The following is a 57,671-nucleotide window of genomic DNA, read 5'->3' as shown; positions in this document are numbered from 1 at the left end:
TGACTTGATGTCTATATCCAGCATCATTTTCATAACATAAAGCTTTAGTTACACAAAAATTTCTGCAGCAAGCTGAAGACTCTTGTGCAATGCCTCTTCTTCCAGGTCAATTTTATAACCTTTAGTCCTGCAGTATTCTACGATGGTCTCCGTCTTCATGTTACCAACCAATTCATCTTTTGCCATGGGACATCCTCCTATTCCTTTCAATGCACCATCAAAACGAGTGCAGCCTGCATCAAGAGCCGCTTGCAGTTTAGCTTCTAAGGTGGATGAGGTGCTATGAAGGTGTACACCAATTTCAGTACCCGGGTAAGCAGGCAATAAAGATTTTAACGCAGTTGTTATTTGAGACGGTGTAGCCACGCCCACAGTATCTGAAAGTGATAGCACACGCACATCTTTTTTCACCATCTCCTCCGCCCAATTCAGTAGCACGCCTTCATTATATTCATCACCGTAAGGATTTCCAAAACCCATGCTCAGGTAAATTACCAATTGCTTGTTGTGCCTGGTGCATAGCTCCTGTATCTCGTCTACGCGTTGCACACTTTCTTCTATATTGCTATTGGTATTTCGCAATTGAAAAGTAGGAGAAATGGAAAATGGATAACCAATAAAACTCACCTCATCAAATTGAACCGCCTGTTCAGCTCCACGTTTGTTGGCTACTATAACCAAAAGTTTTGTTCTGGAATTATGAAGTTGAAGTTTTGGTAAAACCTCGGCTGTATCCGCCATTTGGGGTATAGCCTTTGGCGAAACAAAACTTCCGCAATCAAGCGTATGGAAGCCAACCTGCAATAGCGTGTTGAGGTAATATATTTTATCTTCTGTAGATATCGGCTTTGGCCACCCCTGCATAGCATCGCGTGGACATTCTATTATTTGCAGCATGTTTCAAACTTTCAGAAGGAGTTCAGGAATTAAACTTATAAAGCAATTCGCTGGAATTGGCACCAATTACATTCTTTGTTTCATGGCTTCATACAAGATCATTCCTGCAGCAACTGATACATTCAATGATTCAAAATCTCCTTTCATTGGGATCTTAAATTGCTCATCGCAAATCTTCATCAAAGCAGGATAAATTCCTTTGTCCTCGCTGCCCATTACTATAGCTGCGGGCTCAGATAGAGGTAAATCAAAAACATTGGTAGAAGCTTTCATTTCGCTTGCATATACTTTAATGCCGTTCAGGTGCAGCTCGTCTACAGCTTTCATAAGGCTGTTCACACGGCAGATGGCAATTTGTTCAAGTGCTCCTGCTGATGTGGCTATAGCATCATCGTTCAGTGCACCCACACCTTTTTCTGGAATGATGATAGCCTGTACACCACAGCAAAATGCAGTTCGTGCTATTGCGCCAATATTGCGCACATCAGTTATACCATCCAACATCAGAAACAATGGCGTTTCCCCATTATCTACTACAAAAGAGATCACCTCCTGGAGGTCCTGGTATTTTATTTTTGAGATAACAGCAATGCAGTTGCCGTGATTGCTGACATTGAAACTGTTCAGTTTTTCTACCGGAACTTTATTTATAGGCACTTGCTTATCGGAAGCAAGTGCTCTTATTTCATCTATCTCCGGTCCGTGTACAGTGGAAGAAAGATAAATTCGATCAAGGTATTTGCCTGTTTTCAGAGCATCTATAACCTTGTCTTTTCCAACTATCAAAAGATTTTTCTTTGGACGCTGGCGATTATTCTGGTGACGAAAATTCATGGTGCAAAAATAACGGTATTAAAATCTATATGCTGCGCAACAACAATCAATTAGCGGCTGATCTTTCCCTGTAGCATGAGAAGTTTTACCTTTTGTATTGCTGCTACCGCCATTGCATCAGTTATCAATCCATCTTCCACCATCTGGTAGGCTTCTTCAAACGGAAGTTTCTTCACCACTAATTGTTCGGTTTCTTCAGGCATAGCTTCCTCTTGTGTAAGGTTGCGTGCCAGGAACAGGATGGCCAGTTCATCGCTAACTGAATTTGATAAATATAATTGACCGAGCTCAGTCCATTCACCCGCTACCAAGCCTGTCTCTTCCTTCAATTCTCGTTTAGCTGACTCAATAGGATCCACATCCAAAGCTCCCCCACCTTCCGGAATTTCCCAGCTATATGCATCAATTGTAAATCGATATTGCCCTACCAGGTAAGTATTCCAATCTTCATCCAACGGCAGTATACCAATGGCTTTGTTTTTAAAATGAACTTTACCATAAATACCCGCATTTCCCGAAGGATTTATTACATCGTACTCGGTAAGCCGGATCCATTTGTTATCGTATACCTGCTTCTCAGAAACTATCTTCCAGGGGTTGTAATTTTCATCTATCATGACAGAAATTGAAAATATGATTTACAAAAAAACCTCCCTTTCAGGAGGTTCTATATTATATTAATTGAAACGGCTTAAACACCAAATGCTTTACGCACCTTATTTACATAGTCAAGTTTTTCCCATGTAAACAGTTCCACTTTCACTTGCTTTACTTTTCCATTAGGCATCACAAATTCTTTCACTTTCACTTCAGGCTGCCTTCCCATGTGACCATAAGCAGCAGTTTCGCTGTAGATAGGGCTTCTTAGTTTCAGGCGTTGCTCAATGAAGTAAGGACGCATATCAAAAACACCTTCTACCACTTTAGCGATTTCGCTATCGGTCATGTCCACCTTAGCTGTGCCGTAAGTATTTACATAAATGCTTGTAGGTTGTGCTACACCAATAGCGTAAGAAACCTGCACAAGTACTTCATCGCAAACGCCTGCAGCCACCAGGTTTTTAGCTATATGACGTGTTGCATAAGCAGCACTTCTATCAACCTTGCTCGGATCTTTTCCGCTGAATGCTCCACCACCATGCGCACCTTTACCACCGTAAGTATCTACAATGATCTTACGACCTGTAAGTCCGGTATCACCATGTGGTCCACCAATTACGAATTTACCAGTTGGGTTGATGTGGTATTTAATATCGTTGTTGAAAAGCTTTGCGTACTTCTTGTACTTGCTCTTCACTCTTGGTATCAAAATGTTGATGATGTCAGCCTTTATCTTTTCTAACATCTTAGGCTCTGTATCAAAATCATCGTGCTGTGTAGAAACAACGATCGCATCGATACGAACTGGCTTATTGTCATCATTGTATTCTAAAGTAACCTGGCTCTTTGCATCAGGACGCAGATATTTGATCTGCTTGTTCTCCCTGCGCAAAGCTGCCAGTTCAATCAGAAGTTTATGAGAAAGATCAAGTGCCAGTGGCATATAATCTTCAGTTTCATTTGTTGCATAGCCAAACATCATTCCCTGGTCGCCGGCACCTTGCTCTTCTTTTACCTGCCTGTCTACACCCTGGTTAATGTCAGATGATTGTTCGTGAATAGCAGAAAATACACCACAGCTGTTTGCCTCAAACATATATTCACTCTTGGTATATCCTATTTTACGGATAACACCACGAGCAATTTCCTGGACATCGAGGTAAGCTTTACTCTTCACTTCTCCGGCTAATACAACCTGTCCTGTTGTTACAAGTGTTTCGCACGCTACTTTACTTTGAGGATCAAAAGCAAGAAAATTATCTATCAATGCATCACTGATCTGGTCAGCTACTTTATCAGGATGTCCTTCAGAAACACTTTCTGATGTAAATAAATAAGGCATAAAAACAGTTGATGGTATTTTTTTAAAAGTTGCGCAAATATATGGTGAACACCAATAACGCTTACAAGCGAGAATAAATTATGCGAACGCGCATTCTAACTCTTTCATTGGGATGAGCTCCTCCTGCTAATCGTACTCTACCTTCTGCCATACGATTGCTGTTAGAAGGGGCAATCTGGTAGGTAGCAAATACTCCTTGGTTAGGATAAGGAAGATTGAACTTTATAGAGTCATTAGATGGTGCGTAAATACGAAGCGCATAGCTGCTATCTTTTCTTGAAACTATACCTTGAACATAACGGCTCAGGTTGAAAGTATAGACAGCTGATTTTTTATTGAACCCTGGAATGTTCTGGTAGAACTGGAAGCCACCAAAGTTCTCAATGTTTGGCCCAGTAGAAGTGATTTCGTAATCATTTGGCACACTAGCCATTCCTTTGAAATCATTATCGTAACGAGCCAGCAAAAGGTAACGTGGAGGAGTAAGTATTTCAGCCAAAGGATCGTTATCGGCATCTTCCTGGTAAGCTAATAACTCTGCACGATGAATAATGCGGTTGCTAAGCGTACGAAGTCCAGGAATGGTAACATTGATATAAGTGCCTGGAGCCGTAAGTGCATACACTTTAGCTTCATTGGTGGTGGTGTTCAATGCACCAGCTATCTCACTTCCGCTAAAGTCGCGGGCTATCCTATTAGCAGTGAAAGAACTTTGATCAAGATATGGGTTTATGCGGAAGAAGTTCACAGACGTATCCGACTTCACATTAGCTGAGTCTTTATGGAAATACAACGCAAGCTTGCTATCCATATCCATCAGGTTCACACGTGCCAATGTATTGCCACCACTGTTTGCTCTTGGTACAATAGCAAATCCTTTGAATGCTTCCCTGAAAGCAGAGTCGCTTCTGTAAGCATTGGTAGAGTCGTAATTTTTAATGAAACGCAATGCAACATCATGGCTCAGTTTGATCCTCACCTGGTTGACAGTACTTTCAAACTTATTGATAACAGAGTCGCGAAACTTGCGAACATTGATGGTTGTATTGCCGCTATTCAACAAGGCTCCAACTGCAGGATTTGCATTGGTCTTGTAGACAGAATCTCCTTTTCCAAGTTCGGCCAGTTCACGTACTTCCCACTCCTGGTTAGGTGCACCAACAGATGTATCGCCATAGCTTCCTCTAAAGTTTAAAACCAATACAGCAGAGTCTGCCACACGATAAATTGGATTAATAGGAAAAGCGTATGGATAAATAGTAGGCTTAAATTCAAAAAAAGCAGATGCTACAGTTTTACCAAAAATTGGATCGTTTAAAACACCAATAACATGATCATCTGTTTTATAAACAGGCGGTAAAACTTGGTTTTCAAAAGTGTTGGTAAAAACTTCTAATGTGGTGTCGAAGGTGTTTACATTATCAACCGGTGGAATAAGGCCATTACCTATTTCAGTAGTTGATATTTTTGTACATGCAACACTTATGGAGATAATAGCAAAAGCTATTAATAAAAGATTACGCATCCTGTTGGAAAACATTGATTTGAAAGGGAAGTTACTTCGAGGCAAGGTCGTTATACAATTCTAAATACTCTGTTAAATCACTGTCCCAGCCTTTGAAAGGAAGCACCTTCTTTCCTTTCACTTTGGTGAACTCATCCACTAGTTTTTTATCTATAGAATCACCACCAAAAGTAATTGCATCAGCATAAGATGCTCCACCACGCTGAAGTGCAATATTGTTAGCATCTTTAAATACTTCTACATCTTTTTCTTTAAGTGAATTATGAATGATCGCCTTCTTATGAAAATCATCACTCAGCTTATCTTCAAACGTGGTACTGCCGAGTGTGTAGATCACTTTACTATGTGCAAAAACTGGTTCTTTCTTGTAAATAGTTTTCAGATACATAGGAATTAATCCAGTCATCCAACCACTGCAATGAATAATGTCAGGAGGCCAGCCAAATTTCTTAACTGTCTCAAGAGCGCCTTTACAAAAGAAGATCGTTCTTAGATCGTTGTCATCATACCACTGCTCATTTTCATCATTAAAAACGAATTTTCTTTTGAAGAAATCTTCATTATCTAGAAAATAAACCTGTAGCCGGGCATTAGGCAGAGACGCCACTTTAATTTGTAATGGATAATCATCATTATCTACACTTACATTTATACCAGACAACCGTACCACCTCGTGCAACCTGTGACGTCTTTCATTGATAGTACCAAATCGAGGCATGATACATCTCACTTCCAAACCAGAGTCGTTGCTTTTAATAGCAAGCTTATTAACTATCTCAGCAAATTCTGTCAGCTCTAAATAAGGCGACATCTCGTTGGCAATGAATAAAATTCTTTTCTTTGTTGACATTAATCCGATTGGTTTACGTGTTACTCCTTAAAAAAAGAGTTGGCAAAAGTAAGAAATATTATTCTAAATCGGCTGTGCTCAAGGCTTACGAACCTGATAACCCCTTAACTAATGCTTGTTTTCACCGACATTAACAATCTCTCTCAACATATTGCATCGCTTCGATCAGCTGGAAAGACTATTGGATTTGTTCCTACAATGGGTGCACTGCACCCGGGTCATCTATCGCTTGTTGCATTAAGTAAACAACAGGCAAACATTACCGTGGTAAGCATCTTTGTTAATCCTACCCAGTTCAACGATCCCAAGGATTTTGAAAAATACCCGGTAACCACAGATAACGACATTCAATTATTAGAGAAAAGTGGTGCTGATATTGTTTTTCTTCCTTCAGTAAAAGAGATTTATCCCGGTGGTATGCAGGCCACTATGCATTATGATCTTGGTGAGCTGGAAAATTTACTGGAAGGTAAATTCAGACCCGGTCACTTTCAAGGTGTAGCGCAGGTGGTGCACAGGCTATTAGATATAGTAGTACCTGATGTTCTGTTTTTAGGTATAAAAGATTACCAGCAATGTATGGTGATCAAAAGATTGTTACAGCTCATCAATCACCAAGTGACATTGGTAACAGGCGATACATTCCGCGAAACAACGGGGCTGGCAATGAGTAGCCGCAACCTCAGGCTTTCTGAAACAGAAAAACAACAGGCAACTGCCATACATAAAGCTTTACTTTATATAAAAGAAAACTATAAATCCAGGGATCTGCAAGAATTGGAAAAAGAAGCAAGTGATATGCTGCTTTCTAATGGTTTTGATAAAGTGGATTATGTTGCTATTGCCGATTCTGATACTTTACAACCTGCAATGCCAGGTCAGCAAGATAAATTGGTAGCACTGGTGGCAGCATTCATAGGCAACGTTCGCTTAATAGACAATATAATGGTATCAGAATAACTTCACCCGTTCCCCTTACATTTGCGCCCGTTATGCAAATTCAAATTTTAAAATCAAAAATTCATCGCGCTACCATTACTGAAGCGAACCTGAATTATGTAGGTAGTCTTACATTAGATGAAGATCTGATGGATGCTGCCAACATGATAGAGCATGAAAAGATACAGGTGGTGAATGTGAACAATGGCGAGCGACTGGAAACTTACTTGATAAAAGGCAAGAGAGGAAGTGGTGTGGTATGTCTTAATGGTCCGGCGGCACGAAAAGGAATGACGGGTGATGTAATTGTTATCATCTCATACGCAGTAATGGATTTTGAAGCTGCAAAAAAATATAAACCTTCTGTAGTTTTTCCTAAGGAAGGTAACCTGCTTTAAGAAGCCATTGCTGCACATGAAAAGAAGAATAATCAACATACTAAAGTATATGGCCTTCCTTGGATTGGGCATATTCCTGGTATGGTGGAGCCTGCAGCAAATACCCGCCGAAGAATGGGATAATTTCAAAGCTGCTTTTTCAACTGCACGCTATTGGCTCATTATTCCCGTCTTTATTATTCTTGCGATTAGTCATCTTTTACGCGCCATACGTTGGAAAATGCTCATGCAGCCTATGGGTTACAATCCAACGCTGGCAAATACTTTCTTTGCTGTAATGATTGGCTACCTTGCAAATCTTGCCATTCCACGCTTAGGAGAAATTTTGAAATGTACCATCCTTGCTAAATATGAAAAAGTACCTGCAGAAAAATTGGTAGGAACCATAGTAGCTGAACGCGCTTTCGATATGGTAACGCTCATGCTGGTTTTCATTCTTGCTTTCGCTTTCCAGTATGACGTTATTGGCGATTATGGTTATGATATTCTACAAAGCATTGTAAAAGGTAAAAGCGGTGAGATTTCGTATACTAGATTGATTGTTGTTGTTTCCATTTTACTTGGGCTACTGGTAGCCACTTATGTTTTGTTCAAAAAGTTTAGACACATACGTTTTATCTTTTTAATACATAAGTTGTTTTTGGGCATATGGCATGGTATAACCAGCGTAAAAGATGTGAAGCAAAAAGGCTGGTTCATCGTTTCGAGCATAGGCATCTGGGGCTTGTACCTGATGGGTACGTGGGTAGGCTTTTATGCCACCGTAGGTACATCAGGTTTGGGACTAGAAGTAGGATTATCCGCTTTAGCTTTTGCAAGTGTAGGAATGATCATCACTCCTGGTGGAATAGGCGCTTATGCTTTGTTTCTTGCCAATATCCTAAAGCTGAACGGTGTATCCTTCGCACTGGGTTTTGCAAACGGTACACTTCAATGGTTTGCCCAGTTCATCATCGTTCTTGTGTTAGGTTTTATCTCTCTTGGACTACTTCCCTATTTCAATAAAAAGAAGAAAATGCATGCGCCAGCCACAACTCATTCCAGCTAAGATTTACTCCCTACCGCAGTTACTCAATGCTGTTGCTGAATGGAAAAAGGAAGGCAAAACCATTTCATTTACCAACGGCTGTTTCGATATTCTTCACGAAGGTCATATTGCTTCCTTAAGCGAAGCAGCTGCGGAAGCAGACTTACTGGTTGTGGCGATCAATAGTGATGCAAGTACCCGTAGGCTCAAAGGTCCTGAACGACCTGTGAACAACGAACGCAGCCGCGCACTGCTAATGGCAAGCCTGCACATTGTAGATGCCGTTGTAATTTTTGAAGAAGATACTCCGGCAAATGTTATCAATGCCATCATGCCTGATGTATTGGTAAAGGGGGGCGATTACACCATAGAGACCATTGTTGGTGCAAAAGAAGTTATAGCTAATGGTGGTCGGGTTGTTATCAATCCTATCGTTCAAGGTTTTTCTACAACAGGGATTATTGACAAGATCAGAAAGCTGGGATAGCATCACCTATCAGTAAAAGGCTTAACTCTAGCGCTACTTCTTCTTTCTCCGTAATTCAACTTCTTTTTTATTAATTGCTGTCAAATGCTCCGCTTGCACGGGTAGTTAATTACTTAATTATTAACCACTTTCCCCGCTGGCGGGTATCCTTGTGCTAACCTGTATATTTGGAACCTCATGTACCGGATATGCACAAAAAGAAATTAATTCCAAGAGATATCAGCTGGCTCGGTTTCAATGCAAGAGTATTACAGGAAGCAAATGACCCATCCGTTCCATTAAAAGAACGTATTCGTTTTCTTGGCATATTCTCCAACAACCTTGACGAGTTTTTCAGGGTGCGTGTGGCAACCCTGCGGCGGATGACGGTTATTGGCAAAAACAACATGCACCTGGAGGAGAACCCACAACAAATTCTCCAGGACATCCAACTGATAGTACTTCAACAACAAAATGAATTTGCGAGAATTTGGAATGAAATCTTAAAGGAACTGCAACAACAAAAAATACATCTTGTAACCGAACAACAGCTGAATAAAGAACAGCAGGTTTTTGTAAAAAAGTTTTTTGAAGAAGAGGTACGTGCTAATGTGATACCGCTGCTTATTGAAAGCATTCCTGTTTTTCCTTACCTAAGAGAAAAATCTATTTACCTGGGAGTGGTAATGCGAAAGCAACAAACAGCCTACGACCAGAAATACGCGATTATAGAAGTACCGGCAAATGCGGTAGGTCGTTTTATCTTGCTACCAAGCAAACCCGGTGAACACAATATCATCCTGTTGGAAGATGTTATCCGTTTCAATCTTCCTGACGTGTTCTCCTACTTTGGCTATGATAGCTTCACATCACATGTGTTCAATGTAACCAAAGATGCAGAGATAGACATAGACAATGACATTTCCACTTCCTTCATACAAAAAATAGAAAAGGGTTTAAAGAACCGAAGAAGAGGTAAGCCAGTTCGTTTTGTTTACGACAAAGAAATGGATGCCGGTCTTTTGGAATTCCTTATCCGCAAGCTCAACCTTTCGAGCCGCGACAATATCATACCGGGCGGGCGCATACACAACTACCGCCACTTCATGGATTTTCCAGATGTGTTTGAACAAAAGAGCACCAGGCGGCAGCCTTTCCCCCACCCTTCGTTGAAGAACTACAACCGTGTTACAGATGTAATCTTAAAGGAGGATGTAATGCTGCATTTTCCGTATCATTCATTCAATGCAATCATAGATCTTTTAAGAGAGGCTGCGATAGATCCGCAAGTGACGAATATCAAAATAACAGCCTATCGTTTGGCCAAATCATCCAAAGTGGTAAATGCACTTATCAATGCTGCCCGCAATGGAAAAGATGTAACGGTAATGCTGGAACTAAGAGCACGATTTGATGAAGAAGCTAACCTGGAGTGGAAGGTAAAGATGGAAGATGAAGGTGTGAAAGTGCTGATGGGATTACCCAATATGAAAGTGCATGCGAAACTTTGCATCATTAAGAAAAGGCTGGAAAACAGGGTGATCCAGTATGGCTTTGTAAGCACCGGCAACCTGAACGAACAAACAGCAAGGGTTTATGGCGATCATTGCCTGCTTACCAGCAACAGGCATATCATGGCCGACATCAACCGCATATTCCGAGTGTTTGAAAATCCACGCAGAGGAGTGGCATCTTTGAAGCTTTGTAAAACACTCCTGGTTTGTCCCAACCTGATGCGGAAAGAGATCAATGCGCTCATCAACAAAGAGATAAGAAATGCAAAAGCCAATAAGCCAGCAGCCATAACCCTGAAGTTGAACTCGCTGAGCGATGAGCCTTTGATACTGAAACTATACGAAGCAGCGCATGCAGGTGTGCAGATAAAACTGATCATACGCAGCATATTCTGCATCATGATGCACTCCAAAAAAATGAAGCAAAACGTAGTGCCCATAAGTATTGTGGATGAATACCTGGAGCATGCGCGTGTGATGATCTTTTTGAACGACGGGAATGAAAAAGTTTACATATCATCAGCTGATTGGATGGTGCGCAACCTCGATCACCGAATAGAAGCTGCAGCACCTGTAATGGATGAGGCTATCAAACAAGAGATCATCGACATCATTAATATTCAACTGCAGGATAATGTAAAGGCAAGATTATTGGATGACCAACTGTCGAACCTGTATGTACCTACACAAGGGAAAAAGGTAAGATCGCAGATTGAGACATTTAATTACCTGAACAAAAAATCGCATTTGCAAAGTGAAAATAGCAGCCATTGACATTGGAAGTAATGCAGCCAGGTTATTAATTACTGAGGTAACAGAAACCACAGGTAATAAAGTTGAATTCAATAAACTGAACCTTGTACGTGTGCCCCTGCGATTGGGTTTTGATGTATTTGAAAAAGGTTTAATAACAGATCATAGGTTCAATATGATCATGCAGACCATGCATGCCTACCGCCATCTTCTGAACGTGTACGAAGTGCAACACCTGCTTGCCTGCGCTACCAGTGCAATGCGCGATGCTTCCAACAGCCAGGAGATCATCAGGAAGGTACAGCAGGAAACAGGTATACAAATAGAAGTGATCTCCGGCGATTTTGAAGCATCCATCATTTACGAAAATCATATAGCTGAGTACCTGGACACCGACCATAGCTATTTGTATATAGACGTAGGTGGAGGAAGTACGGAGCTGACTTTTTTTGCTGATGGCAACCTAGTCTTTAAAAAATCCTTCAACATTGGAACCATCAGGTTATTGAAGAACCAGGTGGGAGATGAAACATGGAATAATATGAAGGAGTTCCTGAAATCCAACACCAAAGGCTTTAAGAAAATAGCAGCTATAGGAACAGGTGGAAATATAAACAAGGTATTTTCTCTGAGTAAAAAGAAAGACGGCAAGCCGCTTACGCTAGACCTGCTTCGGGATTATCATAAAGAACTTTCAAGTGTTTCGCTGGAAGATCGTATCAGGCTTTACAAACTACGTGAAGACCGCGCTGATGTGATCGTTCCTGCATTGCAGATATATGTAAATGCCTTGCGTTGGGCAGATGCTGATGAGATTTATGTTCCTAAAATTGGTTTGGCCGATGGCTTGGTTCAGCACCTTTACGATGAGGTAAAAAAGAAAAAGCAGCTGCAAGAAGTAAGGGAATAACTACTAATACAATTCAATTTTATTCCCTGTGCACATCATTCTTCTGGATGCAGAAACGAACTTAAAGCCTCCCTCCTTTCATTCAGCCGTTTTAGGCAGTACAGATAAAAGAGATAAGTTTGCAGCTTTGAAAATTAGCTGTGTCTTTGTGCAGCAAAACCATCAACCAGAAACAACCCAGTCATGTCTGTTCATTCTGAAATAAAAAAAGTAACAACCAATACTTTACAAAAATTAAAGAACAAAGGCGAAAAGATCTCCATGATCACAGCTTACGACTTTTCTTTCGCTAAATTATTTGATCAGTCAGGCATAGATGTAATACTGGTGGGCGATAGCGCCAGTAATGTGATGGCAGGTCATGAAACCACGCTCCCTATCACGCTTGATCAAATGATCTACCATGCCTCGTCAGTTATCCGCGGAATTAACAGGTGCCTGGTTGTGGTTGATCTTCCATTTGGATCGTACCAGTCAAATAGCGAAATAGCCCTTGCATCTGCTATACGCATCATGAAAGAAACAGGGGCGCACGCTATAAAACTGGAAGGTGGCGAGGAAGTAGTAGAAAGCATCAAGCGCATTGTAAGTGCAGGTATTCCTGTGATGGGTCACCTGGGACTGACGCCTCAATCTATTTATAAATTTGGCACCTACAGCGTAAGAGCAAAAGAAGAACTGGAAGCAAATAAACTGCGCTCCGATGCTCAACTACTGCAGGATGTTGGCTGCTTTGCCATTGTGCTGGAAAAAATTCCGGCAGCACTTGCAAAAGAAGTAAGTGAATCGCTGGATGTTCCTACAATAGGCATTGGTGCCGGCATGCACTGCGATGGACAGGTACTGGTTATGCACGACATGTTAGGCATTAATACTGAATTCAAACCTCGCTTTCTGCGTAAATACCTGAACATGGCAGAGCAGGTAACCACGGCTGTTCAGCAGTATATAAAAGATGTAAAAAGCCTTGACTTCCCAAATGAACAGGAGCAGTATTGATTTCGAAGAACTGAAATTGTTTAGATGGTAAAGAGAATTACACGCTGAAAAATGGCTGGTCACTTGATTGTCTTTACCGATTAAACAACAGTAACATCCAGAAACTTTCAATGCAATTTGCTCCTGCCATAGCTTTGAACCACAATAAGCAAATTTGAAGCGATACCTCGTTATAATCATTCACATAGCAGCATGGAGTTGTTTGTTATTGTTGCCTTTTGTGTTTTCACCACGCTTTCGCGATCCTAACCTGCACTACTACATCGAGCCATACATCTGGATGCTCATTACGTTGAATGCTTACCTGATCGCTTTCTTTTATACCAATACTGAAGTACTAATTCCAAGATTACTGTTCAAACGAAAGTGGCTTTGGTATTTACTTATCATACTTGGTTGTTTTATTGTTTTCATCCAACTTCCTCGTTTATTCGACGATGCATTACGTGCTAATCTTCCGCAGGAAGTAAAAGAAAAATTTGCTAGAAGAAGACGCCCGGGAGGCATCAGTATCTTCAATGGTTCTACAGCAGTTTTCTTTTTAGTGCTCACCATTAGTACCTGTATGAAAGTGATGCAACAATGGCTACAGGCTGAAAAAAGAAAAAGAGAAGTAGAGAAAGATAAGGTAGAAACAGAATTGTCTTTTTTAAGAACTCAGATCAACCCGCATTTCCTTTTTAATACGCTAAATAATATTTATTCGCTGGCAGTAGTAAAAAGTGATGCAACCGCAGGAACTGTACTGAAGCTTTCATCCATTATGCGTTATGTATTGCATGAAACAAAAAATGATTGGGTGCCGCTTGAAAACGAGATCAAGTTTCTAAATGATTTTATAGACCTGCAAAGGGTAAGACTAACGGATAAAACAACAACAACATTTAATGTAGAAACTGCAGTTGAAAATAAATTGATAGCACCGCTTATCCTGGTTCCTTTTGTAGAAAATGCTTTTAAATACGGCATTAGCACGAAAGAAAGATCTTCCATTTTTTTATCTATTTCTGCCAATGAAAAAGAAATTGATTTTAAAATAGAGAATGATATTGTATCTGCTGAAACCAGCAAATTGGAAAATTCCGGAATTGGTTTAAAAAATACAAGGCGCAGGTTAGAACTACTTTATCCTGGCCTTCACCAATTATCTATCAGGACAGAAAACAACAAATACTACGTTCACCTAATCCTTCAGAAATGATTCGTTGTATAGCCATAGATGATGAACCATTAGCACTGCAATTGATAAATGAATTTGCTTCGCGCATTCCATTTCTTTCTTTAGAAAAAACATTCACCAATCCTGATGATGCGCACCAATACCTGCAGGAGCATGATATAGACCTACTGTTTTTAGACATCCAAATGCCGGATGTAAACGGCATTCAATTTTATAGATCATTATCAAAAAAGCCACAGGTAGTTTTCACCACAGCATTCAGTGAATATGCAGTAGAAGGATTTAATGTAGACGCAGTAGATTATTTACTTAAGCCTTTCGAGTTCGACCGGTTTCTGAAAGCATCTTATAAAGCGAAAGAATACCTTGAATTCCTAAGCAGCCAGGAATTGCAGATGGCTTCCATATTTGTAAAGGTGGATTACCAGCTAATGAAGATCAACCTGAAAGATATAGAACTGATAGAAGGCTTAGATGATTATATAAGGATACACATAAAGCCACGCTCGGTGCTAACACTGATGACTTTAAAAAGCTTACAGGAGAAACTACCGGCACAAGAGTTTGTTCGACTGCATCGATCTTATATTATCCCTGTAAGTAAAATAGAAAGCTTTGGCAAAAACAAGTTGCGGGTCTCAGGCAAAGAGATACCTGTGGGCAGTAGTTATGGCGAGGTATATCAGCAACTGCTAAAAAGCAAAGGTTTAGAACCATAAACCCAACTTGTATTAAAGCTTTTCAAGCTCGTCTAGTCTACTGCTTTACTATCTCCAGATGCTCAATTCTCACCTCGGAGTTTGGCCTAATGACTATTGTCTATTCACTATTGACTTAACCTCCTCCTCCTCCCTTACCTTTGCCGGCAAAACCTAACGAATGGATTTCTTGTCAACTTTAAAAATTTCAGCTACCAACCGCGGTGTTTCTACAGGATTGATCTGGTTGGATAGCAACGGCGAAAACATAACCTCCTTTTCCCCTGTAGACGGGAAAGAAATAGCAGCCGTAACAGCTACCGATAGGTCAACATATGATGTAGTACTTACCAAAGCACAACAAGCATTTGTAGAATGGCGGATGTGGCCAAGTCCAAAGCGCGGTGAAGTGGTACGCCAGATAGGTGAAGCATTACGCCAATACAAAGAGCCTCTTGGAAAACTGGTAAGCTATGAGATGGGAAAGAGCCTGCAGGAAGGTTATGGCGAAGTGCAGGAGATGATAGACATCTGCGATTTTGCAGTAGGACTTTCGCGGCAATTACACGGCCTTACCATGCACAGCGAACGTCCTGGCCACAGGATGTACGAACAATGGCATCCACTCGGTGTAGTAGGTATCATCAGCGCCTTCAACTTCCCTGTTGCTGTGTGGAGCTGGAATACTATGCTGGCGTGGGTTTGCGGTGATGTGTGCGTGTGGAAGCCAAGTGAAAAAACACCTTTATGCGGCATTGCATGTCAAAAGATAATTGCAGAAGTTTTTGAAAGAAATAATGTACCGGAAGGTGTAAGCTGTATGGTACAAGGAGGACGTGAAGTAGGTGAATGGCTGGCAAATGATGGTCGTATTCCGTTGGTATCTGCAACAGGTTCTACCCGCATGGGCAAAGCTGTAGGAGCAGCGGTTGGTGCCAGATTAGGTCGATCCTTATTAGAACTAGGAGGTAACAATGCCATCATCATAAGCCAGGATGCTGATTTGGAAATGGCGCTTGTTGGTTGTGTGTTTGGTGCGGTAGGTACTGCTGGCCAGCGTTGCACCTCTACCCGCAGGCTTATCATCCACGAAAGCGTGTACGATAGCTTTAAACAAAAGTTGGTAAATGCGTACAAACAACTACGTATTGGTGATCCTCTGAATGAGAATAATCATGTGGGTCCTTTGATAGATAAGGATGCAGTAAATGCCTACCTGAAAACTATTGAAGATTGCAAAGCGCAAGGTGGAAATTTTGTGGTAGAAGGTGGTGTACTGGAAGGTGCAGGTTTTGAAAGTGGCTGTTATGTAAAGCCATGTATAGCGGAAGCAAATAAAGAGATGCAGGTGGTACAGCATGAAACTTTTGCTCCTATACTTTACCTGATGAAATACAAAGATCTTGATGAAGCCATTGCTATACAGAATGGCGTACCACAAGGATTATCATCATCTATCATGACCTTGAACCTACGCGAGGCAGAGAAGTTTTTATCATCTGAAGGAAGTGATTGCGGCATTGCAAACGTAAACATTGGAACAAGTGGCGCAGAGATCGGTGGAGCATTCGGTGGCGAAAAAGAAACTGGTGGCGGAAGAGAAAGCGGCAGTGATGCATGGAGGATTTATATGCGACGCCAGACCAATACCATCAATTACTCAAACAAACTTCCACTTGCTCAAGGAATAAAGTTTGACCTATAATAAGAAGCCTATAAATAGTGAAGCAGCTGGTAAATGCCTGCTGCTTTTATTTTAGTTCCTAGTTTCTGGTTCCTGGTTTTTATCCCCAGATGCTTATACTTAATTCTCTGATTTTTTATCAAGTATCCATCATCCAGCATCCAGCCTACGCTTCTACTTCTTCGGGTGATAAGTCAACTTCGAACATATAATACGGCACCTGGTAACCGGCTTTCAATAAAATGGGTTTGGCTACATTATACACTTTTATACCGCCTGCTGTTTCACCTTCCAATGTACCTACATGTGCATGCCCATGAAATGCAGCAGCAACATTCCGGCGGCCCAATGGTTCTGCAAGTCTTGAACAACCAAGAAACGGGTAGATAGGTTCAGGCTCACCGACGAGTGTTGCTTTGATAGGAGAATAATGCATTACTACAATTTTAGTGATATCAGGATGATCTGAATCCAGTCGAGCCAAAGCACGGTCAAGATGAAGTGCCTCTTCCACTGCCTCTTGCACAAATGCTTTCATAGCACCTTCACCAAACATCGAAAGCATATAATTATCAAAGCCGCCACCAAAGCCTTTTACACCAGCAAAACCAACTCCTTTTATCACGATAGCTTCACCATTTAGAATATGCACATTATGGCTTTGCACGATCTGCCTTATCAGCTTATGCCTGCCTTTTTCATAATCATGGTTACCCAATACACCCACTACAGGTATAGAGCAGGATTTTAATTCTTCACTCAGCACCTGGGCTTCTGCTTCATCACCTGTATCGGTAAGGTCTCCGCATATCAGCAGGACGTCTGCTTTGCTGGATACTTCCTTGAAATAATCAACCCATTTCCCTTTGTCATTTTCCCTCACATGTATATCAGCAACAGCAGCTATTCGTACTTTATGATCAGCCATAATTAAACCGTTTTTATTGTAGTTACTTTATAATCCCATTCTTTAATGTCCACCATATACTGTGTCTGGTCTATAATAGGTCCACGGCATACACGCTCTACCGGCGATGGCAGATCGTACTGCTCATGTGCACGGCGCATCAGTTCATCAAACAACCATCTTGGAATGATCTCGTGAAAATCAGCCGGGTAAACGAATTGGAAAATCAATAACTGGGCAAGCAGTAAATGCCAGTGCTGGTCAAGGCGGAAAAGCAGGTGGTTCCAATCAAGGTTCTTACCATACTTCAAAAGGATGTGGTTAACATCAGCTCCATCAAATCTTTCCCTGTTTTGCACATATATCTTACACCATACCAGTTCTTCCGGCGGAAGTATCTTCACATCTACATCAAATAAATTAGCAGCAGGTGCTCGTTCCAGCCATGTATCGTCTACCCGGCATATATTATTCACCGTGTCAAATATCAGGTCAACAAAATGGTCACCTTTAAAAACCTTGGCCAGCCAACGAACATCAGTCAATTCTGTTTTATAACCTTTATCGGCAAAATGTTTTAAAAATTTTGGATAGTCAGCTGGCTTGCAAAATATATCAAGGTCTTTGGTATCGCGGTAAATTCCAGTGTAGTGAAACATTGCAAATCCGCCTCCCAGCATATAGCGTGCATCGCATTCATTAAGTATAGTCAGTGCTTCTTTGTAAAAAGCGTGCGCTTCCTTTTTTTGTTCGTCCGTAATTATCATGTTGTCGTATTTCCTGTTAAAGTAAAACCTGCCTCTTTCTATGAACCATCTGAAAATGAAACAAGTAAAAGACCAGAAAAAAGAACGTGCCAAAGCATTTTGCTTTTCAACTGGTGAACAGAAGATGCAAAAACAACAAAAGCGCCTTGTTATTAGGCGCTTTTATACCAGTATGTAGAAACAGCTAGACCTCCCTACAATGTACCTGGATCATCAGGTTTGCTTGTATCAAATGCTCCAACCGGTGAGGCTCCACTTGCTCCAAAATTACTATCGCCTGAACGTTGGTTATTCATCATACTTCCACTACCACTATTGTAGCTGTTGCTACTTCCTACCCGCAGCCTGTTCTCTACATTCTTTACACCCGATACAGACTCCACTATATCTTCTGCATGGCGTTTTTCATAACGTGATCTAACCATACCGGTCATCACCACATCACCATTCTCTACTTTAATTTCTATATCAGAAGCATCTAAATGCGGATCTTCCATTAGCCGGTCATTCACATCATCAGTTATTCTTTCATCGCTGCGTATATATCCTTTAGGCCCACGTCCACGATGATTATCCTGGATTTCATCCATGCGGCGACGGCGGGCTGCGTCCTCATCACCAAACCACGATGATACTTCGTCTCTTGTTTTATCCCACCAGTCGCGGTCATTGTAGCGGCTCCGGCTATCATGTTCATAATCCCGGTAAGAGGAACTGCCCCGTCCATAACCCCTGTTACTTTCGTAAGGGTCATAGCCAAAGTCACGACCAGTCATGCTGCCGCGGCCGGTCCTGTGGTTTTCGCCGCCATACATGTTCCTGTTATAGTAGTTATCATCACTGGAGCGGCGGCTGTTCTTGCTTCCCCAGTTATCGCTAAAGTCATCTCTTCTTCTGCCCCAATTCTTCTCCTGGTCATCGTTTAGTCCACGAAGTTCCCGCCTGTCATAATTATCATCCCGCTGATCGTTCCGCCGGTTTCCCTGGTGGTAATCATCCATCCGGCGCTCATCGTACCTATTGTCATTCCATGGCTGGTGCATGCCTCTGCGGCTTTCATCCCAGTCCCTGTTGTAATTGGCCATAACAAACGTTTTTTTGTTTAGTTAATAATTAGTGCGGTGTAAATGGGAAAAAAATTGTGCCTGTTACAATCAATTTTCATCTATGGCAGATGGCATAGCATTGGCTATTCTTCTGCATCACATACAAAAACTAGCACCTAGTTTTAAAGAAAAATATATGACAGCTAAACGTTCATTGCCACTTCAAAAAAGAATTGCACTTATAGCACACGACAACAAGAAATCTGAACTGATAGAGTGGGCTGTTTATAACAAACAAGCTCTTTTAAAACATTCATTGATAGCTACCGGCACTACGGGTTCTTTACTGGAAAAAAAGCTGGATACCCAGGTGTTGAAACTTTACAGCGGCCCGCTGGGCGGCGACCAACAAATAGGCGCCATGATAGCTGAAGGAAAAATAGACATTGTAATTTTCTTTTGGGATCCTATGTCAGCACAACCACATGACAGCGATGTAAAAGCACTTTTGAGATTGGCAGTAGCTTGGAATATCATCATTGCCTGTAACCGTACCACTGCCGACTTCATTCTCACATCTCACCTCATGAAACACGAAAATGAGATCATCCTTTCTGATTATTCCAACTACTTAAACAGGAAGATCTAGCAGGAAAAACTGTTTCCTTGAAAGAACATTCTTGCCACGGAGCAACAAGTGTAGAGGCAGCTTGTTTCATAATATCTTGTTATCTGTCAATGAAATGAATTAGTTTTGCAACATTGTTTCATAAACGAAACATTATTGGCACAATCTTCATTGAGTACAGGTAAAATTTTCAAGGGTTGAGATACTTCTACATTTTCCTTTTCCTTTTTTTCTGCAATATGGCTGAAGCGCAAAATTGCAATCTGCGCCTTTCTGGCCATGTGGACGACATAGATACAAAAGAGAAACTTCCAAACGCCACCGTTAAGATCCTGGAACTGGAGAAATATACCACCACCAACCGTGATGGTGATTTCATCTTTGAAGGACTTTGCAACGGTGCGTACACCATACAGATAACACACGTACACTGCGATACCTTGGTGCAGGTAATACGGCTAAACCAGTCCGTTCATAAAGATTTTGGTCTTCCACACGCAAAAGGGATGCTGGGCGAAGTAACGGTAACTACTTCCATTCAACCTGGCACCACCGGCATTACCAGTTCGCTTCATGGGCACGAACTGGAAGAAACCCGCGGCCAAAATCTTGCTGAAGCGCTAAGCAGGATCAATGGTGTTACCATGTTGCAAACAGGTTCTACCATTAGTAAACCTGTAATTCATGGATTGCATGGCAACAGGGTTTTGATTTTAAATAATGGCGTAAGGCAGGAAGGACAACAATGGGGAAGTGAGCATGCACCTGAAATAGATCCTTTTATTGCAAATAGAATGACGGTTGTAAAAGGCGCATCCAGCCTGCGGTATGGCGCGGATGCAATTGGTGGCGCAATATTAATTGAACCACGGCCATTACCTACGGCGCAGGCCACCAATGCTGAGTTCAATACCGTTTACTTTAGTAACAACCGGCAATATGTAATAAATGGTGTGGTGGAGCAAAATGTGAAGAAGCTAACTGCACTCAGTTGGCGCTTGCAGGGTACATATAAAAGAGGAGGCAACACCCGCACTCCTGATTATTGGCTACACAACACTGGACTGGAAGAATACAATTATTCAGCTACAGTTGGATGGCGTAATTCACGTTTCCAATCTGAATTATTCTTCAGTTCGTTTAATACCAAACTAGGCATCTTTACCGGGGCGCATATTGGAAACCTGACAGATCTTGAAACAGCTATCAACAGCAAAAGACCTATTCAAAATATTGATGCTTTTTCATATGATATTGACAGGCCAAGGCAGGAAGTGAGCCACTACCTGGTGAAGCTGCGCAACACATTTAATCTTACCAATAGAAGGCGCTTGAACATAGTACTGGCGCACCAGGAAAACTTCAGGCAGGAATATGATCGTGCACTAATAACTGACAGGCCTGAACTGGACCTGAACATAGGCACAACAACCGTGGATGCTAATATTGAGAATACAGCTACCGTTTCCACCACTTATGGAGTATCCGCCATGCGCCAGCAAAACGTCTGGAGTGGCAGCCGCTTCTTTATTCCCAATTTCGTTGTCTGGAATTTATCAGGCTATGCTATAGCAAAAAAGAGCCTGAACCCCAACCTGAATGCAGAAGCAGGACTTCGTTACGACTTCAGAACTATGGAGACCTTTAGAAACCAGAACAACCAGGTGCTCCAGGAGAACAGGAACTTTAGCAATATTTCAGCTTCTACCCTTTTGGATTACCGTTTAGGTACAGGTAAAAATTTATTGTTTAGCGGCTCAATGGCATGGCGTGCGCCGCAGGTAAATGAGCTTTATGTAAATGGACTGCATCATGGCACTGCTAATTTTGAGATTGGCGATCCAAATCTTAAAAGTGAAGTAGCGTTTATCTTTTCAAGCCAGCTGAAAGTAAATATCGACTCCAGTTGGATGGTGGATGTAACGCCTTTTGCCCGCTATATAAACGGCTTTATTAATCTTGTTCCTTCTACTCCTCCTACTCTTACTTTCAGAGGCGCCTATCCTACTTTTCGTTATTTGCAAACCAATGCATTTTTTACCGGTGCAGATATAGCAGTCACCCGCTATTTTACCCCATTGGTTCGTGCTAATGCAAAGGCTTCTTTACTGTGGGTAAGAGACCTGCAGGCAAAAGATTGGCTCCAGCAAATTCCTTCTCATCGTTTTGAGGGAGAAGTAGCTTATTCATACCGCCAATTTCATCCCAGTGAAAATTACATCAGCCTCCAGGCGGTACATGTAACGGAGCAAACAAGGGTTCCAAAAAATAATGGCGATTATCTGGCACCACCAGCAGCTTATACATTATTGAATATGGAATTTGCAACAATGTTTCATTTTCTAGAAAAAAGACTTACCTTTGGCCTCGGCATTAGAAACCTGCTGAACACCCGCTACCGCGATTATATGAACCGGTTCAGGTACTTCAATGATGAGGCAGGAAGAAATATTGTTTTGCGACTTAAATACAGGATATGATGATGAAGAAATTAGCAATTGCAGTTTTACTCTTTACAACAGCGATGACTGGTTGTAAAAAAGATGTAACCAATCCCGGTAATGAAAATGAGCATGATGCGATCAACTCCGTTACCCTCACCTTGAAGCAAAATGGAAATATTGTCGGCACTTTTATAGCTGAAGACCCGGATGGTGATGGTGGTAACCCTCCTACAAGAATTGATACCATTAGGTTGGCTGCCAACCAGGCTTACACCATGGAGCTTAGCCTGAAGAATATTACAGCATCAGGCACCAAAGACATCACAGCAAGCATTAGAGAGCAAGGCAGAAACCATGAACTTTTTTACCTGGTAACTGGTGCCGCGGTAGCTGTAGCAAAGACGGATCTAGACGTAAATAATTTACCTATCGGCTTCAATACTACCTGGACTACTACAGTAGCCGGTACAGGTAATGTGCTGATAAAACTGATGCACAAACCTTTCATTAAAGCTGCAGGCGATAGCCATACAGTTGGACATACTGACCTGGCGCTTACGATGCCTGTAAAAATTCAGTAAACAATCTCAAAACATAAATTAACAGCATGAAGAAAATTCTCTCGCTGGCCTTTGCGGCAGCAATTGCTATGACAGCACAAGCACAAACTACATTTGGTATCAAAGGTGGTCTCAATCTTACCAGTGTTAATACCAATGATGAAGATTTCAACCACGACAGGAAGACACGTCCATCATTTCATGTAGGTGGTGTAGCAGATATAGGTATCAGCAATAGTTTCTCTATCCAGCCGCAGCTACTGGTGCAAGGCAAAGGCGTTTCGCTTGCACATGGTGGTCACTCTGATAAGATCCGTTTTACTTCTATTGACATTCCTGTAAACTTCTTGTACAAAAGAAGCGGCTTCTTTATAGGTGGCGGTCCTAACTTAGGCATAAACGTTAGCGGCAAAATGGTTGCTGATGATCCAACTGAAAACACTGACTTTGAATTTGGAAGTGAGACAGGAAAATTCAAGCGTGTGAATATTGGCGCCAATGTTATGACAGGCTACCAATTAACCAATGGTCTTTTCTTTAGCGCCAACTTCTTAGGCGATCTTACCAACTGGGTAAATAGCAATAACGACAAATGGAAAAACAACCTGTTTGGACTAAGCGTAGGTTATATGTTCAAAGGGAGATAAATAATCTTCAAATCATTTGTAAAGCCTTCTTCGGAAGGCTTTTCTTTTTCATAGCTGGTTGAAACCAGCAATACCTTATTTAATCCGCATCAAAAAGCCAATGCCCATTACGCTTTTTAGCTGTAGAGATGGGCTATTCTTTTCTTCTCCAAAAAGTTTCACATCATCATCATATATCAGGTCAAGTGTGTAAGTAGCTGACAGGTACTTATTGATCTTAAACGCAAAGTAGTTGGTCATAAATACATCAATATTGCCCGGCTTATTCAGGTAGTTACTAAACAGGTCGAGCCTGCCTTTATAGTTAATATCCTTAGGTAATAGCTGGTTATAATTGATAGTAGCAAATGCACCCATTTCACTAAAAGAGCGTCTGCCGGGCGGCACACCATATAAGCCTCTTTCAGATAATCTTTTACTAGCCACAATAATTACCCTACTGGTTAGTGGTGAAACAAAGGCAGAGAAATTTGTTCTTTTATAATCGATACCAACCGAGGTTAGCGTATACGCAGGTGCCAAAAAAGTAGAAGAAAAAGTGGCTCTGGAACCAGAGTAAGTATAGCCATCAAAAAACTGTGTACGAAAATTAAAGAGACCCGTCAGGTAAAACTTACCATCGAAGTTGTAACCATACTTAGATAAGATATCGAAACGGTCATCGTTTTTCCTGCTGCCAAGGCTGGTGGTTTGCACCATTCCAAAATTGAACTCGCCGGTATTGTCCCACGATTGTTTTCCTTTTTTATAGAACAGGAAATAGTTTACATAACTATTTAAGGCCAGCGAAAAATTATCACCACCTGCTGCCCAGTTGCGAAGGCTGCCTTGAGTCATGTTCACACTTACTGTTCCGCCTCGCTTCCATGTCCATTCTGTTGTATCCGTTGCATCCTTCTTTACCGTTCTTGTTACTTCACTTTGGATTTTTTTTACCGTCGGATCTTGAGCCTTTACATGTACAAAAATTACTACTAAGGTGATGAGTAGATACACCTGCTTCATCAAACAACACATTTTTTCAAATGTACTAGGAACAGTAGCTGCCGCATCAATAGTGAATAAGATGTAGCCATGGCAAATGAGTTTGCACATTACAAATACCGGCAACGATTGCGCTAACAGGCCATTGCCAATAATGGTAATACAGCCATTTTGAAAGCTGTTGTTGCTTTTGCCATTTGGCTGTTTACCAGTATTTTCGCACTTCATTTCAAGTTAGCAGGATTTCATTGAGCCCTAACATTGCTTATCAAGTTTGCTTAATGACCTATTAACCTGATGTTTAAATCAACTAATCATCAATTAAGATTTACTATGGCTTACGACGTTATCGTTTTAGGAAGTGGTCCTGGTGGCTATCCTGCTGCAATTCGTGCTTCTCAACTTGGATTTAAAGTTGCCATTATCGAAAAAGAAAGCTTGGGTGGCGTTTGCCTTAACTGGGGATGTATCCCTACCAAAGCTTTACTGAAAAGTGCACAGGTATACGAATACCTGAAGCATGCACAGAACTACGGCATCAAAGCAACCGGGGTTGAGCACGATTTTGAAGCTGTGATCAAACGCAGCCGTGGCGTAGCCGATAAAATGAGTAAAGGCGTTCAATTCTTAATGAAGAAGAACAAGATTGATGTGATAATGGGCTTTGGTAAGCTGAAAGCTAAAGGCCAGGTAGAAGTAACCGGTGCAGATGGAAAAGCACAAGTAGTAGAAGGAAAACATATCGTAATAGCAACCGGTGGTCGCTGGAGAGAATTACCTAACCTGCCTATTGATGGTAAAAAAGTAATTAGCTACCGCGAAGCAATGGTACTACCACAACAACCAAAATCTATGATTGTGGTAGGTAGTGGAGCTATAGGTGTTGAGTTTGCTGACTTCTATAATACTATGGGCACTAAGGTTACTATAGTTGAATTCATGCCGCGCATTGTACCTGTAGAAGACGAAGACATTTCGAAAGAACTGGAAAAGCAATACAAGAAGAAAGGCATCGAGATCATGACCAATTCTTCTGTTGAGTCATTAGACACTACAGGAAATGGTGTAAAAGCAAAAGTAAAAACACAGAGTGGCGAGGTTACACTTGAAGCTGATGTGGTACTTAGCGCTGTAGGTGTTGTTGCAAATATTGAGAATATTGGACTGGAGCAACTTGGAATCAAAACTGAAAAAGGTAAGATCATAGTTGATAAATATGGTAAAACAAGTGTTGATGGTTTTTATGCTATCGGCGATTGTACTCCGGGACAAGCACTGGCTCACGTTGCAGGTAAAGAAGGCGTTAATGTATCTGAATACATTGGCTTCCTTGAAAAGAAATTCCATCATCAACCAGAAGGAATTGATTACAACAACGTACCAGGTTGTACTTACTGTTCTCCAGAGATTGCAAGCATCGGCTTTACAGAAAAAGCAGCGAAGGAAGCAGGATACGAGATCAAAGTTGGAAAATTCCCATTCATGGCCAGCGGTAAGGCTAGTGCATCTGGTTCTACCGAAGGTTTTGTAAAAGTGATCTTCGATGCTAAATATGGTGAGTTCCTTGGAGCGCACATGATCGGTAACAACGTTACTGAAATGATTGCTGAAGTATCAGTAGCGCGTAAGTTAGAAACGACCGCTCACGAGATTTTGAATGCTATCCACCCTCACCCAACTATGAGTGAAGCTGTGAAAGAAGCAACCGCAGCAGCTTATGGCGAAGCGATAGATATTTAAAGCTCATTTTCAATATAAAGTTTTAGAAACTACAATGGTTACCAACTCTGGTAACCATTGTAGTTTTATTTTGATCCAAAGAAGGTTATTGAAAATTGTTGCGTTTGAAACTTTATACTTGCTGTACCAAAACCACAACAATGAAAAATACTTTCTACAGCATTATTGTACTGCTGGTAATTCAGACCACTGCTTCGGCACAACAAACCACTCCTTTAGAAACAAGCAACAAACAATTTTATACAGAAGTAGGTGGCCCGGGAGTATTATTTTCAGCCAATCTTGATGGTCGCTTCGCCGCCGGCGAAAGAACTGGTTGGGGATACAGGGCAGGTTTGGGTTTCACTTTGGTTGATGATGAAACAATCACAACATCTCCTAGTGGCTTTCAAAACTACAACTACCGTACAAGGTCGGTTGCCACCTTGCCGCTTGGTATCAATTATTTATTTGGCAAACCCGGCTCGCCTAATATGTTCGAGGTAGGTGCAGGCATAACAGTTCTTTCTCGCAGGTCATCCATTCTCAACTACAACGATTACAACGAAGGGTTTTTGTTGGGACACTTTAGTTTCATGTATCGCAAGCAACCGGTAGATGGCGGCTTTAGCTGGAGAGTAGGAATGACTCCCATCATCAATCCAGACGGTGACATATTCCCCTTCGCAGCAGTAGGATTAGGATTTACATTCAAATAACTTTATTTCAAATGAAATGATAAGGCTGTTCATATTGATGAGCAGCTTTTTTTGCATCCACTTTTAAGGAAGCTGATAGTTGTTTTCTTGTGTATACCTTTTGACCAGACTATTCTTACAATACCGGTGAAATAGCAATTTTACCTCATGTTTGATATCAACATCACAACCGACTTTTCAACAAACAAAATGGCGAATGATTGCTGATACTATAATCTCTTTATCTTTCCCGCTTACAATCCTGAGCTAATAAAATGAATGCAGAAAATATCTTGCGTGGCATTGGTGGTATCCTGTTTCTTGTACTTGTATGTTTTTTAATAAGCAACAATAGAAGAAGAATAAACTGGAAGTTGGTAGGAATAGGTTTATTAGTTCAGTTGATCATTGCTATCTCTATTAAGAATATTGGCTTTGTAGGAGGAACTTTTTCTTTTCTTGCCAATGCATTTGTTAAGGTCATCAATCTTGGTAAAGAAGGTGCTGCCTTTATTTTTGGCCGCCAGCTACTTGATCCTACACAAAATTGGGGTTTCATCTTTGCGGTCCAGGCATTACCGAATATTATCTTTTTTGCTGCTTTATCTGCACTTCTATATTACATGGGCGTGCTCCAGAAAATCGTTTTTGTTTTTGCCTGGATATTAAGCCGCATGGGTGTTAGCGGTCCTGAAAGCATTTCGGCTGCGGCCAATGTATTTCTTGGGCAAACAGAAGCGCCCCTAATGGCAAAGCCCTACCTGGCCAACATGAACAAGAGCGAAATACTCTGTATAATGATCGGTGGTATGGCCACAACTGCCGGTAGTGTATTGGCAACTTATGTAGGTATGCTTGGTGGTACAGATGTAGCGCAACAGCAATACTTCGCGTTGCAACTACTTACAGCATCTGTGATGGCGGCGCCTGCATCTATTGTTATAGCCAAAATTATTTACCCTGATCCGGAAGGTGCAGTGAAGTCAACCAAGGTGGGTGTTTCTAAAGAAAAAATTGGAAGCAATGTATTGGATGCTATTTCAAATGGCACGATAGACGGTTTGAAGCTGGCCGTGAATGTAGCTGCTATGCTGATTGCATTTACTGCATTGATGGCTGTGCTAAATTATTTGCTGGTATACATGGGTGGCATCAATAACTTTTTTGGCATGTCGTTCAAAAGCCTGAATGCACAAATAGCAGATGCAACAGGTGGCCGTTATGCCGGCTTATCCTTACAGTTCATACTCGGTTATTTATTTGCTCCTATCGCCTGGTTGATTGGAGTAGAGTCAGCTGACATTACATACTTCGGTCAACTACTTGGAGAAAAGACAATTCTCAATGAATTCTTCGCCTACGACAGCTTAGGAAAGTTGAAAGCAGCAAATGCATTTAGTAGTTCTAAAACAGTGGTAATGGCAAGTTTCGCTTTATGTGGCTTCGCAAACTTTGCTTCAATAGGAATCCAGATCGGTGGTATTGGAGCATTGGCGCCTAATCAAAGAACCAACCTTTCTTCTTTAGGAATGAAAGCGCTAATAGGTGGCACCATTGCAAGTTTGACAAATGCCTGCATTGCCGGAATGCTTATGTAGTTTTTGCTGATTGAATTGTACTGAAGCTTTTGTTTTTATTCTATAGCCAAAGAATTATGCTTTGGCTAAGCTTGTATTATCTCCAACTCGTTCATTTCTACCGAAGTCATTGATAAAAAATAATTTTCATGATTAGTATTCATGGATTTGCTTTTGTTAAATTTGAACCATAACATAAACTATTACCATCTTGAAAAAATTTACACTCCTAACCTTCCTGTTCATTCTTTCTTTCTTCCAGGTTGTTATTGGACAAAAACAAGAGGTGAAAACACCTGTGATCAGGTGTGCCACTATGGATGCGATAGACCAGCGTCTATCGATAGATCCAAAGTTCAGGGCTTTGATTGAAGCTGGACAGCGTCAATACGAAGAGTCGAAGCAATCAAGTGGTATGGCTAGCCGTACCAGCACGCTTACCGGCCCTGTTACTATTCCTGTAGTGGTGCATGTGGTTTTACCAAACCCACACGTGATTACAGATGCAGATATAGATTATTTTCTGAATAGGCTAAATCTTGACTTTTCCGGCTTGAACCCGGATAGTGCCAATGGTGCTCCTTTTTACGGAGTGCGTGGTCATTCACTTATTCGTTTTACACGGGCAAGACGTGACCCTAATGGCAATATCACAAATGGCGTTCAAAGAAGAACCGGCGCAATAGCTGTAGCTGGTAGCACTTACCAGCCTGTAAAGCATACTTCAGATGGTGGACTTGATCCATGGGATGTAACGCGTTACTACAACCTTTGGGTTTGTGGAACAGGTGCGTTGAACATTCTTGGTATTGCTCCCGCAATTGGGCCGGGTAATGCTACTGAAACAACAGGAAGTAGTGTAGGTATAGATGGTGTAGTGGTTGATTATCGTGCTTTTGCTAATAGCTGTTTTGCTGATCCTGCTTTCAACAGGGCAAGAACTGCAGTGCATGAGATAGGCCACAATTTTGGGTTATATCACACCTTCCAAGGCAATTGCAGCAGTGCCGATTTTCAGCAATTGACTACTCCTAATTGCCAGCTTCCATCATCTCTATTGGCAGCTGCGGATGATACACCTGCTGAGAATGGTCCTCAATATGGATGTCCTTCCACTGCACAGGCATCAGGATGTGCCGGTAGTCCTAATCCTCCGGGAAGGATGTACCAGAACTTCATGAATTATACAGATGATGCTTGTATGACCATGTTCACCAAAGGACAGGTAGAAAGAATGCACTACCTGCTTGAGATCTGCCGCGCCGGCTATCTTACCACGAATGGTCATATACCACCAGCCAACGTACCAGCATTAGATGCCGCTCCTACTTCTGTTGTAAACCCAGGTGGAAGTGAGTTCAATCCTACTACCTGCCAATCTATAAACTATCCTTCGCTTACCTGTCCAGGCAACGTGGCGCCAAGAGTACGTATAGAAAACAGGGGCACCACTACCCTTACCTCTGTAAGAGTTGGATTTAGCCTGAATGGTATAGCACAGCCAGAGCAAACGGTAACAGTCAATATTCCTTTTGGAAATAGTGCAGTAGTTGCCTTCCCATCTATAGCAATCCCAGCAGGAAACCAGGTACTAAAATTCTGGACAAGTCAACCTAATGGATCAGCTGATCAACAGCAAGGAAACGATACTTTGACCATCAACTTAAGTGTGGGCGTAGGTGTTAGTTTACCATTGGTAGAAAACTTTAGCAGCGCTACCTTCCCTCCTAATGGTTGGACAAGGGTACGTGTTGCCGGCACTACTACAGCTGCACCATGGGACAGAAGCACAGCTACAGCCAGCGGCCCTGCAGGATCTGCAAGAGCAAACTTCTGGAATATAGGTACAGGTAATAAAATAGATTTAAGATCTCCATTGGTTTCAGTACAAGGATATGACTCTGTATTTGTTTCATTTGCTGTAGCGCATAGACAGTACAACAATGTGCAGGATACATTACAGCTATGGGTATCGCCAGATTGTGGAGCAACATTTATTAAACTTTGGGAGCAATGGAGCTCACAATTGGCTACTACCAATCCTCAAAGTGGCACAACAGAATTGATTAATCCGGGTGGTGGAGATTGGAAAACAATTACCGTATCACTGCCTTCTGCAAATGCTCAGAATATCTTGAACAATCAGAACCTGATGTTTGCCTGGAGAGCAGCCAGCAATTTTGGTAACAACATTTTCCTTGATGATATTAATATTACTGGAAAGGTTTCTCTCACAAGGGATATTCAACCTACAAATTTTGTAGCGCCGGCAGCTATCTTATGTAGCGGCAACAACATCACTCCTGCAGTAATGGTGAGAAATAATGGTGTTACAACTATTACTTCATTTAATGTAAACTACCAGGTAAATGGTGGAACAACTACAGTGGTTAACTGGACAGGAAGTCTAGGTAAAGACTCTACCGTTCGTGTAAATCTTAACCTGGCCAACTTCACTCCTGGTACTTATGCTATCAAGGCATGGACATCTAACCCTAACAACCTGCCTGACCAGCTTCCGATGAATGATACGACCAACTACACATTTGTAGTAGAAACAATCACCAACGCGCCAATGGTAGAAGGTTTCGAAGGCACCACTTTCCCTCCAGCTAACTGGAGGATAACACAACAGCCTGTAGATGATACAACATGGACCAGGACTACAACAGCAGGCCGAAACAGTACTGCTTCCGCCTTCATGAATAACTTCAGGTACACAACAAGAGGAAAAATAGACAACCTTCTTACTCCTGTGATGGCCTATACAGGTGCAGATTCAGTGTTCCTGAAATTTGATGTTGCAGCAGCTACTAAAACTTTCCCTGGAAGTACTGCCACTCCGCTGGATACTTTGGAAGTATTGGTATCTACCGATTGCGGAGCAACCTTCAGAAGCATTTATAAGAAGTGGGGTCATGAACTACAGACAGTGGGCGATCCTAACTTCCCTACCAACGAAAGTTTCGTTCCAAGAGCAAATAGTCATTGGAGGAGAGATTCTATAAATGTGACAACGCTTTTAGGAAGTAACAACACAGTAAGATTTGCTTTCAGGAATACGAACAACTTCGAAAACAACATCTATATAGACAATGTGAACTTCACGCCAAAGACGCTGTCGCAGCGTATCAAAACTGAAGGCTTCATGATTACGCCAAGTCCTTTTAGGAATGATTTCACCATCCAGCATTACCTGGCGCCAACCAGCTTAACAGGCTATGGTGTTTACAATTCTGTAGGTCAGCAGGTAGTAGCTCGTTCATTTGCCAATGGTACTGCAGACAGCTATATCAATGTAAACATGTCTCATTTACCTGCAGGTGTTTATACCATCAAGTTGATCTATACCAACCGCACGATTTCGCAAAAAATCGTGAAGGTGAACTAGACGTTTAACTTAATCATAAATTAAGGTGCTCCCTCTCCGGGGAGCACTTTTATTTTAAGGCAGCTCAAGTTTCTGGTTTATTTTTGCGGCAAAATAATTAGTAATGAATATTGCTATAAGTCCTGTAGAAGAACTGGTAGAAAGAACCACTGATCTGGATCTTCAACAGGTAGGGAAAAAGATACTGAACGGGCAAAGGATAAGTTTTGAAGATGGTGTTTTACTTTTTGAAAAAGCTCCTCTTTCTTTTGTTGGTACACTTGCGAATTTTGTTCGTGAAAAGCTTCATGGCAACAAGACCTATTTCAACCGTAATTTTCATATAGAGCCTACTAACATCTGCGTTTTCTCCTGCAAGTTTTGCTCTTACTCCAAGCTTTATGCGCACCGCGAAGATGGCTGGGAACTTTCTGTTGAGGAAATGGTAAACATTGTAAAGAAGTATGATGGTCAGCCTGTAACTGAAGTGCATATAGTTGGTGGTGTACATCCTAAGATGGACCTGCAGTTCTTTGCTAAAGTTCTAAAAGGCATCAAGGCTCACCGCCCAGATCTGCATATAAAAGGTTTTACACCGGTAGAGCTGGAGTATATGTTCCGCAAGGCAAAAATGACCGCTGAAGAAGGTTTACAGTTTTTGAAGGATGCTGGTCTGCAATCCCTACCAGGTGGAGGTGCTGAAATTTTTCATCCGGAGATACGTAAGCAAATATGTGATGATAAAGTAGATGCTGAAGGTTGGTTGCACATTCACCGCACTGCGCACAAATTAGGCATGCAAAGCAATGCGACGCTGCTATACGGTCATATTGAAGAATTCTGGCATCGTGTAGATCATATGGAGCGGCTTAGGCAATTACAGGATGAAACTGGAGGTTTCAATACTTTCATACCGCTTAAGTTCAGGAACCATGACAATGAAATGAGCCATGTACCTGAAAGCAGTGTAGTAGAAGACATGCGTATGTATGCTATCTCACGTTTGTACATGGACAACTTCCCACACATCAAGGCTTATTGGCCTATGCTGGGTAGGCAGAACGCACAGCTTACACTATCGTTTGGTGTAAATGATATAGATGGAACCATTGACGATACTACCAAGATCTATTCTATGGCTGGAAGCGAGGAGCAAACACCTGTTATGAGCACCTCTGAACTTGTAGCACTTATAAAGCAGGTAAAGCGTGAGCCGGTAGAACGAGGTACTTTATACAACGAGATCAGGAACTATGCGGTAGAACCATTGGAAGAAGTAGATCCTGCTTTGAATTAATGAGACTTAAACAAATAACGGATAAGCTAAAAGAGGTTCCCCAAAGGAACCTCTTTCTTTTACATGTAATTAATTGTAGATTTTTTAAATGCATAGTTGACAATACATAACCATACAAAATTTACAATTCACAACTCACCACTCACAACTGACCACTTACAACTGCCCCATTGCCCACTGCAAAGCAACCAACGACTTGAAGAACTTAGCCCGTAGTTCCTGTAGCTTCTGTTGGGTTTCCAGCACCTTATTTTCCCTGGCATTGATCAAAAACAAGCTGCTTTCACCGATAGAAAAACGAACTTCCTCAGCACGTAGTAGGCGCATGTACAACTGCAGGTTTTCTTCAAAGATCCTCACCTGCTGACGCATCTGCAATATTTGGTTGTAATAAGACTTTACCTTGTTTTCTATTTCCAGCCTTACCTGCGACACTTGCAAAGATGTCTGCTCAATCTTAATTCCTGCTATACGATACTCTCCTCTTGCCTGACGCTGCAACAAAGGCAGCCCAAAAACAAACCCATATTTGTAATTGTTCTCAAACATATTTGAGCCAATGCCTTTCACAGGCTGGTAGCCCTTGTTCAAAAAGTTATAATGCACATCAAAAGTGGGAAGCAGGCTTTGGAATTTTAACCGCCGTTCTACTTCCAGGGCATCCACTTTAAAACCTAGCGACCGCAACTTTGGATGTGTAGCCAAAGCTGTAGCCAGCGATTGCTCAAGCACCGGCAAAGGATAGGTTTCTAAACGAACTACAGACCATGTAGTGTCAGGAATAACATTGGCAGGAAGCTCGTAAGGTTGTTCATTCTCCAGCCATAAATAGTTGGATAATTCAAAGGCAGCATTTCGGAAACGTAACAGCGCATCGCTTTGCAAGAATTCAAAACTTTGCAATTGTGCCAGTGCCTCTAAAGTATCTATAGCTGCTCTTTCGCCACCCAGGAAAGATTGGCGCACCAGGTTCAACCGCTGGCGATTGATAGTAATAGCCTGTGTAAGAACACGAAACACCTGGTATTCGCGCACCCAGTCCCAATAGGTTTCAGCAGCATTGAACAAAAGATCATTATAAGCATTCAACCTGTCAGCTTCAGTTTGCTGGATCAGTAAACGCGCTTGAGATAATGAAGCCCTGCGCCTGTCAAACAACAGGTTTTTCATCAACGGCATAGAGAGACCGGCATAACTACTTCTACCGGGCGTTACTTCTGGATCTAATCTTTCGCCACCATTGTTTTCTAAACCTGCCTTCAATTCAAGGCCATACCATGTAGGTATTTTTATTTCAGGGTTTGTATAGTAGTAATAGCTTTTACCATCAAAAGTCTTTTGCTCATTCCTTACATAAACAGCAGGATCAAAAGCACCACGTACAGCCATTCTGAATGCTTCGGCACTATCAACCGAAAGATTTGCCTGCCGCGCCACCGGGTGATACCGGCGTACTATATCCAAAACATTATCCAGCGTAAGCACCTCCTGTGCTTTCACAGGATGTACTGCAGCCAGGCTCACAAGCATTACCAAACACCAACGATACATTCTGCAAATCATTTTTTCTCTTCCTTTTTGGTAGCGGATGGTTTATAATATTCAGGAGGGAAACCATTAATATTTCGCCACAACTCATACCATATCGGAACATCTTTCAAAAGGGCAAAACCTACCGCCCCGGTTCCTAGTCTTAGTTCCTTTGGCCATGGCCGGTCAGATTTATCTTCTATCACCAGCACGCGGTACATGCCATTTACATTCACATTGGTTTCTACAGCTACTATTCGTCCCGAAAAGATACCATAGCTAGCGCTGGGCCAGCCGGAAAAAACAATAGCCGGGAAACCATCAAAAGTGAATCTCACCAACTGGCCGGTATCAACCAACACAAGATCCATAGGCTTTACAAAAAGCTCTACTGCGAAATCAAAATTGCTTGGTACTACCTGCACAATCACCTCTCCTTCTTTCACAATCTCATTTATACCAGCTTTCATCGCTCCTACTACCTGTCCGTCCTGCGGCGCAATCAGCCAACGTTGAGAACCGCGTATCCTGTAATTCTGAACCTGGTTCTCCAGTTTAGCTACTTCACCCAGAGTAGTCGCTATCTCACTTTGTGCACCTGCCTGGTCGCCACGTGCTTTAAAAACTTTATCAGCAGTTTCCTGCTGTACACTTCCAATATCAATCTGGGCTATTACCAGCTCTTGCCGTGTATTCTGGTATTTATTAAACTTTTCAGTTTGAGCTGCAAGCGCTTTTTGGTAAGTACCTGTCCTTCTTTCAAAATCTACCAGCGAAATAATGCCTTCATCCAACATTTGGCGCGCACGCTGGTATTGAACAGTGGCTATCTCTGCATCAATTTTGGCAGCAGCCCACTCAGCCGAGTCACTCTGTACCTTACGCCTCAACTGCTCTATTTTATTTCTTAAAGAAGATATCTTTAATTGCTGCTGCGCCTCCATTGCACCAATCTGGCTACTGGTTGCTTGTACTTTTTCGTTGTAAAAATCTATCGTTTGCCGTTTTGCGGCCAGCTGCTCTTCGGTACGCTGTACAAGGTTTGGATCAAGGTATTCATCTTTTACATCGGCAAGCTGAATAATGGTATCGCCACGTTTCACATAATCGCCTTCTTTTACATACCACTTTACAATTCTTCCTGGAATGATAGCAGGCAATTCTTGCGGACGCTGCTCCTGGAACAATGTAGTTACAGAACCGGTTGCTTTGATGTTCTGTGTCCAGGGAAGAAATAGAATAGCAACTGTAACTATCGCAATGAACCAACTCCAAAACTTCATTTGCTTGCGATAATGGCTGTTGTAAATATGGCTTGTACTCTCTATACTTAAATTATGTTCTTCCCGTATTTTAGCTTCTAATATTTGCATTGCTGTCAGATCAGTTTACGAAATACCTAATACAACTGCAGGGTTACCTGCTTTCAATACCTGGCCATTTTTCAGTTCAATTACATATTTGCATCTCTGGGCAAATCCTATATCGTTTGTTGCCACAATCACTGTTGATTTTGTTCGTGTTAATAGATAATCTTTTACCTGCTGCTGCCCTATCTCACTGAGTGCTGTCCATGGTTCTTCCATTAGCAACAGCTGCGGGTCGTGGATCAATGAGCGTAGAAGCAACACTTTTTGGATAAAAGATTTACTCAATCTTTTTCCTGTAGGATCGAGCTTGGTTTCATAACCATCTGGTAATTCTAAAAATGTATGTTGAAAACCAAAGGCTGTAGCCAGTTCATTTATCTGGGAAAAAGAAAGGTCAGGATTGTCCATTGTAATATTCTCAAGCAGGGTGCCATCAAATATTTCCTGCTCCTGTAGAATGATACCTGTATTGCGACGGAGGCTTTTCAGGTCGTAGTTGTTGATGGGAATATTATCTAGCGAAATCGATCCTTTGAAATGGCTGTAGCTACCGGTAAGTAAGCGCAACAGGATGCTTTTACCTGCGCCTTCTTCTCCACGTATACATACAGTGGCACCACTTGGCACTACAAAAGAAATTTTATGAAGTACCTCAAGCTTTTGCTCGAAAGAGAACGATAGCTCAGAAACTTTCACCTCAGGACCAAATTCTTTACGGGCAAATATCAATGTTCCTGATTTCTCTTCCGGGCTGTCTAACAGCTTAGAAAGTTTAGTAATACTTGTAAGTGTATCGTAAACATTGTCGAGGCTGAAAATGAATTTCTCCACCGAATTCATGATCATGATGATCACAATTTCAGCTGCTACAAACTGTCCTAAGTTGATATAGTTATTGATGGCCAGGAACGCACCCACCAAAAGCATAGATGCTGTAATGAACACTTTAAAGACTATCAGTGCCCAATATTGTATCAACAGAACTTTGAAATGTTCTGTACGCGCATCCAGGTAACTGCTTACCAGCCTGTCACTTTTCTTAAGATGAAATGGGGTGCCTTTGCTGAATTTGAAGGTTTTTAGAGTTCTCGCCATTTCCTCAAGCCATGAGGCTACACCATATTTATACTCACTTTCCTCAAGGCTGGTGCGTAAGCCTCTTGCACTGGTTAATATCATAAGCAATACAAGTACGCCTAATAGCAGCAGGCCGAACACAATAAATATGGGACTATAAAAAGAAAGCAGAACTAATCCGAAGATGATCTGGATAGAAGCAACCGGCAGATCGAGAAATAGTTTGGTTAGTCCTTTCTGCAAGCTTACCGTATCAAAGAAACGGTTCACCAATTCGGGCAAGTAGTATTTATCTACACTTTGTATATCCAGCCGTGGAATGTGATGCGTATATTCTAAAGCAAAACGCGTGAAGATCTTTTGGTTTACACGTTCAATGATCTTCATCTGTGTAACCTGCAAACCGCCACTGATAGCTACACCTATTATCACCAAAACTATGAGTAACCATAAACTGGTACTGAAAGTATATGCTTGTATAAAATTTACAATTGCCTGTATACCCAATGGAAGCGTGAGCTGTAGCAAACCATAAATAAGCGCAAAAAAGTAAATAGCAGTAATCTCTTTCTTTTTAAGCCTGAGCACATCCAGTAGTCTACCCACAGGAATCCTCAATATGGGGTTCTTTTTTTCTTCTGCCATATTTATACAATGCAATGAACACCATGCCAATGGTGTACCTAACTATTTAATAATCAAAGAATGTTGCAGCGAAAATAGTCGGATTTAGGAGAATTGGTGTTAAGTTTAGGTGAAACCACCTGCACATTAATTGTTCTTAAGCGGCCTGAGCGAATACCCTTTTTTCCTTAATAATTCTACCACTCCCATAGGCCCGCCTAAGTGACCTGCCCCAACAGCAAAGAGTGTTGAATGTTTGGAAGCAATAGTATCAAATTGTTTAACCCAGTTCTTATTGCGGTCGTGAAGCAATACATCGGTATATGCAGCAGTACCTGCTTCTTCACGGGTGGTTAGCTCATACAGTTTATTAATATCCTGTTGCTTGTATATGCTGACCATTTCATCCATCAACTTCTTTTGCTGTGGAATGCTGTCAATGGCTTTCACCAGTTCTTTAGCTTGTTCTTCATAAGGTATTGCATGGAAGATGGATGCCTGGAAAGCCATTGTTTCCAAACCTTTGATCTCTTTATTCTGCCGTGATGCCTCCTCTACCAATACTAACTCCACCCCATTCTTCTTTTCGCAAGTGAGGAAAAGTTCGTACAGGCTTGATGCAAGCATTAGTGGATGCTGTTTCTCTAGTACCGCAAATGGCATTTGCGGCTGATGAAATTCGAAGAACGTCCGTACCCTATCGTATTCGCTGGCTGAAAGAACAGTAGTCAGCTCATCCTGGCTCTTATTAGTTAGCTCCAGTGCTGCTGATAAAAGTTCGCCTGCATTGTCAAGGTCTACTTCCAGGTATACATGCTTTACATATTCAATGATGGACTTGGTGCTCTCACTCAAACGTGCATCTTCAGCACACATCATGTGCATGGTTCCTAAAAAATAAGAAGGTTGTTTCAGGCCGTTACCGCTAACCTCCCATAACAAACTATCACCAACTGCTGTACTAATAGAAGGTTTCTGTTTGCAGGACAATAAGTACATAACTCCCAGCAGCGACAGTAGTACAGTTACAATGTTCATATATGATGTTTGTGTTCCGGTAAAAATAATTCTTACAGTTTTAAAAAACTGGCACGGTTTTATCGTTATTTAAAATGTTTTTTAAGGGTTTAGGGTTGAAAAGGAGGCTCAATTCTTTGAGCCTCTTCTCTTTTTATACCAGGTCCATCTTTCTGATACACTTCTCCTACTGAATTTCGTCTTCTTTAGCTTCAAAAACATCCTCTAAGGCTACGAATTATGCTTATCCTGCATACTTAGTTGCTCTTGTGGCTAAAACAGCTTCTAATTGCATATATCTTCCTGCAGCGGCTGTTGTGGAAGGATTTCTACTGCTTGAGGAATAGTAGAATTTTTACCCCGCACACATAAATCTTTGTAACAATATGGAAAGAACAGTCAAAGTTTTTTTCCATTTGTCTAAGGATTTTTTTTAAGTACTTGAATTGGAAAGCTTTCTTAGTATATCTCAAAATAGTTTAGCGCATGCATCGTAGTTTACTTACTGCTATCTTAATCTACTCAAATCAACCAATGATGAAACTATAGCTTACTATACTATTTATAGATTAGTTCAAAAAGTAAAGGCTATCTCTTTTGAGACAGCCTTAAAACAAGTTGTTGAATTATCTATTTTAAAATCTCGTTGGACAACCAAGCCTGTTCTTTCCGCGACCGCCATAACCACTGTTGTTGTCAAACCAGTTCATTCTAAAGCTTAGTCGTACCTGTCCAAAATAGTAACTGTCTTTATACGCTGGATTTCCACGTGCTGTTCCGCCAGCAGGATATGTTCTTGGATTATGTGTTAACTCGTCACCTCTAAAAGCAAATTGAGCTGATTTCGGTCCTACTTCATTTGTAAGTACATTCTCATCTGCATAACTGGTACTTACATCATCGAGGTAGTCAGTGAATAATTTTCTAAAGCTTAATTCGAAGGCAAGGTGAACATCATCAGATATTGCATACTTGGCACCTGCACCAAAAGGAATATTCATCTGAACCTTATTATATATTTTCCTGTCAGGATACTGGCTGGTCTCCTGTCCTTCAGTTCTAAGATGCTGGAGGTATACTTTGTTTCCGTTCTCGTCTTTGGTATAAGGACTAAACCTGAACACTCCTATCCCGGCAAAAACATAAGGAGTAAGTTTTCTTTCATAGGTACTAAAAATGTCATATTCACCCATCAGGCTCAGCTCCTGTATCAATGAAGTAAAATTCAGGTTGCGTGCCTGGTTGTTACTACTCAGTTTATCATCAGCGCCAACCTTAGCAAAGCTGTAATCACTGCGCAAAGCAAATTTTTCTGAAAGATTGAAAGTGGCCCCGGCAGCTACTACACCCTTAGCCTGGTTTAGTGTAAACTTTTTTGGTTGCAGGTCGCCATTGTAATTAGCGAATCCTCCTGAAAAATGAAAGCGTAATGGCTGCGAAAATGTAGTGCAGGTAGTTATTAAAAACAGACATGATAAGATGTACTTCATATACAATAGTAAAGGTTAAGAACTAGCAGCCATCGCTGTATTGGTGAAAGCACCAGCTGCATTTTTGCATATTGTTAGCAAAGAACTTGCCGAAGTTGATGTAGATGCTTTAGAACATAATATAGATATAGAAGAGCAATGCTATCTGTTATATATAGGAAGTGCTGCTGTAGGCTCTTTTAAATAATGTTGATAGGATGATTCAATGTTTTCTATGCATGTATTTCAAACATTAATTATAGCTATGCTGATATCTACTAATAGAAAAATTTGCATCACTTCAACCCCATTATTATTCACTTAAAACAATAAAAAAACCATCTGCAACATGCAAATGGTTTCACCAGGTCGGGATGACTGGATTCGAACCAGCGACCCCTTGCACCCCATACAAGTACGCTACCGGACTGCGCCACATCCCGAGGCTATAGCTGTTTTTAACAGGGTGGCAAATGTAAAGGCCTTTTTATAAAAAGCAACTATATTGCACCAAATTTTCCACCGACTGCATGAAGCTTTTACTGAAGCAAGTTACTATCTGCGATAAGCTTTCTCCCCACAACGGATCAACGAAAGATATATTGATAATAAATGGTAAGATCACATCTATTGAAGACTCTATTGATGCTGGTGATGCCGAAGTTATTGAAGAAAAAGACGTACTCGTTTCACCAGGTTGGGTCGATGTATTTGCACATTTCAATGACCCTGGAAATGAGTATAAAGAAACCATTGAAACAGGAATAGAAGCTGCCACTGCCGGTGGCTATACCAATGTATTTGTATTGCCTAATACCAACCCTGTGGTAGGCAATAAATCTTTAGTAGAATACATAGCACAAAAAGCAAAGCATGCTATAGTAAATGTGTTTCCGCTAGGTTCTATTACCAAGAATGCAGAAGGTAAAGAGTTGGCAGAAATGTATGACATGCGCAAAAGCGGGGCTATCGCATTTACTGATGGTACTAACCCTGTTCAAACGCCCGGTCTATTTCTTAAAGCACTGCAATATGTACGTGCTTTTGATGGTACGCTCATTCAACTTCCGATAGACCGCTCCATTGGCAAGCATGGCTTAATGAATGAAGGGATCACGAGCACACGCTTAGGATTACCGGGCTTACCCGCCATTGCAGAAGAACTCATCATCACCCGTGATATTGAACTAACAAAATATACAGGCAGCAAACTGCATATTACAGGTGTTTCTACAGCTAAAGGATTAGCCTTGATAGCCGGTGCAAAAGCTGCTGGCGTTAAAATAAGTTGTAGTGTTACTCCTTATCATCTCTTCTTTTGCGATGAAGACCTGGTAACCTATGACACGAACTTAAAGGTTGATCCTCCACTGCGTACAAGGCAGGATATGGTGGCACTTCGCGAAGGAGTTCTAAATGGCACCATTGATTGCATTAGCAGTCATCACCTGCCACAAGATTGGGATCATAAGGTGTGTGAGTTTGAATATGCACAGCCGGGAATAAATGCGCTGCAATCAACCTTTAATGTTATCAACCATACTTTCCCTGCGTTACCTGTAGATCGATTAATAGAAATATTAAGCACCAAAGCAAGGCAACTGTTCTCACTTCAGCAGAATGCTATTGATGTGAACAATGATGCTGATCTCACCATTTTTACCCGTAGCGGAGAAACGACTTTAACAACGGAAACAAATAAAAGCAGAAGCAATAACAACCCTTTTATCAACCTTTCTTTGAGAGGCGCGGTACTGGGTGTTATCAACAAAGAGAAAAAGTCTTTAAATATAAACCACCAAGCATGGAACCAAAAGTAACTACCCCCGTTGCAAAAGGATTGATCATTGCACTTGTGCTAATTGTGCTAAGCCTTGTTCTACATCTGTTAGGCGAAAGCATGAATAGAGCTTTAGGTTCTATACAATACCTGATAATTATTGCGGGCATTATCTGGGGCTGTATCAATTACGCAAACCAAATGAATAACAATGTAACGTTTGGGAACATATTTGCTCATGGCTTCAAGATTACAGCTGTAGTAACTGTGCTTATGGTTGTTTATACCGCTATTGCTGTAAAAGTTTTATTTCCTGAGATCGTTGATATTGCACTGGACGAAACAGTAAGGGAATTAGAAAAAAGAGAGATGAGTGATGAGCAGATAGAACAAACTGTAGAGATGACCAGGAAATTCTTTTTTCCTTTTGCAATTGCAGGTATCGTGTTCTTTTTCGTGGTAGTTGGATTGATCTCATCTTTAATTGGTGCAGGAGTTGCCAAAAAGAACCCACAGTCACCTTTTCAAAACGGCTAATTTTACAGGATGGATGTTTCAATAGTTGTTCCATTATTCAATGAAGACGAGTCGCTGCCCGAGCTGTGTGCTTGGGTAGAAAGGGTTGTTACAGCCAACAATCTCACTTACGAGATCATCCTGATAGATGACGGCAGCACCGATGATAGTTGGGATGTTATTGAGCGCCTGGTTATCACTAACAGTCACATCAGGGGAATAAAATTTCAACGTAACTATGGCAAGTCTGCAGCATTGAATGAAGGTTTTAAGGCTGCCCAAGGCGATGTAGTTATTACCATGGATGCTGACATGCAGGATTCACCTGATGAGATACCTGAACTGCGCCGTATGATAGTGGAAGATGGCTATGACCTGGTGAGCGGCTGGAAAAAGAAAAGGTATGATCCGCTTACAAAGACCATCCCCACCAAGTTCTTCAATGGTGTTACCCGCCGTACCAGTGGCATTCAGCTACACGATTTTAATTGCGGCCTGAAAGCATACAAGAAAAAAGTTATCAAGAGTATTGAAGTATATGGTGAAATGCATCGCTATATACCTGTAATAGCCAAATGGGCTGGCTTTAGAAAAATAGGTGAAAAAGTAGTGGAGCACAGGGCTCGAAAATATGGTACAACCAAGTTTGGCTGGGAACGTTTCATCAATGGCTTCCTGGATCTTGCTACTATCACTTTTGTAAGCAAGTTTGGAAAACGCCCCATGCACTTCTTTGGATTGTATGGTACATTATCCTTCCTCATTGGTACATTGATGATCATCTACCTGGTGATAGCGAAGATTGTTTCCACTGACTTCTCACTTACAAACCGCCCTTCATTTTATATAGCTATGACAACAATGATCATAGGTATGCAATTGTTTCTTGCTGGCTTTGTAGCCGAACTTGTTGGAAGAAATTCACCAGAGAGAAATAATTACCTGGTTGAAAAAAAGCTGGGCATATAACAGTAATTAATCTGCTTACTCTTCAAAAAAAGATCATTGGCTAAAGTTGTTATCATAGGTCCTGCACACCCGCTTCGCGGTGGTCTTGCTTCGTACAATGAAAGACTTGCAAGGCAATTCTTAGCCGAAGGCCATGATGCATCTATCTATACATTCTCGTTACAATATCCCGGGTTTCTCTTTCCCGGTACTACGCAGTATTCATCAGAACCTGCTCCTACTGATATCAACATCAAAGTCAGGATCAACTCTGTAAACCCGCTTAACTGGATCAAGGTAGGAAACCAGCTAAAGCGTGAACGACCAGATGTGATTGTTGTGAGGTATTGGCTTCCGTTTATGGGTCCTTGTTTAGGAACTATATTACGAATAGCAAAAAGCAACAAACACACAAAGGTGGTTTGCATAGCTGATAATATAAAGCCACACGAGAAGCGGCCGGGTGATGTTGCATTCACCAAATACTTTGTAAAGTCGGTTGATGCATTCATCACCATGAGTGAAAAAGTACTGGCTGATCTTAAAGCGTTTTCATTGAAGCCGGCAAAACATGTTGTGCATCCCTTGTACGATAATTTTGGTGAAGGTGTTGATAAGATAGAAGCACGCAAGAAGTTAAGCCTGCCTGAAGATGATAAGATCATTTTATTCTTTGGTTTCATCCGTCAGTACAAAGGGCTTGACCTGCTGCTACAAGCTATGGCCGATGCAGGAATAAGGTCATCTGGAATAAAACTGCTGGTAGCCGGTGAATTTTATGAAGACAGGAAACAGTATGATGAACAAATAGCACAATTAGGTATAGCAGCCAACCTGATCTTAAGAACAGATTTCATAGCAGACAGTGAAGTGCGGTATTATTTAAGCGCTGCTGATTTTGTTATTCAGCCTTACAGGAATGCCACGCAAAGTGGTGTTACACCACTCGCCTATCACTTTGAAAAACCTATGTTGGTAACCAATGTAGGCGCTCTTCCCGATATGGTTCCTGATGGAAAAGTTGGAGTGGTTTGTTCACCCGATCCTGCCTCTATTGCCACTCATATTCTCAAGCTGTACGAATTAGGTGAAAGTCATTTTTTACCCCATCTTCGCGCAGAAAAAAAGAAGTACAGCTGGAACAATATTACCTCGGCTATCTTCAGTTTAGCAGGCAAATAATCTTTTCACATGATCTACAGAAGCAGGGCGCCATTACGTATTGGATTGGCAGGTGGTGGTACGGACGTAAGCCCTTATAGTGACATGTATGGCGGGGCAATCCTGAATGCAACAATCTCTTTGTATGCACATGCAAGCATAGAACCCATTGATGAAAATGCTATCATCATCCAGGCTGCAGACCGGCAGGAAGAGCAGCGGTTTGAATGGAATAATGAACTGCCGATAAATGGTAAACTTGATCTTGCGAAAGGCGTGTACAACCGCATTCAAAAAGATTATGGGCTGCCGCTTTCTGGCTTCAGGCTTTCTACTTTTGTAGATGCACCTGCAGGTAGTGGTTTGGGAACTTCATCTACTTTGGTAGTGGCCATCATAGGTGCTTTTGCCGAAATGTTGCGCCTGCCACTTGGTGAATATGACATTGCACATTATGCCTATGAAATTGAAAGGAATGACCTGCAACTGGCGGGCGGAAAGCAAGATCAATATGCAGCTACTTTTGGTGGGGTAAACTTTATGGAATTTTATGAAGGCGATAAAGTGATTGTAAACCCGCTTCGCATAAAGCAGCAATACCTGAATGAACTGGAGAATAATCTTATTCTATATTTTACTTCTACCAGCCGCGAAAGTGCAACCATTATACAGGAACAGGTAAAGAACGTGAACCAGAAGAACGAAAAGAGTATTGAAGCCATGCACCAATTGAAGGAGCAGGCCCGCATGATGAAAGAAGCGCTATTGAAAGGCAGACTTCATGAGATTGGCGAGATACTGGATTTTGGTTTTGCGCAAAAGCGCCAGATGGCCAACAACATCAGCAATAGCAGTATTGAAGAATTATACAATGCTGCCAAAGGCGCAGGCGCTACTGGTGGCAAAATTAGTGGTGCAGGAGGTGGCGGTTTTATGACATTTTATTGTCCAGATAACTGCAGGTATAATGTGGCCAGGGCACTAAAGGAATTCGGAGGAGAAATAAAAAATTACCAGTTCACGCAGTCTGGATTGAACACGTGGACAGCGTAGGAGGTGGAGGTGCAAGGTTTAAGGTTTGAAGTTTAAGGTTTGAAGTTGATGGTTAAGCTAGAGAATCGAGAACAAACATCTTTTTTAATTTCCCATTTACACCTTCCTTTACCCTTCCAATTTTTGACTTTTGACTTTTGACTTTTGACTTTTGATTTATCACTTATGAATAACATAAAAGAATTAATAGCAGCATCTATAGCAGTAAAACAACAGGTACTGGAAAATGAGGAACTGCAGGCTGCTGTTCAAACATCTGTAGATGCTATCACTACAGCTTTCAGAAATGGAAATAAGGTTTTGTTTTGCGGTAATGGTGGCAGCGCTGCCGACGCTCAACATTTAGCAGCAGAATTTTCAGGTAGATTTTATAAAGACAGGCCAGCCTTACCGGCAGAAGCTTTGCATTGCAATACATCATATTTAACAGCAGTAGCCAACGACTACAGCTACGATGTTATTTATGCACGTTTGATAGAAGGAACCGGGAATCCGGGTGATGTGCTATTAGGCTTTAGCACTTCAGGTAATTCGGCCAACATAGTAAAAGCATTTGAAGCAGCCAGGGCAAAAGGAATGACTACGATTGGCTTTACCGGTAGTACCGGCGGAATAATGAAAGCTTATAGTCATGTTCTATTGAACGTTCCTTCCAATGATACACCACGTATACAGGAATGCCATATTTTGCTTGGGCACATCATCTGCCAACTGGTTGAGGAAAATCTTTTTAATTAAGTACTGGCTCAAACTACATAACCAATAAATGGCTGAAACAGAAGCAATCATATTAGCAGGTGGGTTAGGAACCAGATTAAGATCTGCCGTACCTGATCTTCCTAAATGTATGGCGCCTGTTAATGGTGAACCATTTCTGAAATATGTATTGGACTACTTGCTATCGCAGGAGATAGAACATTACATTTTTGCCTTAGGTTATAAACACGAAGCCATAGAAGCATATATACAGAAGGCCTATCCACGGCTGATGTATAAAGTTTCACTGGAAGAAGAGCCATTAGGAACAGGTGGTGCCATTTTACAAGCCATGAAAATGGTAAAAGGCAAACATGCACTTGTTACCAATGGAGACACACTTTTTAAAGGAGATGTACATTACCTGCTGGGTTACCACAAATTGAGTGGATCAGAGTGTAGCCTGGCGCTAAAACCAATGAACAACTTCGACAGGTATGGAGTAGTAGAAACGGACAAGGATAACAGGATCATCAATTTTAAGGAGAAACAGTACTACGAGCAAGGCAACATCAACGCTGGTATGTATGCACTGCACAAAAAGAAATTTTTACAAGAAGATCTTCCAAAGAAGTTCTCTTTTGAAAAAGATTACCTGGAAGCACTATACCACCAGCGCCGGATGTACGGCATTGTTCAACATGAATATTTCATAGACATAGGTATACCGGAAGATTACGAACGAGCACAACACGAACTACAGCAATGACAGACATATTAAAAAGTATAGAGAAAGATTGGACATTGTTCATTGACCGTGATGGAGTTATCAACCACGAAAAAAAGGAAGATTACATACTCAACTGGAGCGAGTTCAGGTTTTATGATGGAGTTACTGAAGCCATGCAAATTTTATCTTCTACTTTCCCTACCATCATAATGGTAACCAACCAGCGAGGTATAGGCAAAGGGCTGATGACAGAAGATGACCTTCATACCATCCATTCAGAAATGGCAAGCACCATTACCAACGCATCCGGAAGAATAGACAAAATCTATTTCTGTTCAGCTTTGGATAATGAATGTTTTGAGCGCAAGCCGAATCCTGGCATGGCACATCTTGCCAAAAAAGATTTCCCTCATATTGATTTCTCAAAAAGCATCATGATTGGAAACAAGCTCAGCGATATGCAGTTTGGACGGAACGCCGGCATGTATACGATTTATGTAGACACTACGAATCCGGAGGTTCCATCACCGCATCCTTCCATTGATCTGCGGTATCCAAACCTATATGAAGCAGCAAAGGCCATTCAGGCGGCATTAACAGAATCATAAAAACCCACTGCTGCTGTTTCTTCACTTATTATTCTGAATTGCCCGATTTACATTCGTACACTTAAAGAAAGAACATGCGCATATTTATATTGTTGGCTATTACGGCTTTCACTATCTCTTTTTCTTCATCTGCACAGCTGCCACAGGCAAGCTTCAAGGAGCTGAAGAAAATGGAAGACAGCATGAAGCTACACTCCCGCAATATGATCTGGGATGCCGATGCATCACGTCGTTTCAATGCTGACAGTATATTCATCAGGTCGTTGGTAAGGTCGCTGCGTGTTCCGCATTCATTCCACTACCCTTTTGACTCGCTGATCACTGTTTCTAAACTTTACCCTGCTGATAGCAGCTTCCGTATTTTCTCGTGGCAATTCAATAAAGACGACAACTACTTCCGCCAGCGTGGTGCTATTCAAATGCGTACAGCTGATGGTTCGCTAAAGTTGTTTCCATTGCTTGACATGAGCGAGTTCACCAACAAACCTGAGGATTCTGTTCGTAGTGCGAGAAACTGGATTGGTGCTATCTATTATGGCATTGTGATGAAGACACACAACAACAAGAATTACTACACCCTTCTTGGCTTTGATGATAACAACTTACGCAGCACCAAAAAGTGGGTGGAAGTTTTAACCTTCAATGATAAGGGAGAGCCTGTATTTGGAGGACCATATTTCAATGTTCCTGCACAGTATGAAAAAGAAGCTTTGGCTAAAGAACGTTTCGTGCTGGAATATAAAAAAGATGGTCGTGCACGTATGAACTACGACAGCGAAATGGACCTGATAATTTTCGATCACCTTATTAGTGAGACCAACGAAAACGACAAGAAATACACTTTCATACCTGATGGTGATTACCAGGGTTTCAAGTGGAACAACGGAAAGTGGGAATATGTAGATAAGGTGTTCGATTTTAAACTGAAAGATGGTGAAGCACCGATGCCTGCACCCTTAAAAGATGATAAGGGTAACAGCAACGAACAATGGCTGATGCAACAATCGGAAACGAACCAGCAAAAAGGAAAAACAAAACCTGTACAACAGCCGGCAAAGAAAGCACCTCCTAAAAAGGAAGTAAACAGGAGAAGCCAGGATATTGAAGAATATTAATAATCCTTGAATAACTATTTCAGAAGACCTGCCTTGCGCAGGTCTTCTTCTTTTATATTGTAAATAAGAATTACATGCCGCACCAGGCTATCAGGCTCAAGCTTTTGGTACCATGGATAAACAGGCTTATCACGAAGATCATGGTCTAACACCTCTCCCATTAACAGCGCATATTTTCCTACTGCGGGCACAGGAGAAGCAGGTAGTAAAGATGGATCAGCTTTTTGTAAGGCCGTTAAGGCAGAGTCTGCTTGCCCATAATCGATGCTGGAGTCATATATCTTTTTGTACACCTTTTTTTTATCAGCAACAAACTCATTGGTGTACGGAATAAGATCAGGATAATAAGAAGCAACAGAAACAAACGTAAACAGCACTGAAACTACAACCAGTATCCTTACGGGTTTTAGTAAAAAAGTAAACCTGTAAAACACATACCCTATTCCTACAAACAGCAGCGGGTATACCAACAACAAGTGCCTGATGCCTATCTGGAACTTATTGAAGAAACTAAGAATAATCAGGTAGTATAGGATTGGTACGATGAGAAACTGGTATTGCTTTCGGAAGCTTTGCCAGTTGAAATACTTCACCAACAAAACGCTGCTAATTAGAATGATTACCATTGTGCCAATAGGCATTTTAAAAAATAACAGGACCAGGTAGTAATACCAGAAGCCGCCATTGCTCTTATACTCGCCTAACAGGTAAACACCCTTATAACTGCTGGCTTCCAATCCTCCGCCTAACTCCGCCTGCCGCTGCAGCATATCTATGGACTGTACATAACTTCCCGGTACAGGTACCGGTAACCAATGCAGAATGGCTAGCTGCTGTTGTATGCTTTGGAAGCTATTGCTCACAAAATGGTAGGAGCCAAAAGATTTAAATGTTCCAGTAAAATAGAAGGCAATATTGATAACAAACAAGACAATGACAGTAAATAAAACTGATTGCAAAATGCCATTCTTGAGGCTCAGCTTTACGTCAGTTTTTACATAAAAAAAGAACAACAGTAACGGCAGCAGCCCTACCAGGAACAACATGTTTTGTTTTGTCACCAATGCAATGCCTGTAAAAAGTGCACTTGATAAAAAATGAAGTTTTGATTTTGTCAACAGGTACTGCCGCACGTGATACAGCAGCGCTACAAGGAAAGCACCGCAGGCAAGGTCGGTAGTGATGAGCGTACTATATGCTAAGTACAGTGGATCGAAAAGCAGCATGAGAAGTGGCAGCACCCATCCTTTTACGCCATACAATTCCCTGCACCACAGGTACACATACAAGGCTGCTAAAAACGAAAACAAGATCATCATATACCGGCCAGATTCCTGGTCGCTTCTGCCATAATCGTTTAGCTGGTAGTTTGGATTGATGAACTGCTTAACAATGCGCGGTAGCCAGCTGATGGCAGTTACCGGCGATTTACTATCATCTAGGTTATGTATCCTTTCCGGTTTTCCATGCAGCCACCGCTTTGAATACTCTATATAGCTAGGCTCATCAAAGGTTATGTTCTGCTTGGAGATATAGTAAAATGAAGCAAGCGTATGTAACAGCAAAAAGGCCAACAGTAACAACCGTTGACCTTTGAAGTATTTTATGCTGAAGTTATAATTAACCATAGTAGAATTTGAACCACGAAGGCACAAAGGCCGCTAAGTGACACTAAGGCTAACACGTGTCTTAGTGGTTCAAAAAGTAGTCGAATATAGAAACTACAGCTGAAGTGAGTGACACAACGATGTAGAATAGCGAAAAGATGCTCGTAACTCCAAATTCTGAACCACTAGCAGATAAACTTCTCTAAGACTTCGTGCTTCTTTGTGTACTTCGTGTCTTGGTGGTTCAGCTTTCTTAATCCAGTTTCAACACCGCCAGAAATGCCTCCTGTGGTACCTCTACGTTTCCGATTTGCTTCATGCGCTTCTTACCTTCTTTCTGCTTTTCCAATAGTTTACGCTTACGGCTGATGTCACCACCATAACACTTCGCGGTCACATCCTTACGCATAGCGCTGATGTTTTCACGGGCAACAATCTTAGCACCAATAGCAGCTTGAATAGCTATCTGGAACTGTTGTTTCGGCACCAGGTCCTTCAGCTTTTCGCAAAGCTTGCGGCCAAAGTCGTGTGAGCGGCTGCGGTGGATCAGTGCACTCAGAGCATCCACTTTATCACCGTTCAGAAGAATATCCATTTTCACGATGTCGCTTTCGCGATAGCCAATCGGGTGGTAATCGAAAGAAGCATATCCACGTGTCTGGCTCTTCAGCTTATCGTAGAAGTCGAATACGATCTCTGTCAGTGGCATTTCGAAGATTAGTTCTACACGCGTTGGCGTCAGGTAACTTTGATTTATCAATATTCCACGCTTACCCAAACAAAGCGTCATAATGTTACCAATATAGTCGCTCATCGTTACGATATGCGCACGAATGAACGGCTCCTCGATCATATCGAGCTTGGTAGGATCCGGCATTTCTGTCGGGTTGTTTACCACTATTTTTTCACCCTTAGATGTATGCGCAATGAAGCTAACGTTTGGTACTGTGGTAATAACCGTTTGATTAAACTCACGCTCCAATCGCTCCTGTATGATCTCCATGTGCAGCATTCCAAGGAAACCGCATCGGAAACCAAAACCAAGTGCCTGTGAAGTTTCTAATTCAAAAGTGAGGGAAGCATCGTTCAACTGTAGCTTGTCCATACAGTCGCGCAATTCTTCAAATGCATCTGTTTCTACAGGGAAGATACCGGCGAATACCATTGGCTTCACTTCCTCAAAACCCTTGATCATTTCAGCAGGGTTGTTAGCAAGCGTTACTGTATCACCCACCTTCACCTCTTTGGCTACTTTAATACCGGTGATCACATAACCCACATCACCTGCACGAACCTCGTCTTTAGGTGTCATGGTCAGTTTCAGTACGCCCACCTCATCGGCAAAATAATCCTGGCCAGTGCTGGCAAAACGGATCTTATCTCCTTTCTTCAGCACACCATTCATGATCCTGTAGTAGATGATGATACCGCGGAAGCTATTGAATACGCTATCGAATATTAGTGCCTGCAATGGTGCTTCAGTATCACCTTTTGGAGCTGGTATACGTTCTATGATTGCATCTAATATTTCCTGGATACCAATTCCACTTTTACCGCTGGCAAGTAAAATATCTTCTTTCTTACAACCAATAAGATCGATTATCTGGTCTTGGGTTACTTCTATGTTAGCACCTTCCATATCAATCTTATTGATCACCGGGATGATCTCAAGATCGTTTTCAATGGCTAGGTATAAATTGGAAATAGTTTGAGCCTGGATACCCTGCGATGCATCCACCAATAGCAAAGCGCCTTCGCAGGCTGCCAGTGCACGGCTTACCTCGTAGCTAAAATCCACGTGGCCGGGAGTATCGATCAGGTTAAGAATGTAAGTCTGTCCGTGGCGGGGATAGCTGATCTGGATAGCATGGCTCTTGATCGTGATTCCTTTTTCACGTTCAAGGTCCATATCGTCGAGCACCTGCGCCTGCATGTCGCGGTCGCTGATGGTTTTTGTAAACTCTAGAAGCCTGTCGGCCAATGTGCTTTTACCGTGGTCGATGTGGGCAATAATGCAGAAATTCCTGATATTCTTCATACGGCGGCAAAAATAACGATGTGGCATCACATTACCTTGATACGTAGCAGGTATTGTAGAAAGGTGGAAAAGAATTAACGAACAATGAAGTTGCCCATAATTGAGCACTCCTTTTGGCTCTACCTCCATTATGATTTTGATGGGCCACAAATAGTCTTGAGGCATATAAAAACCTCAACAAAAGATGGTGTAACAGCTACCTTTTGAAAAGAACTGGTGGTGGAGGTACAGCATCTAAAGAAATTGCATCATAAATTACTTACCATTCATTATCAGTAGGTATAGATTTTATAATAATCAGTAAAAAAGAACATGAGCCAGGCATTTGTAAGAGAAAGTGATGAGCAATGGCTGCACGATGTGCAACCAACCGTTAATGCATTGATGGTATACCTGACCCGCGAAAACAACGGGATCAGGGTTTATGAGCAGAAACAATATGTGGATGAAAAAACAGGTAAAGAAGTTTACCAGATGAGCAACGGGATGAAATACAGCAAAGACAAAGATGGAAGATGGGAAATGGTTGATTAGAATGCCAGCTTCTTTCCTAGTCCTGCCTTAGTTCAAAAAAACTTGCAGCTACCCCGGCTACTTCTGTCTCAACAGAAAAAAGGCTTCCACTTAGCGGGTACTTCTCCAGGTCTTCTTTATCCATACCGTCTGTTGCAGTCGTAATGAAGAGCGTTTTAAGATCCGGTCCGCCAAATGCACAAGAAGTAGTTTTAGGCGCCGGCACTTCCACTTTTTGCAGCATCTCACCAGAGATGGGATCAAACCTGCATATAGCTCCACCTCCATACAAGGCAACCCACAATTTATCTTCGGCATCTATGGTCATTCCATCAGGCAAACCTGAATCACCTGGAATGGTTACTACTACTTTTTTGTTGCTGATGTTACCGGAGGTGATGTCGTAATCAAACATCACCACCTCTTTGGTAGGTGTATCAATGAAAAACATTTTCCTCCCATCACTTGACCAGGTAATTCCATTAGAAATAGATAATCCTTCAAGTTTAGAATGAACAGAAAGATCATGATCAAGCATATACAGTTTCGCAACACCGGGTTTGGTTTCAAGATGCATGGTTCCAACCCAAAACCTACCCGCCGGGTCACACTTACCATCGTTGAACCTGATATTGCCATCCTGTATCGGATCATTAAAGAACTTCAATTCACCAGTTGTAGTATCCATGAAATGAAGACCTTTTTGTAATGCTACAAGTGCACCGCCACCAGTTACAGGTACCACCGTACCTATCTTAGAATTTGTAGAAAAACTTTTGTTTTCCTTGGTCGCGGGATCATATATGTGTAACAGGCATTTTTCTATATCTACCCAATACACCTTTTTTTCTGAAAGATGCCATAAAGCACCCTCACCCAGGACAGCGCCCGCATTATATTCTACTTCAACCTGGTAGTTCATCTATAAAATTTAGACAGAGGTGCATAAATAGCATACCATCTTCTACAGCACAATGTGGTAAAAGAACAAGATTCTTCCTTAGCAACGGTTGTGCATTATTAGAAAGTACGAGTATTAATTATGACTAATTCATCAATAAATAATAGCTTGTTTGATGAAAGCTGTTATCAGATAAATCTTTTTACCTGCTTCTTAAAATGCTTTTTTACTGAACAGAAGGAATATTTATTTTATGTGAACCCTTCATAGTAAATATTGTTATTATCTGGTACAACATGATGCTTAAAATTATTTAACACAAAAAGTTTTTGCTTACGTTCGTGTGCTAACTTTGCACCGATTTTAAAACTAAAGTTGCTTTATGACATTCAAGCAAATGTTCACTTCTTCTATCGGGAAGAAGTTTGTAATGGCTCTCACAGGTATTTCTCTTATTCTATTCCTGATTGTACACGTTGGCTTGAATGCCACTATTTGGGCAAATGATGGCGGACGCATGTTTAATGCCGGTGCTAACTTCATGGGATCTATGTTAGTGATAAGATTGATGGAGATCGGTTTGTTTGCCGGTATCATCCTTCATATCATCCAGGGTTACCTGCTTACTGTAGAAAACAATAGCAGGAGAAAAGTTGGTTATGCTGTAGACTATGGTAACCGCGGTAGCAAATGGTACAGCCGTAGCATGGGATTACTAGGTACGCTGATCCTGTTGTTTTTGATAATGCACATCTGGCACTTCTGGGTACCTTCTCGCCTAGGTGGTATAGGTGGTGTAGAAGAGCTGCAGGTTATACATTACGAATCAGCTCTAGGTTCAGAATACCATAACCTGTATGCTAAAATGGTCGAGGTATTTCAAAGTCCAGTCGTAGTAATACTTTATGTTCTTGGTTGTATTTCTCTTGCCTATCATTTAATGCATGGTTTTGAAAGTGCTTTCAGAACAATAGGTATTCATAACAATCGGTACTTGATTATGCTTCGTATGTTAGGTCGTGGCTTCTCAATAGTTGTATGTGCAGCCTTTGCCATGATGCCTATAAGCATGTACCTGGGTTGGGTAAAATAAGTACTTGTCTGAACATTCAGCAATTTGTGATTTTGAATATGAGGAGATGCTTGCTGAATAAAGATCAAAATGTACAAGTGAGTGACACAACGATGTTGATGGAAGAGAAAATGATGGCTACCAAAATCTATTAGCACATTTTCGAATTTTCAAATTCTCAAATTGAAAGAAATGTTAGATGCAAAAATTCCTGCAGGACCTTTAGAAAGTAAATGGACGGATTACAAAGGTCATTGCAAGTTGGTTAACCCTGCCAACAAACGTAAGCTGGAAATAATAGTAATCGGAACAGGGCTTGCGGGTGCTTCTGCAGCTGCATCATTGGGTGAGTTAGGTTATAAAGTAAAAGCATTCTCTTTTCACGATAGCCCGCGCAGGGCGCACAGTATTGCTGCACAAGGTGGTATCAATGCTGCAAAAAATTACCAGAACGACGGTGACAGTGTATTCCGTTTGTTTTATGACACCATTAAAGGTGGTGACTACCGTGCAAGAGAGGCCAATGTTCACCGCCTTGCTGAAGTAAGCGGAAACATCATTGACCAATGCGTGGCACAAGGTGTTCCTTTTGCACGTGAATATGGCGGATTGCTAAGCAACCGTTCGTTTGGTGGTACGCAAGTACAACGTACTTTTTATGCTGCAGGCCAAACTGGTCAGCAGTTGTTGATAGGTGCTTACCAATCGTTGGAAAGGCAGGTAGCACTGGGAAATGTGAAGATGTACAACCGCCACGAAATGCTGGAGGTAGTATTGGTAGATGGTAAAGCACGTGGTATAATAGCACGTAACCTAATTACAGGTAAACTTGAAAGACATAGTGGCCACGCTGTACTTATCTGCAGTGGTGGTTATGGAAACGTATTTTACCTTTCTACAAATGCAATGGGTAGCAATGTAACAGCTGCCTGGAAAGCGCATAAAAAAGGAGCCTTCTTTGGTAATCCTTGTATGACGCAGATACACCCTACTTGTATACCCGTAAGTGGTGAGCACCAGAGTAAGCTTACGCTAATGAGTGAGAGCTTGCGTAATGATGGTCGTATCTGGGTTCCTAAAAAACAAAATGATACACGTAAGGCCAGCGAAATACCAGAAGACGAAAGAGATTATTACCTGGAAAGAAGGTATCCTGCTTTTGGTAACCTGGTACCACGTGACGTAGCTTCAAGGGCAGCTAAAGAAAGATGTGACGCAGGTTTCGGTGTTGGTACATCGCGCCAGGCGGTTTATCTTGATTATGCTGCGGCTATCGAGCGGTATGGCCGAATAGAAGCAGGTAAAAAGAATATGGCAAATGCGGATCTCAATGCCATCATCGCCATGGGTAAAGAGGTTGTGAAAGAGAAATATGGTAACCTGTTTGACATGTATGAAAAGATAACAGGTGAGAACCCATATGAAATGCCGATGCGTATTTATCCTGCTGTTCACTATACCATGGGTGGATTGTGGGTGGATTATGAACTGATGACCACTGTACCGGGTTTGTACGCATTGGGTGAAGCTAACTTCAGCGATCATGGTGCTAACCGTTTGGGTGCATCAGCACTTATGCAAGGTTTAGCCGATGGGTATTTTGTCATTCCGTATACCATAGGTAATTACCTGGCTGATGAAATACGCAATGCTGCTGTACCTGTTGATCATCCTGCTTTTGTAGCGGCTGAGAAAGATGTAGATGACCGCATCAAAAGGCTTATGAGCATTAAAGGAACGCAGACTGTTGAAAGCTTCCACAAGCGCCTTGGAAAGATAATGTGGGATAAATGTGGTATGGCGCGTAATGCAGAAGGACTTTTACAAGCTATAAAAGAAATACAGCAACTACGTGAAGAGTTCTGGAGAGATGTAAAAATCCCTGGCGAGATCAACGAGTTCAATCCTGAGTTGGATAAAGCAAACCGTGTAGCCGATTTCATAGAACTAGGCGAACTGATGTGTATGGATGCTTTGAACAGGAATGAAAGCTGTGGTGGTCACTTCCGCGAGGAATTCCAAACTGAAGAAGGTGAAGCACTGCGTGACGATGCTAACTATATGTATGTAGCAGCATGGGAACATGCAGGAGATACCTGGAAACTTCACAAAGAGGATCTGGTGTATGATGTTGTGAAGCCTTCTCAACGTTCTTATAAATAAAATTTTAAAATCGGGTATAGACAAACTGCACTGGTTTACCATTAAGATCAAATCTCCAGTTGTCACTTATCAAATTGCCGAATTAGCATGGAACATTACAATATGAACCTGACGCTCAAAATCTGGCGTCAAAAGAATATCAATTCAAAAGGAGCTTTTGAAACTTACCAGGTGAAAGACATATCTACTGAAATGTCTTTTCTTGAGATGATTGATGTTTTGAACGAACAGCTGATCGTTGAAGGCAAAGAACCTATTGCTTTTGACCACGATTGCCGCGAAGGGATTTGTGGCTCGTGCTCAATGTATATTAATGGTAAACCGCATGGTCCTTGGCAGGCTACTACTGTTTGCCAGCTACACATGCGTGCTTTTAAAAATGGTGAGACCATCGTGGTAGAACCATGGAGAGCAAATGCATTC

General features: G+C 41.6%; 52 protein-coding genes, 1 tRNA gene and 1 pseudogene (2 of these 54 only partly in view). 34 read left to right on the top strand and 20 right to left on the bottom strand.

All coding sequences use genetic code 11. The annotated features are described in order from the left end of the window. The 7 genes from J4N22_RS08645 to J4N22_RS08615 all read right to left on the bottom strand — a co-directional run. On the bottom strand, positions 1 to 33 hold the beginning of the coding sequence (locus tag J4N22_RS08645; RefSeq protein WP_207493525.1) for a GSCFA domain-containing protein. Its footprint begins 960 nt before the window's first position; 33 of the gene's 993 nt are visible here — the first part of the coding sequence; its start codon is at positions 31 to 33; its stop codon lies off the left edge, out of view. Between the two features lie 15 nt (positions 34 to 48). Then, positions 49 to 897 (bottom strand): hydroxymethylglutaryl-CoA lyase, encoded by an 849-nt coding sequence (locus tag J4N22_RS08640; protein ID WP_207493524.1) that lies wholly within the window; start codon positions 895 to 897, stop codon positions 49 to 51. A 66-nt stretch (positions 898 to 963) separates the two neighbouring features. Continuing rightward, on the bottom strand, positions 964 to 1,731 hold the full coding sequence (rlmB, locus tag J4N22_RS08635; RefSeq protein WP_207493523.1) for a 23S rRNA (guanosine(2251)-2'-O)-methyltransferase RlmB: 768 nt from the start codon (positions 1,729 to 1,731) through the stop codon (positions 964 to 966). A gap of 50 nt (positions 1,732 to 1,781) precedes the next feature. Further along, the gene (locus J4N22_RS08630) at positions 1,782 to 2,348 is read right to left on the bottom strand and encodes an NUDIX domain-containing protein (RefSeq protein ID WP_242692099.1); all 567 of its coding nucleotides are present in this window, start codon (positions 2,346 to 2,348) and stop codon (positions 1,782 to 1,784) included. A gap of 74 nt (positions 2,349 to 2,422) precedes the next feature. Then, positions 2,423 to 3,673 carry a methionine adenosyltransferase gene (metK, locus tag J4N22_RS08625; RefSeq protein ID WP_207493522.1) on the bottom strand — a complete coding sequence of 417 codons (1,251 nt, stop codon included), beginning with the start codon at positions 3,671 to 3,673 and terminating at the stop codon, positions 2,423 to 2,425. 61 nt (positions 3,674 to 3,734) lie between these two features. Continuing rightward, complete coding sequence (locus J4N22_RS08620; RefSeq protein WP_207493521.1) at positions 3,735 to 5,198, bottom strand: DUF4270 family protein; 1,464 nt, start codon at positions 5,196 to 5,198, stop codon at positions 3,735 to 3,737. 31 nt (positions 5,199 to 5,229) lie between these two features. Beyond that, positions 5,230 to 6,048, bottom strand: a complete 819-nt coding sequence (locus J4N22_RS08615; RefSeq protein WP_207493520.1) for a glycogen/starch synthase — start codon at positions 6,046 to 6,048, stop codon at positions 5,230 to 5,232. Positions 6,049 to 6,159: 111 nt separating this feature from the next. On the opposite strand from J4N22_RS08615, the gene panC reads away from it, so the two are divergent. From panC to amaB, 10 genes are all read left to right on the top strand, one after another. Next, positions 6,160 to 7,008, top strand: a complete 849-nt coding sequence (gene panC / locus J4N22_RS08610) for a pantoate--beta-alanine ligase (RefSeq protein WP_207493519.1) — start codon at positions 6,160 to 6,162, stop codon at positions 7,006 to 7,008. 32 nt (positions 7,009 to 7,040) lie between these two features. Next, the gene (gene panD / locus J4N22_RS08605) at positions 7,041 to 7,385 is read left to right on the top strand and encodes an aspartate 1-decarboxylase (RefSeq protein ID WP_207493518.1); all 345 of its coding nucleotides are present in this window, start codon (positions 7,041 to 7,043) and stop codon (positions 7,383 to 7,385) included. Between the two features lie 16 nt (positions 7,386 to 7,401). Continuing rightward, positions 7,402 to 8,433, top strand: a complete 1,032-nt coding sequence (locus tag J4N22_RS08600) for a lysylphosphatidylglycerol synthase transmembrane domain-containing protein (RefSeq protein WP_207493517.1) — start codon at positions 7,402 to 7,404, stop codon at positions 8,431 to 8,433. Beyond that, positions 8,405 to 8,899, top strand: coding sequence for a D-glycero-beta-D-manno-heptose 1-phosphate adenylyltransferase (gene rfaE2, locus J4N22_RS08595; protein ID WP_207493516.1), 495 nt, complete (start codon positions 8,405 to 8,407; stop codon positions 8,897 to 8,899). The genes J4N22_RS08600 and rfaE2 overlap by 29 nt, the downstream gene beginning before the upstream one ends. A 188-nt stretch (positions 8,900 to 9,087) precedes the next feature. Next, on the top strand, positions 9,088 to 11,166 hold the full coding sequence (ppk1, locus tag J4N22_RS08590) for a polyphosphate kinase 1 (protein ID WP_207493515.1): 2,079 nt from the start codon (positions 9,088 to 9,090) through the stop codon (positions 11,164 to 11,166). Then, the gene (locus J4N22_RS08585; protein WP_207493514.1) at positions 11,147 to 12,055 is read left to right on the top strand and encodes a Ppx/GppA phosphatase family protein; all 909 of its coding nucleotides are present in this window, start codon (positions 11,147 to 11,149) and stop codon (positions 12,053 to 12,055) included. The genes ppk1 and J4N22_RS08585 overlap by 20 nt, the downstream gene beginning before the upstream one ends. A gap of 183 nt (positions 12,056 to 12,238) precedes the next feature. Further along, complete coding sequence (gene panB, locus J4N22_RS08580) at positions 12,239 to 13,054, top strand: 3-methyl-2-oxobutanoate hydroxymethyltransferase (protein WP_207493513.1); 816 nt, start codon at positions 12,239 to 12,241, stop codon at positions 13,052 to 13,054. A 154-nt stretch (positions 13,055 to 13,208) separates the two neighbouring features. Continuing rightward, the gene (locus J4N22_RS08575; RefSeq protein ID WP_207493512.1) at positions 13,209 to 14,255 is read left to right on the top strand and encodes a sensor histidine kinase; all 1,047 of its coding nucleotides are present in this window, start codon (positions 13,209 to 13,211) and stop codon (positions 14,253 to 14,255) included. Beyond that, entirely contained in the window at positions 14,252 to 14,953 is a 702-nt protein-coding gene (locus tag J4N22_RS08570; protein ID WP_207493511.1) for a LytR/AlgR family response regulator transcription factor, read from the top strand. Before J4N22_RS08575 ends, J4N22_RS08570 begins: the two co-directional genes overlap by 4 nt. A gap of 160 nt (positions 14,954 to 15,113) precedes the next feature. Continuing rightward, positions 15,114 to 16,637: an L-piperidine-6-carboxylate dehydrogenase gene (amaB, locus tag J4N22_RS08565; protein ID WP_207493510.1), complete on the top strand. Its 1,524-nt coding sequence runs from the start codon at positions 15,114 to 15,116 to the stop codon at positions 16,635 to 16,637. A gap of 145 nt (positions 16,638 to 16,782) precedes the next feature. On the opposite strand, the gene J4N22_RS08560 is transcribed toward amaB, so the two are convergent. The 3 genes from J4N22_RS08560 to J4N22_RS08550 form a co-directional block, all read right to left on the bottom strand. Continuing rightward, the gene (locus J4N22_RS08560) at positions 16,783 to 17,544 is read right to left on the bottom strand and encodes a metallophosphoesterase family protein (RefSeq protein ID WP_207493509.1); all 762 of its coding nucleotides are present in this window, start codon (positions 17,542 to 17,544) and stop codon (positions 16,783 to 16,785) included. 2 nt (positions 17,545 to 17,546) lie between these two features. Further along, on the bottom strand, positions 17,547 to 18,290 hold the full coding sequence (locus tag J4N22_RS08555; RefSeq protein WP_207493508.1) for a nucleotidyltransferase: 744 nt from the start codon (positions 18,288 to 18,290) through the stop codon (positions 17,547 to 17,549). Between the two features lie 194 nt (positions 18,291 to 18,484). Next, complete coding sequence (locus J4N22_RS08550) at positions 18,485 to 19,375, bottom strand: BON domain-containing protein (protein WP_207493507.1); 891 nt, start codon at positions 19,373 to 19,375, stop codon at positions 18,485 to 18,487. Positions 19,376 to 19,457: 82 nt separating this feature from the next. Here J4N22_RS08550 and J4N22_RS08545 point away from each other — a divergent pair, with 82 nt between their 5' ends. The 5 genes and pseudogenes from J4N22_RS08545 (at position 19,458) to J4N22_RS08530 (ending at position 23,615) form a co-directional block, all read left to right on the top strand. After that, complete coding sequence (locus J4N22_RS08545; RefSeq protein WP_242692098.1) at positions 19,458 to 19,985, top strand: methylglyoxal synthase; 528 nt, start codon at positions 19,458 to 19,460, stop codon at positions 19,983 to 19,985. 218 nt (positions 19,986 to 20,203) lie between these two features. Continuing rightward, positions 20,204 to 20,479: pseudogene (locus tag J4N22_RS20245) on the top strand (carboxypeptidase-like regulatory domain-containing protein); the annotation flags it as partial. Between the two features lie 69 nt (positions 20,480 to 20,548). Continuing rightward, a complete protein-coding gene (locus J4N22_RS08540; RefSeq protein WP_425339414.1) occupies positions 20,549 to 22,444 on the top strand; it encodes a TonB-dependent receptor in 1,896 nt (631 codons plus the stop codon). Continuing rightward, a complete protein-coding gene (locus tag J4N22_RS08535; RefSeq protein WP_207493505.1) occupies positions 22,441 to 22,989 on the top strand; it encodes a hypothetical protein in 549 nt (182 codons plus the stop codon). The genes J4N22_RS08540 and J4N22_RS08535 overlap by 4 nt, the downstream gene beginning before the upstream one ends. A gap of 26 nt (positions 22,990 to 23,015) precedes the next feature. Beyond that, positions 23,016 to 23,615, top strand: coding sequence for an outer membrane beta-barrel protein (locus J4N22_RS08530; protein WP_207493504.1), 600 nt, complete (start codon positions 23,016 to 23,018; stop codon positions 23,613 to 23,615). 75 nt (positions 23,616 to 23,690) lie between these two features. Here the strand turns inward: J4N22_RS08530 and J4N22_RS08525 are convergent, their stop codons facing one another. After that, positions 23,691 to 24,827 (bottom strand): DUF3078 domain-containing protein, encoded by a 1,137-nt coding sequence (locus J4N22_RS08525; protein ID WP_207493503.1) that lies wholly within the window; start codon positions 24,825 to 24,827, stop codon positions 23,691 to 23,693. Positions 24,828 to 24,932: 105 nt separating this feature from the next. Here J4N22_RS08525 and lpdA point away from each other — a divergent pair, with 105 nt between their 5' ends. The 5 genes from lpdA to mqnE all read left to right on the top strand — a co-directional run bounded on the left by lpdA (position 24,933) and on the right by mqnE (position 33,260). Beyond that, on the top strand, positions 24,933 to 26,339 hold the full coding sequence (gene lpdA, locus J4N22_RS08520; protein ID WP_207493502.1) for a dihydrolipoyl dehydrogenase: 1,407 nt from the start codon (positions 24,933 to 24,935) through the stop codon (positions 26,337 to 26,339). Positions 26,340 to 26,479: 140 nt separating this feature from the next. Beyond that, complete coding sequence (locus tag J4N22_RS08515) at positions 26,480 to 27,037, top strand: hypothetical protein (RefSeq protein ID WP_207493501.1); 558 nt, start codon at positions 26,480 to 26,482, stop codon at positions 27,035 to 27,037. Positions 27,038 to 27,291: 254 nt separating this feature from the next. Further along, complete coding sequence (locus tag J4N22_RS08510; RefSeq protein WP_207493500.1) at positions 27,292 to 28,614, top strand: NupC/NupG family nucleoside CNT transporter; 1,323 nt, start codon at positions 27,292 to 27,294, stop codon at positions 28,612 to 28,614. Positions 28,615 to 28,804: 190 nt separating this feature from the next. Next, positions 28,805 to 31,984, top strand: a complete 3,180-nt coding sequence (locus tag J4N22_RS08505; protein WP_207493499.1) for a T9SS-dependent choice-of-anchor J family protein — start codon at positions 28,805 to 28,807, stop codon at positions 31,982 to 31,984. Positions 31,985 to 32,087: 103 nt separating this feature from the next. Next, positions 32,088 to 33,260 carry an aminofutalosine synthase MqnE gene (mqnE, locus tag J4N22_RS08500; protein ID WP_207493498.1) on the top strand — a complete coding sequence of 391 codons (1,173 nt, stop codon included), beginning with the start codon at positions 32,088 to 32,090 and terminating at the stop codon, positions 33,258 to 33,260. A gap of 156 nt (positions 33,261 to 33,416) precedes the next feature. On the opposite strand, the gene J4N22_RS08495 is transcribed toward mqnE, so the two are convergent. The 5 genes from J4N22_RS08495 to J4N22_RS08475 form a co-directional block, all read right to left on the bottom strand. Continuing rightward, entirely contained in the window at positions 33,417 to 34,811 is a 1,395-nt protein-coding gene (locus tag J4N22_RS08495) for a TolC family protein (RefSeq protein WP_207493497.1), read from the bottom strand. Positions 34,812 to 34,819: 8 nt separating this feature from the next. Further along, entirely contained in the window at positions 34,820 to 36,163 is a 1,344-nt protein-coding gene (locus J4N22_RS08490) for an HlyD family secretion protein (protein WP_207493496.1), read from the bottom strand. Positions 36,164 to 36,178: 15 nt separating this feature from the next. After that, positions 36,179 to 37,882 carry a peptidase domain-containing ABC transporter gene (locus J4N22_RS08485; protein ID WP_207493495.1) on the bottom strand — a complete coding sequence of 568 codons (1,704 nt, stop codon included), beginning with the start codon at positions 37,880 to 37,882 and terminating at the stop codon, positions 36,179 to 36,181. 126 nt (positions 37,883 to 38,008) lie between these two features. Continuing rightward, entirely contained in the window at positions 38,009 to 38,899 is an 891-nt protein-coding gene (locus J4N22_RS08480) for a TraB/GumN family protein (RefSeq protein WP_207493494.1), read from the bottom strand. Between the two features lie 614 nt (positions 38,900 to 39,513). Continuing rightward, entirely contained in the window at positions 39,514 to 40,368 is an 855-nt protein-coding gene (locus tag J4N22_RS08475; RefSeq protein WP_207493493.1) for a DUF6089 family protein, read from the bottom strand. A 43-nt stretch (positions 40,369 to 40,411) separates the two neighbouring features. On the opposite strand from J4N22_RS08475, the gene J4N22_RS08470 reads away from it, so the two are divergent. Further along, positions 40,412 to 40,555, top strand: a complete 144-nt coding sequence (locus J4N22_RS08470; RefSeq protein WP_207493492.1) for a hypothetical protein — start codon at positions 40,412 to 40,414, stop codon at positions 40,553 to 40,555. Positions 40,556 to 40,716: 161 nt separating this feature from the next. Here the strand turns inward: J4N22_RS08470 and J4N22_RS08465 are convergent. Further along, a tRNA-Pro gene (locus J4N22_RS08465) sits at positions 40,717 to 40,790 on the bottom strand. 87 nt (positions 40,791 to 40,877) lie between these two features. Between J4N22_RS08465 and J4N22_RS08460 the strand changes: the two genes are divergently transcribed. The 9 genes from J4N22_RS08460 to J4N22_RS08420 all read left to right on the top strand — a co-directional run bounded on the left by J4N22_RS08460 (position 40,878) and on the right by J4N22_RS08420 (position 48,954). After that, on the top strand, positions 40,878 to 42,167 hold the full coding sequence (locus J4N22_RS08460) for a dihydroorotase (protein WP_207493491.1): 1,290 nt from the start codon (positions 40,878 to 40,880) through the stop codon (positions 42,165 to 42,167). Then, the gene (locus J4N22_RS08455; protein WP_207493490.1) at positions 42,152 to 42,664 is read left to right on the top strand and encodes a DUF4199 domain-containing protein; all 513 of its coding nucleotides are present in this window, start codon (positions 42,152 to 42,154) and stop codon (positions 42,662 to 42,664) included. The genes J4N22_RS08460 and J4N22_RS08455 overlap by 16 nt, the downstream gene beginning before the upstream one ends. A gap of 9 nt (positions 42,665 to 42,673) precedes the next feature. Next, positions 42,674 to 43,612 carry a glycosyltransferase family 2 protein gene (locus tag J4N22_RS08450; protein WP_207493489.1) on the top strand — a complete coding sequence of 313 codons (939 nt, stop codon included), beginning with the start codon at positions 42,674 to 42,676 and terminating at the stop codon, positions 43,610 to 43,612. 36 nt (positions 43,613 to 43,648) lie between these two features. Next, the gene (locus J4N22_RS08445) at positions 43,649 to 44,773 is read left to right on the top strand and encodes a glycosyltransferase (protein WP_207493488.1); all 1,125 of its coding nucleotides are present in this window, start codon (positions 43,649 to 43,651) and stop codon (positions 44,771 to 44,773) included. Positions 44,774 to 44,782: 9 nt separating this feature from the next. After that, positions 44,783 to 45,805, top strand: a complete 1,023-nt coding sequence (locus J4N22_RS08440; protein WP_207493487.1) for a GHMP family kinase ATP-binding protein — start codon at positions 44,783 to 44,785, stop codon at positions 45,803 to 45,805. A 165-nt stretch (positions 45,806 to 45,970) separates the two neighbouring features. Continuing rightward, a complete protein-coding gene (locus J4N22_RS08435) occupies positions 45,971 to 46,543 on the top strand; it encodes a D-sedoheptulose-7-phosphate isomerase (RefSeq protein ID WP_207493486.1) in 573 nt (190 codons plus the stop codon). A gap of 28 nt (positions 46,544 to 46,571) precedes the next feature. Next, a complete protein-coding gene (locus tag J4N22_RS08430) occupies positions 46,572 to 47,270 on the top strand; it encodes a nucleotidyltransferase family protein (protein ID WP_207493485.1) in 699 nt (232 codons plus the stop codon). After that, a complete protein-coding gene (locus J4N22_RS08425) occupies positions 47,267 to 47,839 on the top strand; it encodes a D-glycero-alpha-D-manno-heptose-1,7-bisphosphate 7-phosphatase (protein ID WP_207493484.1) in 573 nt (190 codons plus the stop codon). The genes J4N22_RS08430 and J4N22_RS08425 overlap by 4 nt, the downstream gene beginning before the upstream one ends. Positions 47,840 to 47,913: 74 nt before the next feature. Then, positions 47,914 to 48,954 carry a hypothetical protein gene (locus J4N22_RS08420; protein WP_207493483.1) on the top strand — a complete coding sequence of 347 codons (1,041 nt, stop codon included), beginning with the start codon at positions 47,914 to 47,916 and terminating at the stop codon, positions 48,952 to 48,954. A gap of 14 nt (positions 48,955 to 48,968) precedes the next feature. On the opposite strand, the gene J4N22_RS08415 is transcribed toward J4N22_RS08420, so the two are convergent. Then, positions 48,969 to 50,582 (bottom strand): ArnT family glycosyltransferase, encoded by a 1,614-nt coding sequence (locus tag J4N22_RS08415; RefSeq protein WP_207493482.1) that lies wholly within the window; start codon positions 50,580 to 50,582, stop codon positions 48,969 to 48,971. 232 nt (positions 50,583 to 50,814) lie between these two features. Further along, on the bottom strand, positions 50,815 to 52,599 hold the full coding sequence (gene lepA / locus J4N22_RS08410; protein ID WP_207493481.1) for a translation elongation factor 4: 1,785 nt from the start codon (positions 52,597 to 52,599) through the stop codon (positions 50,815 to 50,817). Positions 52,600 to 52,911: 312 nt separating this feature from the next. Here lepA and J4N22_RS08405 point away from each other — a divergent pair, with 312 nt between their 5' ends. After that, entirely contained in the window at positions 52,912 to 53,133 is a 222-nt protein-coding gene (locus J4N22_RS08405; RefSeq protein ID WP_207493480.1) for a hypothetical protein, read from the top strand. A 16-nt stretch (positions 53,134 to 53,149) separates the two neighbouring features. On the opposite strand, the gene J4N22_RS08400 is transcribed toward J4N22_RS08405, so the two are convergent. Then, positions 53,150 to 54,034, bottom strand: coding sequence for an SMP-30/gluconolactonase/LRE family protein (locus tag J4N22_RS08400; protein WP_207493479.1), 885 nt, complete (start codon positions 54,032 to 54,034; stop codon positions 53,150 to 53,152). A gap of 361 nt (positions 54,035 to 54,395) precedes the next feature. Here J4N22_RS08400 and J4N22_RS08395 point away from each other — a divergent pair, with 361 nt between their 5' ends. The 3 genes from J4N22_RS08395 to J4N22_RS08385 all read left to right on the top strand — a co-directional run. After that, complete coding sequence (locus tag J4N22_RS08395) at positions 54,396 to 55,106, top strand: succinate dehydrogenase cytochrome b subunit (RefSeq protein ID WP_207493478.1); 711 nt, start codon at positions 54,396 to 54,398, stop codon at positions 55,104 to 55,106. Positions 55,107 to 55,277: 171 nt separating this feature from the next. Next, complete coding sequence (locus J4N22_RS08390) at positions 55,278 to 57,248, top strand: fumarate reductase/succinate dehydrogenase flavoprotein subunit (RefSeq protein WP_207493477.1); 1,971 nt, start codon at positions 55,278 to 55,280, stop codon at positions 57,246 to 57,248. Positions 57,249 to 57,335: 87 nt separating this feature from the next. Further along, on the top strand, positions 57,336 to 57,671 hold the 5' end (the start) of the coding sequence (locus J4N22_RS08385; RefSeq protein ID WP_242692097.1) for a succinate dehydrogenase/fumarate reductase iron-sulfur subunit. It continues 435 nt past the right edge of the window; the window shows 336 of its 771 coding nt (coding positions 1–336); its start codon is at positions 57,336 to 57,338; its stop codon lies off the right edge, out of view.

The sequence above is a fragment of the Aridibaculum aurantiacum genome (assembly GCF_017355875.1).
In the GTDB taxonomy this organism is placed as follows: Bacteria; Bacteroidota; Bacteroidia; order Chitinophagales; family Chitinophagaceae; genus Segetibacter; species Segetibacter aurantiacus.
This window is presented reverse-complemented; position numbering and strand designations above follow the sequence as displayed.

Coding starts and splice junctions, on each gene's coding strand:
- J4N22_RS08515 (WP_207493501.1), top strand. CDS start 26,480: ATGAAAAATACTTTCTACAGCATTATTGTACTGCTGGTAATTCAGACC.
- J4N22_RS08390 (WP_207493477.1), top strand. CDS start 55,278: ATGTTAGATGCAAAAATTCCTGCAGGACCTTTAGAAAGTAAATGGACG.
- J4N22_RS08525 (WP_207493503.1), bottom strand. CDS start 24,827: ATGAAGTGCGAAAATACTGGTAAACAGCCAAATGGCAAAAGCAACAAC.
- panD (WP_207493518.1), top strand. CDS start 7,041: ATGCAAATTCAAATTTTAAAATCAAAAATTCATCGCGCTACCATTACT.
- panC (WP_207493519.1), top strand. CDS start 6,160: ATGCTTGTTTTCACCGACATTAACAATCTCTCTCAACATATTGCATCG.
- lepA (WP_207493481.1), bottom strand. CDS start 52,599: ATGAAGAATATCAGGAATTTCTGCATTATTGCCCACATCGACCACGGT.
- J4N22_RS08450 (WP_207493489.1), top strand. CDS start 42,674: ATGGATGTTTCAATAGTTGTTCCATTATTCAATGAAGACGAGTCGCTG.
- J4N22_RS08400 (WP_207493479.1), bottom strand. CDS start 54,034: ATGAACTACCAGGTTGAAGTAGAATATAATGCGGGCGCTGTCCTGGGT.
- J4N22_RS08530 (WP_207493504.1), top strand. CDS start 23,016: ATGAAGAAAATTCTCTCGCTGGCCTTTGCGGCAGCAATTGCTATGACA.
- J4N22_RS08430 (WP_207493485.1), top strand. CDS start 46,572: ATGGCTGAAACAGAAGCAATCATATTAGCAGGTGGGTTAGGAACCAGA.
- J4N22_RS08555 (WP_207493508.1), bottom strand. CDS start 18,290: ATGATAATTACGGACGAACAAAAAAAGGAAGCGCACGCTTTTTACAAA.
- amaB (WP_207493510.1), top strand. CDS start 15,114: ATGGATTTCTTGTCAACTTTAAAAATTTCAGCTACCAACCGCGGTGTT.
- J4N22_RS08535 (WP_207493505.1), top strand. CDS start 22,441: ATGATGATGAAGAAATTAGCAATTGCAGTTTTACTCTTTACAACAGCG.
- J4N22_RS08415 (WP_207493482.1), bottom strand. CDS start 50,582: ATGGTTAATTATAACTTCAGCATAAAATACTTCAAAGGTCAACGGTTG.
- lpdA (WP_207493502.1), top strand. CDS start 24,933: ATGGCTTACGACGTTATCGTTTTAGGAAGTGGTCCTGGTGGCTATCCT.
- panB (WP_207493513.1), top strand. CDS start 12,239: ATGTCTGTTCATTCTGAAATAAAAAAAGTAACAACCAATACTTTACAA.
- J4N22_RS08425 (WP_207493484.1), top strand. CDS start 47,267: ATGACAGACATATTAAAAAGTATAGAGAAAGATTGGACATTGTTCATT.
- J4N22_RS08460 (WP_207493491.1), top strand. CDS start 40,878: ATGAAGCTTTTACTGAAGCAAGTTACTATCTGCGATAAGCTTTCTCCC.
- rlmB (WP_207493523.1), bottom strand. CDS start 1,731: ATGAATTTTCGTCACCAGAATAATCGCCAGCGTCCAAAGAAAAATCTT.
- J4N22_RS08495 (WP_207493497.1), bottom strand. CDS start 34,811: ATGTATCGTTGGTGTTTGGTAATGCTTGTGAGCCTGGCTGCAGTACAT.
- metK (WP_207493522.1), bottom strand. CDS start 3,673: ATGCCTTATTTATTTACATCAGAAAGTGTTTCTGAAGGACATCCTGAT.
- J4N22_RS08600 (WP_207493517.1), top strand. CDS start 7,402: ATGAAAAGAAGAATAATCAACATACTAAAGTATATGGCCTTCCTTGGA.
- J4N22_RS08615 (WP_207493520.1), bottom strand. CDS start 6,048: ATGTCAACAAAGAAAAGAATTTTATTCATTGCCAACGAGATGTCGCCT.
- mqnE (WP_207493498.1), top strand. CDS start 32,088: ATGAATATTGCTATAAGTCCTGTAGAAGAACTGGTAGAAAGAACCACT.
- J4N22_RS08455 (WP_207493490.1), top strand. CDS start 42,152: ATGGAACCAAAAGTAACTACCCCCGTTGCAAAAGGATTGATCATTGCA.
- J4N22_RS08420 (WP_207493483.1), top strand. CDS start 47,914: ATGCGCATATTTATATTGTTGGCTATTACGGCTTTCACTATCTCTTTT.
- ppk1 (WP_207493515.1), top strand. CDS start 9,088: ATGCACAAAAAGAAATTAATTCCAAGAGATATCAGCTGGCTCGGTTTC.
- J4N22_RS08485 (WP_207493495.1), bottom strand. CDS start 37,882: ATGGCAGAAGAAAAAAAGAACCCCATATTGAGGATTCCTGTGGGTAGA.
- J4N22_RS08440 (WP_207493487.1), top strand. CDS start 44,783: ATGATCTACAGAAGCAGGGCGCCATTACGTATTGGATTGGCAGGTGGT.
- J4N22_RS08570 (WP_207493511.1), top strand. CDS start 14,252: ATGATTCGTTGTATAGCCATAGATGATGAACCATTAGCACTGCAATTG.
- J4N22_RS08395 (WP_207493478.1), top strand. CDS start 54,396: ATGACATTCAAGCAAATGTTCACTTCTTCTATCGGGAAGAAGTTTGTA.
- J4N22_RS08475 (WP_207493493.1), bottom strand. CDS start 40,368: ATGAAGTACATCTTATCATGTCTGTTTTTAATAACTACCTGCACTACA.
- J4N22_RS08405 (WP_207493480.1), top strand. CDS start 52,912: ATGAGCCAGGCATTTGTAAGAGAAAGTGATGAGCAATGGCTGCACGAT.
- J4N22_RS08490 (WP_207493496.1), bottom strand. CDS start 36,163: ATGCAAATATTAGAAGCTAAAATACGGGAAGAACATAATTTAAGTATA.
- J4N22_RS08545 (WP_242692098.1), top strand. CDS start 19,458: ATGGCAGATGGCATAGCATTGGCTATTCTTCTGCATCACATACAAAAA.
- rfaE2 (WP_207493516.1), top strand. CDS start 8,405: ATGCGCCAGCCACAACTCATTCCAGCTAAGATTTACTCCCTACCGCAG.
- J4N22_RS08620 (WP_207493521.1), bottom strand. CDS start 5,198: ATGCGTAATCTTTTATTAATAGCTTTTGCTATTATCTCCATAAGTGTT.
- J4N22_RS08630 (WP_242692099.1), bottom strand. CDS start 2,348: ATGATAGATGAAAATTACAACCCCTGGAAGATAGTTTCTGAGAAGCAG.
- J4N22_RS08550 (WP_207493507.1), bottom strand. CDS start 19,375: ATGGCCAATTACAACAGGGACTGGGATGAAAGCCGCAGAGGCATGCAC.
- J4N22_RS08640 (WP_207493524.1), bottom strand. CDS start 897: ATGCTGCAAATAATAGAATGTCCACGCGATGCTATGCAGGGGTGGCCA.
- J4N22_RS08435 (WP_207493486.1), top strand. CDS start 45,971: ATGAATAACATAAAAGAATTAATAGCAGCATCTATAGCAGTAAAACAA.
- J4N22_RS08560 (WP_207493509.1), bottom strand. CDS start 17,544: ATGGCTGATCATAAAGTACGAATAGCTGCTGTTGCTGATATACATGTG.
- J4N22_RS08510 (WP_207493500.1), top strand. CDS start 27,292: ATGAATGCAGAAAATATCTTGCGTGGCATTGGTGGTATCCTGTTTCTT.
- J4N22_RS08480 (WP_207493494.1), bottom strand. CDS start 38,899: ATGAACATTGTAACTGTACTACTGTCGCTGCTGGGAGTTATGTACTTA.